This window comes from Rhodococcus huquni (assembly GCF_055231055.1).
Genome location: NZ_JBUYWE010000003.1, coordinates 515,596 through 566,663, shown reverse-complemented (window position 1 = coordinate 566,663; position 51,068 = coordinate 515,596). Strand labels below are relative to the sequence as shown.

50 protein-coding genes (1 of these 50 running past the window's edge) are annotated in these 51,068 nt (G+C 65.5%); 24 read left to right on the top strand and 26 right to left on the bottom strand.

The annotated features are described in order from the left end of the window. Positions 1 to 163: 163 nt before the first annotated feature. Complete coding sequence (locus ACZI8R_RS09220; RefSeq protein ID WP_463379266.1) at positions 164 to 550, bottom strand: hypothetical protein; 387 nt, start codon at positions 548 to 550, stop codon at positions 164 to 166. Between the two features lie 260 nt (positions 551 to 810). On the opposite strand from ACZI8R_RS09220, the gene ACZI8R_RS09215 reads away from it, so the two are divergent. Then, positions 811 to 2,379, top strand: a complete 1,569-nt coding sequence (locus ACZI8R_RS09215; protein WP_463379265.1) for an AMP-binding protein — start codon at positions 811 to 813, stop codon at positions 2,377 to 2,379. Positions 2,380 to 2,388: 9 nt separating this feature from the next. Next, positions 2,389 to 3,639, top strand: coding sequence for an alpha/beta hydrolase fold domain-containing protein (locus ACZI8R_RS09210; RefSeq protein WP_463379264.1), 1,251 nt, complete (start codon positions 2,389 to 2,391; stop codon positions 3,637 to 3,639). Positions 3,640 to 3,644: 5 nt separating this feature from the next. Here the strand turns inward: ACZI8R_RS09210 and ACZI8R_RS09205 are convergent, their stop codons facing one another. From ACZI8R_RS09205 to ACZI8R_RS09185, 5 genes are all read right to left on the bottom strand, one after another. Further along, positions 3,645 to 4,868 carry a globin domain-containing protein gene (locus ACZI8R_RS09205; protein ID WP_463379263.1) on the bottom strand — a complete coding sequence of 408 codons (1,224 nt, stop codon included), beginning with the start codon at positions 4,866 to 4,868 and terminating at the stop codon, positions 3,645 to 3,647. A 28-nt stretch (positions 4,869 to 4,896) separates the two neighbouring features. Further along, positions 4,897 to 5,616 (bottom strand): DivIVA domain-containing protein, encoded by a 720-nt coding sequence (locus tag ACZI8R_RS09200; RefSeq protein ID WP_463379262.1) that lies wholly within the window; start codon positions 5,614 to 5,616, stop codon positions 4,897 to 4,899. Further along, positions 5,607 to 6,770, bottom strand: a complete 1,164-nt coding sequence (locus ACZI8R_RS09195) for a globin domain-containing protein (RefSeq protein ID WP_463379261.1) — start codon at positions 6,768 to 6,770, stop codon at positions 5,607 to 5,609. The genes ACZI8R_RS09200 and ACZI8R_RS09195 overlap by 10 nt, the downstream gene beginning before the upstream one ends. Positions 6,771 to 6,943: 173 nt before the next feature. Further along, a complete protein-coding gene (locus tag ACZI8R_RS09190; RefSeq protein ID WP_463379260.1) occupies positions 6,944 to 7,687 on the bottom strand; it encodes an FAD-binding oxidoreductase in 744 nt (247 codons plus the stop codon). Positions 7,688 to 7,725: 38 nt separating this feature from the next. Beyond that, positions 7,726 to 8,919: a globin domain-containing protein gene (locus ACZI8R_RS09185; RefSeq protein ID WP_463379259.1), complete on the bottom strand. Its 1,194-nt coding sequence runs from the start codon at positions 8,917 to 8,919 to the stop codon at positions 7,726 to 7,728. A gap of 297 nt (positions 8,920 to 9,216) precedes the next feature. On the opposite strand from ACZI8R_RS09185, the gene ACZI8R_RS09180 reads away from it, so the two are divergent. The 3 genes from ACZI8R_RS09180 to ACZI8R_RS09170 all read left to right on the top strand — a co-directional run bounded on the left by ACZI8R_RS09180 (position 9,217) and on the right by ACZI8R_RS09170 (position 14,029). Continuing rightward, entirely contained in the window at positions 9,217 to 10,305 is a 1,089-nt protein-coding gene (locus ACZI8R_RS09180) for an alpha/beta hydrolase (RefSeq protein WP_463379258.1), read from the top strand. Positions 10,306 to 10,430: 125 nt separating this feature from the next. Continuing rightward, entirely contained in the window at positions 10,431 to 12,983 is a 2,553-nt protein-coding gene (clpB, locus tag ACZI8R_RS09175) for an ATP-dependent chaperone ClpB (RefSeq protein ID WP_463379257.1), read from the top strand. Between the two features lie 149 nt (positions 12,984 to 13,132). Next, positions 13,133 to 14,029: a hypothetical protein gene (locus tag ACZI8R_RS09170; RefSeq protein WP_463379256.1), complete on the top strand. Its 897-nt coding sequence runs from the start codon at positions 13,133 to 13,135 to the stop codon at positions 14,027 to 14,029. A 60-nt stretch (positions 14,030 to 14,089) separates the two neighbouring features. On the opposite strand, the gene ACZI8R_RS09165 is transcribed toward ACZI8R_RS09170, so the two are convergent. The 3 genes from ACZI8R_RS09165 to ACZI8R_RS09155 are packed head-to-tail and all read right to left on the bottom strand — an operon-like array spanning position 14,090 to position 15,746. Beyond that, on the bottom strand, positions 14,090 to 14,656 hold the full coding sequence (locus ACZI8R_RS09165; protein ID WP_463379255.1) for a hypothetical protein: 567 nt from the start codon (positions 14,654 to 14,656) through the stop codon (positions 14,090 to 14,092). Continuing rightward, positions 14,656 to 15,150 carry a nitroreductase family deazaflavin-dependent oxidoreductase gene (locus tag ACZI8R_RS09160; protein ID WP_463379254.1) on the bottom strand — a complete coding sequence of 165 codons (495 nt, stop codon included), beginning with the start codon at positions 15,148 to 15,150 and terminating at the stop codon, positions 14,656 to 14,658. Before ACZI8R_RS09160 ends, ACZI8R_RS09165 begins: the two co-directional genes overlap by 1 nt. After that, a complete protein-coding gene (locus tag ACZI8R_RS09155) occupies positions 15,147 to 15,746 on the bottom strand; it encodes a TetR/AcrR family transcriptional regulator (protein ID WP_463379253.1) in 600 nt (199 codons plus the stop codon). Before ACZI8R_RS09155 ends, ACZI8R_RS09160 begins: the two co-directional genes overlap by 4 nt. Positions 15,747 to 15,856: 110 nt before the next feature. Here ACZI8R_RS09155 and ACZI8R_RS09150 point away from each other — a divergent pair, with 110 nt between their 5' ends. From ACZI8R_RS09150 to pyrE, 3 genes are read left to right on the top strand one after another with little or no spacing between them, the layout of a single operon-like run. Next, positions 15,857 to 16,618 (top strand): type III secretion system chaperone family protein, encoded by a 762-nt coding sequence (locus ACZI8R_RS09150; RefSeq protein WP_463379302.1) that lies wholly within the window; start codon positions 15,857 to 15,859, stop codon positions 16,616 to 16,618. A 3-nt stretch (positions 16,619 to 16,621) separates the two neighbouring features. After that, a complete protein-coding gene (locus tag ACZI8R_RS09145; RefSeq protein ID WP_463379252.1) occupies positions 16,622 to 17,410 on the top strand; it encodes an SDR family NAD(P)-dependent oxidoreductase in 789 nt (262 codons plus the stop codon). Positions 17,411 to 17,431: 21 nt separating this feature from the next. After that, complete coding sequence (gene pyrE, locus ACZI8R_RS09140) at positions 17,432 to 17,965, top strand: orotate phosphoribosyltransferase (protein ID WP_463379251.1); 534 nt, start codon at positions 17,432 to 17,434, stop codon at positions 17,963 to 17,965. Positions 17,966 to 17,969: 4 nt separating this feature from the next. Here pyrE and ACZI8R_RS09135 read toward each other — a convergent pair whose 3' ends face one another. Next, positions 17,970 to 19,412, bottom strand: a complete 1,443-nt coding sequence (locus ACZI8R_RS09135) for an FUSC family protein (RefSeq protein ID WP_463379250.1) — start codon at positions 19,410 to 19,412, stop codon at positions 17,970 to 17,972. Between the two features lie 72 nt (positions 19,413 to 19,484). On the opposite strand from ACZI8R_RS09135, the gene ACZI8R_RS09130 reads away from it, so the two are divergent. After that, positions 19,485 to 20,000: a MarR family winged helix-turn-helix transcriptional regulator gene (locus ACZI8R_RS09130; protein ID WP_463379249.1), complete on the top strand. Its 516-nt coding sequence runs from the start codon at positions 19,485 to 19,487 to the stop codon at positions 19,998 to 20,000. Between the two features lie 13 nt (positions 20,001 to 20,013). On the opposite strand, the gene ACZI8R_RS09125 is transcribed toward ACZI8R_RS09130, so the two are convergent. The 4 genes from ACZI8R_RS09125 to ACZI8R_RS09110 all read right to left on the bottom strand — a co-directional run bounded on the left by ACZI8R_RS09125 (position 20,014) and on the right by ACZI8R_RS09110 (position 25,830). Further along, positions 20,014 to 23,298 carry an arabinosyltransferase domain-containing protein gene (locus tag ACZI8R_RS09125; protein ID WP_463379248.1) on the bottom strand — a complete coding sequence of 1,095 codons (3,285 nt, stop codon included), beginning with the start codon at positions 23,296 to 23,298 and terminating at the stop codon, positions 20,014 to 20,016. Positions 23,299 to 23,373: 75 nt separating this feature from the next. Then, positions 23,374 to 24,630, bottom strand: a complete 1,257-nt coding sequence (locus ACZI8R_RS09120; protein WP_463379247.1) for an MFS transporter — start codon at positions 24,628 to 24,630, stop codon at positions 23,374 to 23,376. A gap of 43 nt (positions 24,631 to 24,673) precedes the next feature. Further along, on the bottom strand, positions 24,674 to 25,123 hold the full coding sequence (locus tag ACZI8R_RS09115) for a MarR family winged helix-turn-helix transcriptional regulator (RefSeq protein WP_463379246.1): 450 nt from the start codon (positions 25,121 to 25,123) through the stop codon (positions 24,674 to 24,676). A 68-nt stretch (positions 25,124 to 25,191) separates the two neighbouring features. Further along, positions 25,192 to 25,830, bottom strand: coding sequence for a ScbR family autoregulator-binding transcription factor (locus ACZI8R_RS09110; protein WP_463379245.1), 639 nt, complete (start codon positions 25,828 to 25,830; stop codon positions 25,192 to 25,194). Between the two features lie 104 nt (positions 25,831 to 25,934). On the opposite strand from ACZI8R_RS09110, the gene ACZI8R_RS09105 reads away from it, so the two are divergent. Beyond that, positions 25,935 to 26,663 carry a lysoplasmalogenase family protein gene (locus ACZI8R_RS09105; RefSeq protein WP_463379244.1) on the top strand — a complete coding sequence of 243 codons (729 nt, stop codon included), beginning with the start codon at positions 25,935 to 25,937 and terminating at the stop codon, positions 26,661 to 26,663. Here the strand turns inward: ACZI8R_RS09105 and ACZI8R_RS09100 are convergent. Then, positions 26,647 to 27,093 carry a hypothetical protein gene (locus tag ACZI8R_RS09100; protein WP_463379243.1) on the bottom strand — a complete coding sequence of 149 codons (447 nt, stop codon included), beginning with the start codon at positions 27,091 to 27,093 and terminating at the stop codon, positions 26,647 to 26,649. The genes ACZI8R_RS09105 and ACZI8R_RS09100 overlap by 17 nt on opposite strands. 110 nt (positions 27,094 to 27,203) lie before the next feature. On the opposite strand from ACZI8R_RS09100, the gene ACZI8R_RS09095 reads away from it, so the two are divergent. The 5 genes from ACZI8R_RS09095 (at position 27,204) to ACZI8R_RS09075 (ending at position 32,437) form a co-directional block, all read left to right on the top strand. Continuing rightward, a complete protein-coding gene (locus ACZI8R_RS09095) occupies positions 27,204 to 27,836 on the top strand; it encodes a hypothetical protein (protein ID WP_463379242.1) in 633 nt (210 codons plus the stop codon). A 4-nt stretch (positions 27,837 to 27,840) separates the two neighbouring features. After that, the gene (locus ACZI8R_RS09090; RefSeq protein ID WP_463379241.1) at positions 27,841 to 28,506 is read left to right on the top strand and encodes a TrmH family RNA methyltransferase; all 666 of its coding nucleotides are present in this window, start codon (positions 27,841 to 27,843) and stop codon (positions 28,504 to 28,506) included. 34 nt (positions 28,507 to 28,540) lie between these two features. Next, on the top strand, positions 28,541 to 29,689 hold the full coding sequence (locus ACZI8R_RS09085) for a glycoside hydrolase family 76 protein (protein WP_463379240.1): 1,149 nt from the start codon (positions 28,541 to 28,543) through the stop codon (positions 29,687 to 29,689). A gap of 132 nt (positions 29,690 to 29,821) precedes the next feature. Next, on the top strand, positions 29,822 to 31,189 hold the full coding sequence (locus ACZI8R_RS09080; RefSeq protein WP_463379239.1) for an LLM class flavin-dependent oxidoreductase: 1,368 nt from the start codon (positions 29,822 to 29,824) through the stop codon (positions 31,187 to 31,189). Positions 31,190 to 31,300: 111 nt separating this feature from the next. Then, positions 31,301 to 32,437, top strand: coding sequence for a GTP-binding protein (locus tag ACZI8R_RS09075; protein WP_463379238.1), 1,137 nt, complete (start codon positions 31,301 to 31,303; stop codon positions 32,435 to 32,437). An 8-nt stretch (positions 32,438 to 32,445) separates the two neighbouring features. On the opposite strand, the gene ACZI8R_RS09070 is transcribed toward ACZI8R_RS09075, so the two are convergent. From ACZI8R_RS09070 to ACZI8R_RS09050, 5 genes are all read right to left on the bottom strand, one after another. Beyond that, a complete protein-coding gene (locus ACZI8R_RS09070) occupies positions 32,446 to 32,877 on the bottom strand; it encodes a DUF7144 family membrane protein (RefSeq protein WP_463379237.1) in 432 nt (143 codons plus the stop codon). Then, positions 32,861 to 34,798: an alkyl/aryl-sulfatase gene (locus ACZI8R_RS09065; protein ID WP_463379236.1), complete on the bottom strand. Its 1,938-nt coding sequence runs from the start codon at positions 34,796 to 34,798 to the stop codon at positions 32,861 to 32,863. Before ACZI8R_RS09065 ends, ACZI8R_RS09070 begins: the two co-directional genes overlap by 17 nt. Positions 34,799 to 34,848: 50 nt before the next feature. Then, a complete protein-coding gene (locus ACZI8R_RS09060; protein ID WP_463379235.1) occupies positions 34,849 to 35,253 on the bottom strand; it encodes a DUF6069 family protein in 405 nt (134 codons plus the stop codon). A gap of 117 nt (positions 35,254 to 35,370) precedes the next feature. Next, positions 35,371 to 36,042 carry a DedA family protein gene (locus tag ACZI8R_RS09055; RefSeq protein WP_463379234.1) on the bottom strand — a complete coding sequence of 224 codons (672 nt, stop codon included), beginning with the start codon at positions 36,040 to 36,042 and terminating at the stop codon, positions 35,371 to 35,373. Between the two features lie 25 nt (positions 36,043 to 36,067). Next, positions 36,068 to 36,835, bottom strand: a complete 768-nt coding sequence (locus ACZI8R_RS09050) for a VTT domain-containing protein (RefSeq protein WP_463379233.1) — start codon at positions 36,833 to 36,835, stop codon at positions 36,068 to 36,070. Positions 36,836 to 37,085: 250 nt separating this feature from the next. Between ACZI8R_RS09050 and fbaA the strand changes: the two genes are divergently transcribed. After that, the gene (gene fbaA / locus ACZI8R_RS09045) at positions 37,086 to 38,120 is read left to right on the top strand and encodes a class II fructose-bisphosphate aldolase (RefSeq protein WP_463379232.1); all 1,035 of its coding nucleotides are present in this window, start codon (positions 37,086 to 37,088) and stop codon (positions 38,118 to 38,120) included. 67 nt (positions 38,121 to 38,187) lie between these two features. On the opposite strand, the gene ACZI8R_RS09040 is transcribed toward fbaA, so the two are convergent. Continuing rightward, positions 38,188 to 39,462, bottom strand: coding sequence for an Rv0361 family membrane protein (locus ACZI8R_RS09040; protein WP_463379231.1), 1,275 nt, complete (start codon positions 39,460 to 39,462; stop codon positions 38,188 to 38,190). 103 nt (positions 39,463 to 39,565) lie between these two features. Here ACZI8R_RS09040 and ACZI8R_RS09035 point away from each other — a divergent pair, with 103 nt between their 5' ends. The 3 genes from ACZI8R_RS09035 to ACZI8R_RS09025 all read left to right on the top strand — a co-directional run bounded on the left by ACZI8R_RS09035 (position 39,566) and on the right by ACZI8R_RS09025 (position 42,148). Continuing rightward, the gene (locus ACZI8R_RS09035) at positions 39,566 to 39,982 is read left to right on the top strand and encodes a DUF3151 domain-containing protein (protein ID WP_463379230.1); all 417 of its coding nucleotides are present in this window, start codon (positions 39,566 to 39,568) and stop codon (positions 39,980 to 39,982) included. Positions 39,983 to 40,055: 73 nt separating this feature from the next. After that, the gene (locus ACZI8R_RS09030; protein WP_463379229.1) at positions 40,056 to 41,123 is read left to right on the top strand and encodes an FUSC family protein; all 1,068 of its coding nucleotides are present in this window, start codon (positions 40,056 to 40,058) and stop codon (positions 41,121 to 41,123) included. A 95-nt stretch (positions 41,124 to 41,218) separates the two neighbouring features. Further along, complete coding sequence (locus ACZI8R_RS09025) at positions 41,219 to 42,148, top strand: cation diffusion facilitator family transporter (RefSeq protein ID WP_463379228.1); 930 nt, start codon at positions 41,219 to 41,221, stop codon at positions 42,146 to 42,148. On the opposite strand, the gene ACZI8R_RS09020 is transcribed toward ACZI8R_RS09025, so the two are convergent. Continuing rightward, positions 42,138 to 42,599 (bottom strand): pyridoxamine 5'-phosphate oxidase family protein, encoded by a 462-nt coding sequence (locus tag ACZI8R_RS09020; RefSeq protein WP_463379227.1) that lies wholly within the window; start codon positions 42,597 to 42,599, stop codon positions 42,138 to 42,140. The genes ACZI8R_RS09025 and ACZI8R_RS09020 overlap by 11 nt on opposite strands. A gap of 64 nt (positions 42,600 to 42,663) precedes the next feature. On the opposite strand from ACZI8R_RS09020, the gene ACZI8R_RS09015 reads away from it, so the two are divergent. Together ACZI8R_RS09015 and ACZI8R_RS09010 are read left to right on the top strand one after the other, a co-directional pair. Next, positions 42,664 to 43,611: a helix-turn-helix transcriptional regulator gene (locus tag ACZI8R_RS09015; RefSeq protein WP_463379226.1), complete on the top strand. Its 948-nt coding sequence runs from the start codon at positions 42,664 to 42,666 to the stop codon at positions 43,609 to 43,611. Between the two features lie 46 nt (positions 43,612 to 43,657). Then, positions 43,658 to 44,572: an aminotransferase class IV gene (locus ACZI8R_RS09010; RefSeq protein ID WP_463379225.1), complete on the top strand. Its 915-nt coding sequence runs from the start codon at positions 43,658 to 43,660 to the stop codon at positions 44,570 to 44,572. 13 nt (positions 44,573 to 44,585) lie between these two features. Here ACZI8R_RS09010 and ACZI8R_RS09005 read toward each other — a convergent pair whose 3' ends face one another. Then, positions 44,586 to 45,752, bottom strand: coding sequence for a thiolase family protein (locus tag ACZI8R_RS09005; protein ID WP_463379224.1), 1,167 nt, complete (start codon positions 45,750 to 45,752; stop codon positions 44,586 to 44,588). Between the two features lie 104 nt (positions 45,753 to 45,856). Between ACZI8R_RS09005 and ACZI8R_RS09000 the strand changes: the two genes are divergently transcribed. Beyond that, on the top strand, positions 45,857 to 46,366 hold the full coding sequence (locus ACZI8R_RS09000) for a winged helix-turn-helix transcriptional regulator (RefSeq protein ID WP_463379223.1): 510 nt from the start codon (positions 45,857 to 45,859) through the stop codon (positions 46,364 to 46,366). Between the two features lies 1 nt (position 46,367). Here ACZI8R_RS09000 and ACZI8R_RS08995 read toward each other — a convergent pair whose 3' ends face one another. Further along, positions 46,368 to 47,165, bottom strand: a complete 798-nt coding sequence (locus tag ACZI8R_RS08995; RefSeq protein WP_463379222.1) for a site-2 protease family protein — start codon at positions 47,163 to 47,165, stop codon at positions 46,368 to 46,370. Further along, the gene (locus ACZI8R_RS08990) at positions 47,147 to 47,800 is read right to left on the bottom strand and encodes a hypothetical protein (protein ID WP_463379301.1); all 654 of its coding nucleotides are present in this window, start codon (positions 47,798 to 47,800) and stop codon (positions 47,147 to 47,149) included. The genes ACZI8R_RS08995 and ACZI8R_RS08990 overlap by 19 nt, the downstream gene beginning before the upstream one ends. Positions 47,801 to 48,043: 243 nt before the next feature. Between ACZI8R_RS08990 and ACZI8R_RS08985 the strand changes: the two genes are divergently transcribed. Beyond that, positions 48,044 to 49,333, top strand: a complete 1,290-nt coding sequence (locus ACZI8R_RS08985; RefSeq protein ID WP_463379221.1) for an adenylosuccinate synthase — start codon at positions 48,044 to 48,046, stop codon at positions 49,331 to 49,333. 80 nt (positions 49,334 to 49,413) lie between these two features. Here the strand turns inward: ACZI8R_RS08985 and ACZI8R_RS08980 are convergent, their stop codons facing one another. Then, positions 49,414 to 49,950: a methylated-DNA--[protein]-cysteine S-methyltransferase gene (locus ACZI8R_RS08980; RefSeq protein WP_463379220.1), complete on the bottom strand. Its 537-nt coding sequence runs from the start codon at positions 49,948 to 49,950 to the stop codon at positions 49,414 to 49,416. Between the two features lie 137 nt (positions 49,951 to 50,087). Here ACZI8R_RS08980 and ACZI8R_RS08975 point away from each other — a divergent pair, with 137 nt between their 5' ends. Further along, on the top strand, positions 50,088 to 51,068 hold the 5' portion of the coding sequence (locus ACZI8R_RS08975) for an alkaline phosphatase D family protein (protein WP_463379219.1). 507 nt of this gene lie beyond the right edge of the window; the window shows 981 of its 1,488 coding nt (coding positions 1-981); the start codon lies at positions 50,088 to 50,090; its stop codon lies beyond the right edge, outside the window.

The following is a 51,068-nucleotide window of genomic DNA, read 5'->3' as shown; positions in this document are numbered from 1 at the left end:
CACACCGGAATCGACCATGGCGAAGAAACTATCGCGCGCCTCGTCCAGCTTCGACGCACATCCCGTCATCGCACATCACCCACACCTGATCAGGAGCCGTGGTGCATCGACCGGTTGACCCCGCCTCAGCTGAACCGGTGTGACATTGGTCAGGGGTAGTGGGTCAGGAAAAAGTGCTGGCGAAATTGTCGAGGGGGTTCGAATCCAGCGGGGTCACTGTTGCGAACGACACGAATCCGCACTCGCTGTAGTACGACTCGGACGCTCCGGCGTCGATCTTCGCGAACGACTGCTGAGCGGCCGGGCCCAGACTGCGGACGGTGACCTCGACGTTCTCGGCGGCCTCCTCCCCGTTGTTCGTGACCGTGACCTGACACTTGCCCATTTGCGGGCCACCGCTGTCGGGTCCGTTGATCTGGATTGCCAGATCAGCGCCGCCTCCACCGCCGAGGGACGAGTTTCCGTCAGGCTCGGCTGATGCCGCGCCGGCGCCGGCGAGGACGAATGCTCCTGTCCCGATGATGACCGCTGCGTTTCGGATGATGCGCACTGCTTCTCCTTCTCGTTGTGGTCGTTCTCCGGATCCTGCAACAGGTAGATCGCGGCCCCGCAGGAAACCGTTAACTTTCCGCACGAACAGAGGACCCCCGGCTGACCGATGTCACACCGGTTCGCGTCAGCTGAACCGGTGTGACATCGGTCAGGGGGTGCGAGGGAATTCGGAAGGTGTAACAGGTTCCAGTTTTGCTCTCGACGGTCTATCGTGGCGGTGACTCAGAACACAGCCCGTGCGCGCAGTGAGGACACCGAATGACCGACGAGTACGCAGACCTCCACCGTCCCGCTTACCCAGCGGACCTTCTCGTCGCGGCTCTCGAACGGAATCTGGACAAGCCGGCGCTGTATCTCGGTGACGTGGTGCTGACCGGGGCGCAGATGCGCGACCAGATCAGTGGATTTGCGCAGGCCCTGGCATCTCTCGGGGTGGGGGTTGGCTCGAGCACCGCGATGCTGTCGAAGAATCGACCCGAGGTGCTGATCAGCATGGGGGCGACCATGATCTCCGGTTGCAGAGCGAGCGCACTCAATCCGATGGGTTCTCTCGACGATCACCAGTACATCGTCGGAGATGCCGAGATCGAGACTCTGATCTTCGATCCGCGGTTTTTCGAAGAACGCGCAGCCGCCCTCTCGGCCGCGTCGCCGTCCTTGAAGAACGTGTTGTCGTTGGGGCCCTCTGAAGTGGGTACCGACATCCTCGCTCTGGCGGCGACGTTCGAACCGGGACCGCTGCGCACCGCCGACGTCGGTCCCGAGGACGCGAGCAGCATGGTCTACACCGGCGGGACCACCGGCAAGCCCAAGGGAGTGATGGGTTCGTACCGCTCGGGTGCGGCACTCAACCAGATCCAGATGGCGGAATGGCAGTGGCCGGATCAGCCACGCTTCCTCGTCTGTACGCCGCTCTCCCACGCGGGTGCCGCCTTCTTCGTCCCCACGCTGCTGCGCGGCGGCGCACTCGTCGTGCTTCCGGCATTCGAGCCGGGCGCAGTGCTCGAGGCGATCGAGAAGTACAAGATTTCGGCGACCATGCTGGTGCCCACCATGATCTACATGCTGCTCGACCATCCGGACCTGGCGACGCGTGACGTCTCGAGTCTCGACACCCTCTTCTACGGTGCGTCCGCGATGTCGCCGGCGCGGTTGAAGGAAGGGATCGAGAAGCTCGGCCAGGTCTTCTTCCAGTTCTACGGGCAGACCGAATGCGGGATGACCATCTCGGTTCTCCGCAAGGAAGAGCACCTCGCCGACGATCCGGAACGCCTCGCCACCTGCGGTCGGCCGGTGCCGTGGCTCGACGTGAAACTCCTCGACGACGACCTCCACGAAGTACCTCAGGGCGAGCTCGGCGAGATCTGTGTGCGTGGACCTCTGATCATGAAGGGGTACTGGAACAAGCCGGAAGAGACCGCCGAGGCATTTCGCGGCGGCTGGCTGCACACGGGCGACGTCGCACGCCGCGACCGCGACGGCTTCATGACCATCGTGGACCGCAAGAAGGACATGATCGTCACCGGCGGCTTCAACGTGTTCCCTCGGGAGATCGAGGACGCGATCTCCTCCCATCCGGCGGTCGGCTCGGTCGCCGTGGTCGGTGTACCGGACGAAAAGTGGGGCGAAGCGGTGAAGGCTTGCGTCGTGTTGCGCTCCGGCCAGACCGTGGATGCGGAAGAACTCGTCGAGCGGGTACGGGTGGCGAAGGGTTCCGTGCACGCACCCAAGTCGGTGGACTTCGTCGAAGAACTGCCCTTGACACCGCTGGGAAAGCTGGACAAGAAGACGCTGCGCGCCCGCTATCGGGAGGGCGCGACCGCGTAGGGTCCACCCATGACTGCCGGTAGCGACGCGGCCCCGGATCGAGAAGACGCGCCTTCGAGAGGGCGCCGGCTCGGACGGGCCGCTGCGCTCTCCGTCGCCGCAGTTCTCGCCCTCTACACCCTCGCGGCGCAGTTGCTCGCGATCGTTCCGAGCGAATGGGTCGGGTGGGCGCTGCGAGTTCTGCCGGTGCAGATGGGCATCGTCATGATCGGCACCGTGCGCGACGTGCTCGGTGTGTACAACGTGTTGATCGCACTCGTCGGTCTTGCCCTTGCCGTGGTGGCCCTTCGTGCTTCGCCGCGGAAGCGAGGGTCGGCGACCGCAGTTGCCGGAGCGAGTGCGGTGGGACTTGTGTGCACAGCGGTGACGACCACGGTGCTCGCCACCGCCGTGAACGGGTACGGAGTGTCGCCCCTTCTACCCGCGATTCCGCTCGCTGGGGAACGTGGGGCGCCGGACGACACGGTGACGTTCGGCAGTGCGGACGGCGTCGATCTCGGCGCAGACCTCTACTTTCCTGCCGACGACGTGCCAGGCCCGCACCCGGTGGTGGTTGCGATCCACGGAGGAGGATTCTCGGCGGGCAGCAAAGGCCCGAACGCCTACAACCGGTTCCTCGCGGACAACGGATACGCGGTGGTGGACATCGACTACCGACTCGCTACCTCGGACTTCCACAACTGGGACACCCAGGTCGGGGACGTCGGCTGCGCACTCACGTGGCTCACGGCGAACGCCGACGAGTACGGGTTCGACGTCGACAGAGTGGCGACGTTCGGTGCGTCGTCGGGCGGCAATCTTGCTGTCAATGCCGCATACATGGCCGCCGAAGGAACTTTGAAACCGACGTGCGGCGACGCTCGCGACCTGCCTACGGTTCGCGCTGTCGCAGCGGCGTACCCGGCGGTGGATCTCGCCGCGCTGCAGGAGGACTCCAAGTACGGCGAGCAGATCGGGGATCTCTATATCGGCGGTCCGCCCCAGGAATTTCCCGAACGCTATCGCGCATCCGGTTCGATGGAACACATCAGCGAGCAGTCGCCGCCCACCCTGATCTGGCAGGGTAGTCGTGACCACATCGTCTTTCCGGGACCCGTCCGGGAGTTCACCGACGAACTGACCAGGCGTGGGGTCCCCAACGAATTCGTCGAGCTACCCGGAATGGAGCACGGCGCCGGGGACTCGTCGGCCGCGGTGACGTACGGGACGGCCACCGCTCGCGCCCAGATGCTCGCCTGGTTCGACGAGCATCTGGGCTGAAGAAGCTACTTGGTGGCGCCGGCCCAGGTGTCCGGACCGAACACCTCGTAGTGGATGTTCTCGGCCGGCACGTTGCGTTCGATCAGCGACTGCTTGAGCGACAACATGAATGGCAGCGGCCCGCACAGGTAGGCGCGCGTATTCGGATCGAGAGCGATCTCCGAGAGATCCGCATGACCCTCGCGTGCCGACCCCAGGTGGTCACGCGTCCCGAGATCCTCGTACCACTGGTGAACCTCGGCGGAGGGGATGCGATCGACCAGCTGCTTCAGCTCGATGCGGTGCGCGTGATGCGCAGCCGATCGGTCTGCGTGGAGCACGGCAACCTTGCGTGCATCGTTGGTCTCGGCGAGGTGGTCGAGAATGCCGATCATCGGGGTGCACCCGATACCGGCGGACGCGAGCAGGACCGGGCTACCGTCGTCGATGAGCACCAAATCACCGAAAGGCAAGCTCACGGTGAGTTCGTCACCCTCGAAAATGTTCTCGTACAGGTGGTTCGACACCTCGCCGGCGGGCTCGCGCACGCCGAGGGCGTCGGACTTCTCGGCGATCCGCTTGATCGTCACACGCCAGTCGCCACGAGAAGGGGCGGACGAGAGGCTGTACTGGCGGATCTGACGGGCACCGTCGGGGAGCGTGACGGCCACGGATACGTACTGGCCCGGCGAGAACGACGGCAGCGGCTGTCCGTCCGGGGACGTGAGAACGAAAGACACCGAGTCGGCGGACTGGTAGATCCGCTGGCCCACGTTCACCGTCCGCCACACGTCGCCGGCCTTGACGCCCGCCTGCTCGTACAGGCCCGCCTCCATGGAGATGAGCGTGTTGGCCATCAGCCAGTACACCTCGTCCCAGGCTGCTGCGACGTCGGCCGTCACTGCCTCGCCGAGCACCTCGACGATGGCTTCGAACAGGTACTTGTGCACGATCCAGTACGCGTCGGGTTCCACACCCAGGGAGGCGTGCTTGTTCGCGATGCGGGACAGGATCGCGTCGACCTTCGCCTGGTCGGGCTCGAGTTGCAGAGTGGCGAAAGCGGCGATGGAACCGGCGAGCGCCTTCTGCTGCTCGCCCTGCTTCTGGTTTCCGCGGTTGAACAGGTCGCGCTCGAGCTCGGGATGAGCGGCGAACAGCTTGCTGTAGAAGAGCGGCGTGATGTCGCCGATCGCACCTCCGACCGCGGGGAGCGTCGCCTCGATCACTTCTCTGGACTTGTCCGACAGCACAGTGGTTCTCCGTTCGTTCGCAGAATGGTCAGAGTCGCTGAGCGTCGGACTCTCGGGCTGTGAGAGATGCTTCCGGCGTCAGCTTGGAGATGAGAGTTTCGAGTTGAGCGTGGGCAAGCTCGGCGTAGTTGCGCATCTCGTCGATGTCGGGCCCGGGTGGGGCGGTCCGCTCGTCGGCGGCCGGGGTGGTCGGCTTCTCGGTGGCCGCACTGTTGCCGTTGTTGCGGCTCTCTTCTGCGCGAGCTCCGAGTTCTCGTGCGTTGAACAGGATCTCCTGGAACTGTCGGCGAGCGCTCGTGACGAGTTCCTGCGCGTAGCGGTCGGCTTCCGCGATCGTCTGATCGGCGGACGCCTGCGCCTGGCTCAGCAGATTCACCGCGCGCGGGTCGACACCACCACCGCCGTTACCCTGTGCGGCCTCGCGAAGGTGCTGTACCTGACGGCGAGCATCGTCGCGCTCACGCCGCACCGCGACGAGCTCTGCGGATGCGCCCGGGCCGGGGCCCTGCGCGGCACCTTGCGCATTTCGAGCGAGCCGACCCTCGAGGTCCCGGACCCGTTGCCGCAGTTCAGCAACCACTCGGCTATCGGCGTCCGTCGGCCGGTCGCGGGCCGACGCCTGCGCTCCGTCGAGGGTGAGTGCGACCTCGTCCAGGAAGTCGTCGACCTCGGCCATGTCGTAGCCCTGCTTGAGCCTCGATGCGTGCGAGAACACGGCATTGCGAACGTTTTCGGCACTTAACGCCACGTGAGTACCTCGGTTGGTTGGGGTGCGCTGGCGGAGTTCGGCGAAAAGTCCTCGTGACGGATCGCCTCGGGATCGAGACCCGTTCGAACGAGCTCGTCGACAGTGTGACGAACCATTCCTTCGGAGCCGCACACCAGGGCGGTATAGCCCTCCCACCAGTACATCTCGGCGGCAACGGTCCCGACGAGTCCGCGGTGTCCGGTGTAGGTCGGGTCGTCGGACACCACCGGAATGTAGGTGAACCACGGGCGACTGTTCATGTGGGTCAGGTAGGCGTGGTCGTACAGATTCGGCCGGTAACGGACCCCGTGGAACAGCAGGACGTTGGGGGCGCCGCCGGACGTTCCCCAACGGTTGTCGAGTTCCTCGACGACGGCACGGAGTGGTGCGAGCCCGGTACCACCCGCGACCATCAGCAGATTCCCGCTGTGGTCGGGGTCGAGAGTGAGCCGCTTTCCTATCGGCGCTCCGAGTCGGATCCGGTCGCCTGGGCGCATGTTTCGTGCCAGCTCCGGGCTGACCTGGCCACCGGGAACGATCTCCACGTGGAACTCGATGGTGCGATCGTCACGTGGTGCGTTCGCAGGACTGAAGTACCGCCACGTACGCGGCCGCTGGGGGACTTCCAGAGCCATCGACTGGCCGGCCTCGAACGGGAGCGGATGGTCGGTGCGCACTTCGAGGAGTGTGATGTCGAGACTGTGCCGTTTCACGGCGGTGACCTCGGCGTCCCACCAGGGCGGCGAGGTCGGTTCGGATGCCCTCGCCGCGGCGAGCATTATCTCGGCGACAGCGGCGTACGCGGCGTTCCACTCCGCGGCGAGGGTCGGAGTCCACGCGGGGCCGAGAAAGTGGGCGAGAGTGGCGAGGAGCGATGCGCCTGCGGCCGGGTAATGCGTTGCGATGACCCCGAACCTGCGGTGTTCGCGACCCAGCTGTTCGAGATAGGAAGAATCGGTCGGCAAATTGTCCACGTCGGCGATGATTCGTCCCAGCGCACTGAAGAACCGATCGCGCTGCGTAGCCATCGAGAGCGGAAACATATCCCGCACCTCGGGGTGAGAAATGAACAGGTGCGAGTAGAAGTATTGACTGGCCGAGTCGCCCACCTTGACGACCTCGGCCCAACTTTCCTGCAGCGCTGCGCTGTTCATGTGGCGCCTAGGGGCATTGCTCGTGCCTTTCACTCTCGCGGCACTGTCGGCGCCGCCCCGAGAGTTAATCGGTAACGCTGTCCGTTCGCAAGTTGTGTAATTTCCGGACACTCACCATTTGCTTTGAGCCACAACACAGCAACAATCTCGCAGTCGGATTCCGGGGACGTCCCTCAGTACGGATCGGACAGGATGTTCTCCGGCGGGGTGCCCGTTGCGTGCAGACGGTCGAGAGTCGCGCGGACCATGGCCGCGGAACCGCACACGAGCACCTGGTGGTCGGTGAAGGCACCGTACGACGTCACCACGTCGGGCAGAGTTCCCTCGATCAGATCGTCGACTCCGAAGCCGATGTCGGAGCGGACGTGCTCGTACCACCTGTCCTCCCACTCCGGGTCGTACACCGACTCGACCACCGGGACGACCGTGAGCCAGGGAAGATCCTGGAGCAGTAGATACAGCATGTCCGAGGCATACAGATCGCGTGGCGTGCGGTCGCCGACGAAGAGGAACACCTTCGGTGGGTACTCTCGCTGCGCCAGATCCAGCAGGATCGACCGGAAGGGTGCCAATCCGGTTCCGCCGGCGATCATGACGACATCGCGATCACTGTCGTCCACGGACATGGCGCCGCGGGGATCCATGATCTGCCAGGTGTCGCCGGGTGCAGTGTCGTTGACGATCGCGCCGCTGACCCAGCCGCCGGGGACCGACCGAACGTGAAACTCGAGCTTGCCGTCCAGCGAAGGTGGCAGGGCAGGCGACAACCTGCGGAGCAAGCGGGGATTCTGCGGAACACTCACGTCCACGTACTGACCGGGCCGGAACGGGATGGTGTCACCGACGAGGCGCACCACCGCAAGATCGTGACGCAGGCGGTGATGCTCGACCACCGTGGCCGTCCAGGTGGACTCCATTGCTGTTTACTCCCGACTGTCGAACTGGGCGAGGGCGGTCACACGAGTGGATCGTGACTGATCAGGTCGACCGGGGTGCCGCCGCCCTGCAGCGCGTACACGGTGGTCTTGATCATCGCCGGAGACCCGGAAATCTGAATCTGACGATCGGCCCACGAGCCGAACTGCGCGACGACTCTGCCCAACTGGCCGCTCAGTCGCTGGTGCAGGCCGGACGGGGCGTGTTGTTCTCGGGCGACGTGCCACCACGGGTTCTCGTCCTCTTCGGAGACGGGGACCACGGTCAGCCAGGGATTGCTGAGCGAGAGTTGCCACAGTGTCTCGAGGTCGTACAGATCGCACGGGAACCTGCCGCCGACGAAGAAGTGGACGCGCGGATTCTGCGAGCGCATCGCCATCTCCATGACCTGCGCGCGCAGGGGCGCGATACCCGTCCCCGAGCCGATCATCAGGACGTCGCGGTCGGAGGTGCGATCCACTTCCAGGCCGCCGAGTGGCGAGCTGAGCAGCCAGCGATCACCCACCTGCGTTTCGGACACGATGCCAGGACTGACCCAGCCGCCCGACACCCGGCGAACGTGAAACTCGAGCTGCCCGTGCGGATTGGACGGGATGGCCGGAGACAGGTACCGCCACAGGCGTGGACGCTGGGGAACCTGAACGCTGAGGTACTGGCCGGCGCCGTAGGGAATCGGTGTGTCGCACTCGAGGCGCACCACCGCCAGATCGTCGAGCTTGCGTTCGTGGCTGACGACGGTGGCGCCCCACACCGCGGGAACGTCGTCGTTGTCCGCGGCCTCTGCCATGGTCTCGGCCATCAGCCCTGCGAGTTCTTGCCACGCGAAAGTGAGGGAGGGCGTCCAGATCGCCTCGGTGAAGGCCCGCTGGACGGCGACCACGAGGGGATTCGCGATGGCGCGATAGTGATGACCCTCGACGCCGAATTTGCGGTGGTCGCGGCCCAGTTGAGCGAGGAAGGATTCCATCCGCTCCGCATCGTCGAGGTTCGTGACGACGAATTCGATTGCCCTGAAGAACCGGTCGCCCTGCCCGTCCATCGAGGCCGGGAAAAGCGATCGGTAGTGCGGATTCTCGGCGAAGAGGGTCCCGTAGAAGTTCGTGGACAGCAGTCCGGGTCCGTGTGGAGTGGACCGAATCGAGGTGAAACTGGCACGCAGCCGCGAGATGGTCGCCTCGTCCAATACCCGGGTCAATCCGTGCCCCCCTGTCATCGATCGTCCCTGTTCCTCGTCGTGGTCGTCCGGCAACTTCGTCGAACTCTCAGCATTCTATCCCGCATCGCCGGGAGGCTCGGCTCGTCGAATGCGTCGAATGTGTAGGGATCGCGGCTGCGGTCGGCGTCGACACTGGGAATTGCCACGACATCGGCCCCAGCTGTGGTGCCTGACGGAGTTTCCATGCAGTATGGACGCGCGCACATGCCAAGATGTGCGGGCAGTGATGCCCCGCGGGGAGGCGTCGGCATTGATCGGCTCGGGGTCGAGCCGACGGAATCTTCAGGGGGCTTCATGGTTTTCGGTGTGCGAGGTGGCGCGGCCAGGAGTAGGGCGAGGTCCGCCGCATGTGTGGCAGTGGTCGCGATCGCCGGTACGGCGTTCTGCGGGCCGGTGGCGAACGCGGATCCCAAGCCGGGGCTGGTTCCGGCGGCAGAGGTGAAGGACGCCGCCGAAAAGGCACCCAACGGGTCGACGTTGCGTGAGGTCGAGGAGCACTCCGACCGCCAGCTGAACCTGACGGTCCACTCCGCATCGATGGACAAGGACATCAAGGTGCGGGTCGTGCGCCCCGAGCCGGGGACCGCGAAGAAGGGCCCGCAGTCCACCGTCTACATGCTCGGCGGTGTCGAGGGAAATTCGGACAAGTACGGCTGGGAACAGATGACCGACGTGGAGGGTTTCTTCGCGGACAAGAACGTCAACCTGGTCATCCCGTTCGGTGGGGAGTCGAGCTACTACACCGACTGGCAGCGCGACGATCCGGAGCTCGGCCGAAACAAGTGGGAGACCTTCCTGACGAAGGAACTCCCACCGATCGTCGATTCCGCGTTCGAGACGACCGGCAAGAACGCCCTCATCGGCCTGTCGATGTCGACCACTTCGGTCCTCAATCTCGCAACTGCTGCACCCGACCTGTACGAGGGCGTCGGTGCCTACAGCGGGTGCGCGATGACGAGCGATCCGATCGCCCGACGCTTCGTCGAGATCACCGTCTCGGATTTCGGTGGCAATCCGGTGAACATGTGGGGTGGTCCGAACGACCCCATGTGGGTCCGGAACGATCCGTACGTGAACGCCGAGAAGCTGCGCGGTACGGCCTTGTACATCTCGTCGGGAACCGGCCTGCCCGGAGAATTCGACCGGATCGACGCCCCGAAGGTGGACGGGAATCAGAAGACCCTGGCAACCCGCGTGGTGGTGGGCGGCATGATCGAGGCCGTGACCAACGAGTGCACCACTCGGATGGCCGACAAGTTGAGCGACCTGGATATCCCCGCGACCGTGAATCTGCGTCCGAACGGCACCCACGTGTGGGAATACTGGCAACAGGACCTGCACGATTCGTGGCCGATGCTCGCGAGGTCGATCGAGCTCGGGTAGCGACCGAAAGTTTTCAAAGTTGAGCGGAACAGACTCAACCTTTCGGACGTTGAACGGATGTAAGGATCGTTCGGGTACATCGGTGCACGAACGAGGAGACGTTCGACAGCCAGGAGAGGTGACCAGTGGATTCGTTCAACCCGACCACCAAGACTCAGGCCGCGATGACCGCTGCGCTTCAATCGGCGTCGTCGTCCGGCAACCCCGACATCAGGCCCGCACATCTGCTCGCGGCCCTGCTCGACCAGACCGACGGCATTGCAGCGCCCCTGCTCAAAGCCGTCGGTGTCGATCCCACGACCGTCCACCGAGAAGCACAGACGCTCGTGGACAAGCTCCCCAAGACCAGTGGCGCCACCACCACGCCACAACTCGGTAGAGAGGCGCTCGCGGCACTGACTGCCGCCCAGCACCTCGCCACCGAACTCGACGACGAATACGTCTCGACCGAGCACCTCATGGTCGGTCTGTCCTCGGGAGAGTCGGACGTGTCCACTCTCCTCGCTCGCCACGGCGCGACACCGGACGCGCTGCGTGATGCATTCACCACCGTCCGAGGTAGCGCACGGGTCACGAGCCCTGATCCGGAAGGCACCTATCAGGCTCTCGAGAAGTACTCCACCGATCTCACTGCGGCGGCCAGGGGCGGCAAGCTCGATCCGGTGATCGGACGTGACAACGAAATCCGGCGGGTCGTGCAGGTGCTGAGCCGGCGGACCAAGAACAACCCCGTTCTGATCGGTGAACCGGGTGTCGGCAAGACGGCCATCGTGGAGGGCCTCGCGCAGCGCATCATCGCGGGCGACGTTCCCGAGTCGTTGCGCGGCAAGTCCGTGGTCTCACTCGACCTGGGTTCGATGGTTGCGGGTGCCAAGTATCGCGGCGAGTTCGAGGAACGGCTCAAGGCCGTCCTCGACGACATCAAGAACTCGGCCGGACAGGTCATCACGTTCATCGACGAGCTGCACACCATCGTGGGTGCCGGTGCGACCGGTGAATCGGCGATGGATGCCGGCAACATGATCAAGCCGATGCTCGCGCGTGGCGAACTTCGGCTGGTCGGCGCCACCACGCTCGAGGAGTACCGCAAGTACATCGAGAAGGATGCTGCGCTCGAACGCCGGTTCCAGCAGGTGCTCGTGGGCGAACCCACGGTGGAGGACACCGTCGGAATCCTGCGCGGACTCAAGGAGCGGTACGAGGTGCACCACGGTGTGCGCATCACCGACTCGGCGCTCGTGTCTGCGGCCACCCTCAGCGACCGCTACATCACCTCGCGGTTCCTTCCGGACAAGGCCATCGACCTCGTCGACGAGGCGGCCTCCCGGCTGCGAATGGAGATTGACTCGAGGCCGGAGGAAATCGACTCCGTGGAGCGGATCGTTCGCCGCCTCGAAATCGAGGAGATGGCGCTGCAGAAGGAGCAGGACGCCGCATCTCAGGACCGACTCGAGAAGCTGCGCCAGGAACTGGCCGACGAACGCGAGAAGCTGAGTCAGCTCACCACCAGGTGGCAGAACGAGAAGCAGGCGATCGACTCGGTCCGCGGGATCAAGGAACAGCTCGAGAACCTGCGCGGCGAATCCGATCGCGCCGAACGCGACGGTGACCTGGGCAAGGCCGCCGAACTGCGCTACGGCCGAATCCCGCAGCTGGAGAAGGAACTCGAACAGGCCGCAGAAGAATCGGGTGCGGCCTCCGACGGTGACGTGATGCTCAAGGAAGAGGTCGGACCGGACGATGTCGCCGATGTCGTCGCGGCCTGGACCGGTATCCCGGCCGGTCGAATGATGGAGGGCGAGACCGCCAAGCTGCTGCGCATGGAAGACGAACTCGGGCACCGAGTCGTCGGCCAGTTCGAGGCCGTGCAGGCGGTGTCGGACGCGGTGCGCCGGGCGCGTGCCGGTGTCGCCGACCCCAACCGGCCGACCGGATCCTTCCTGTTCCTCGGGCCGACCGGTGTCGGTAAGACGGAGCTCGCGAAGTCGCTCGCCGATTTCATGTTCGACGACGAGCGCGCCATGGTGCGCATCGACATGTCCGAGTACAGCGAGAAGCATTCGGTGGCGCGGCTCGTCGGTGCACCTCCCGGCTACGTCGGTTACGAGGCCGGCGGTCAGCTCACCGAAGCAGTACGTCGTCGTCCGTACACGGTGGTGCTGTTCGACGAGGTCGAGAAGGCGCACCCGGACGTGTTCGACATCCTGCTCGCCGTCCTCGACGAGGGGCGTTTGACGGACGGGCAAGGCCGCACGGTCGACTTCCGCAACACCGTCCTCATCCTGACCTCGAACCTCGGGGCCGGTGGCAGTCGCGAGCAGGTGATGGACGCGGTGCGGCACGCCTTCAAGCCGGAGTTCATCAACCGACTCGACGACGTGGTCGTGTTCGAGCCGTTGTCCGAGAAGCAGCTCGAGTCGATCGTCGACATCCAGCTCGGCCAACTCTCGAAGCGTTTGGCCGCGCGGCGCCTGACGCTCGACGTGTCGGAACCGGCGCGGGCATGGCTCGCGGCCCGCGGCTACGACCCGCTGTACGGCGCCCGTCCACTGCGCAGGCTCGTTCAGCAGGCCATCGGTGACCAACTGGCGAAGCTCCTGCTGGCCGGTGCGGTGAAGGACGGCGACACCGTGACGGTCGGGGTCGCCGAGGACGGTGAAGGTCTGGTGCTCGCCTAGTGCCGACGAGCATCCGGCGCCGACACATGATCGTCGGCGCCGGATACTCGCATTCGACCCAGGCCCTCGTTCACAGGGATGTCTTAACTATCGTCTCTACGCTGACAGCGGTGATCGTGCGTACCTACAGCCAGTAAGGGAGGGGAACCATGCCGAACCCCGACGATCCGCGCACTCCTCAGGAGCGTGCCTACGACCCCCGCGAGACGGGTGACGGTCGTACCGAGCAGTTCGAGCAGCCGACCGAACGTGTCGAGCAGCCGACGCAGAATCTCGGGCAGCCCACCCAGCAGTTCTCGACGTCGGATCCCACGCAGGCGTACGGACAGGCCTACAGCCAGGCGTATCCGACCCAGCAGTACCCGGACGGGCAGCAGTACAGCAACCAGACGCAGGCGTTCCCTGCCTACGATCCGCGCTTCGACCCGCAGTCCGCACCGCCCAACGCCACCCAGGCGTATCCGCCCTACGGCGGGCCCCCGCCGGGTGAGCCCCCGTACGGAGCGCACCAGCAGTCGCCTGACGAGGTCCCGCCGCCGGAGGACGAGAAGAAGGGCGGAATCGGCAAGTGGGTCATCCTCGCGGCTGCCGCGCTGTTCCTGATCGCCGTGGTGCTCTTCGGGATCTCGCTGACGAATTCGGGTGGCGACAATTCGTCCACCGCTGCGGCGCCGCCCACCACCTCGGAGCGGCAGGCTCCCACCACGACGCCGTCACCGTCCGAGAGCGAGGAGTCGACGGCTCCCGAAAGTTCTCCGTTGGAGGGAGTGCCGGGCGGTATCGGTGAGGCCCTCGGCGGCATGGGCACCACCTTGGGCACGGTCAGTGCCAACGAAGGCGGGACCCTCACGCTCGACGGAATCGGTGGGTCGACGGTCACTGTCAACACCACCCCCGACACGCGAGTGATCGGTCTGTCCGGTGGCACCGTCGCCGATGTGAAGCCGGGCGACCGGGTGATCGTGCAGGGCACCGAAGTCGAGAACGGCGCGACGACGGCGAACACGATTATCAACAGTGCTATCCCCGGAGCCGGCGGAAACTAGCCCCCCTACTCCTGACCAATGTCACACCGGTTCGCCTCAGGTGAACCGGTGTGACATTGGTCAGGGTTGCAGTGCGCCTGCGGCGGCGTGGCCCAGCAGCAGCTTGACGTAGTAGACCGGCGCGAACCACGGTGCCACCCGCGACGGCCCCATCAGGGCGTCGAGGGCGACACCACCACCGGTCAGTGCCGTCCCGAGCAGACGGCGACGCTGCGGGTACCGCCTGACCAGCACTGTCGAGACCATCAGGTATCCGTAGTGGAGGCCGGCCCAGATTGCGGGAGAAACGCGGCGCGGGCGATCGCGGTCCATCCATGCGATGGCCGCCGGATGGACGTGCATGGCGGCGAACACGAGGTGATCCGCCTCGGACTGTCCAGGGCGCTCGTACCAACGTGTGCAGGCCGAGGTGTTGTTCACCCAGGCGCCGCCCCACAGGTCGACGGCGAGCAGCCGGAGGACCAGACGTGGTCCAGGGGGTAGAGGGCGGTCGCTACACGCCGGCGCGGCCACGCCGCCGAGAACCGCCAGGCCGAGGGTGACAGTGTTGTCGAACGTGGTCGCCTCGGGGCCGACGAAATCCTGCCATGCCGCCCGAACGCGTGAGCGCAGCGGGATGGCACTCATCACGCGGTCCCGTTCCGGGCGGTCAGTCGTAGTTCCATCATCGGCAGCGCGGTGTGGCTCTCCGATATCGCGGCGCCCAGTGTGTCCTCGAGTGCCGGCTTCATCTTCTTCCACGCCCGCGGATGCTTTGCCGCGTACGCCGTGATGGCAGCGTCGGCCTCCTCCTGATCGAGTTGGCGAGCCGTGCCGGCCGCAGATCGGCGGAACGCAACCGACACCCGTATTCGAGGGTCGGCCCGAAGGTTGCGGAACCACTGGGCCTCGCGGCCGAAACCCGACACCACGATGTACGTGTCCGGCGTGGGGTGTCCCACGACCTCGAGCACCACCTGCCGTAGCGCGCCCGATTTTCGTCCGATGTGTTCGAGCATCAAGAGGCGGGAACCGAGAAGGAAACCCAGTCCGGCACGGTAGATCCAGATGGGTGCCCGCATCGCTCGGCGCGATCGGAGAAGGCGGGCAGCCCCGCGAGCGAGAGCATTGGATTCGGTCATGATCGGCCTCCCAAGCCGTGTCGGTGAATCTTCAGGACCTCGTTGCCCCAGCGCTCCATTCCGCTCGCCGACAACGGGTCGACCCCGATGACTTCCTGCAACCGCGTCCGAAGGAGAAGGACGGCGAGATCCGTGACGAGTAGGTATGCGGCGCGGATCTGTGGGTCTTCGCCGATCTCGGCGGTGCCGGCGTCTGCCATTCGGTCGAGTGCGCTGCGGCTGAGCTCGAACAGCCGACCGAACAGCGGTGAGCCCACCGGGCCGCCGGTGACGAGCATGCGTCCGAGGTATGCGGGTATCGGAGATTCGGGTGGCAGGTATCGGATCACCGCTTCTGCGAGCGACGCCGACGCGGAGTCGGCCGAAACGACCTGGTCGAGAATTCCCTCGAACGCGTTGGCCACGTGTTCGTCGACGGCGGTGCGTAAACCGTCCTTGGACTGGTAGTGGCGCACGACCAGTGCGGGCGACACACCTGCGGCCGCCGCGACGTCTCGGACGGTGACCGCATCGGGGCCACGGTCGCCGAACAGGGTCAGTGCGGCATCTCGGATCCGTGCCCGCGATGTTCGGTCGTCCGGTTGCTGTGAACGCATGTTTACTATAGTAAACGTTTGTTTAGCATCCGGCAATCTTCTCTACCGATCCAGCGGCGTCGGGTACGCCCGAGTGAGGCGAACCGCTAGGCTGAACATCGATGACGGGAATGTGGTTTCTACTCGCGCTGATTGCACTCGTCGGCGCATGTGCGCTGCTCTATTTCGATAGGTCGCGGCGAGATCAAACAGGTCGCGTTCGTCAGATCTGGGCCAGGGCGCAGGGCTACAAGTACACCGAGACCGAGCCGCAGCTCCCAGGGCAGTACCACCGCGCCGTGCTGGCCAAACAGGAATACCTCGATGCCGTGGACGTGGTGCGGGGGGAGCGTCGCGGCGAATCGTTCGTTCTGTTCGACCTCGAAGAAACCGCCACCATCGTCGCCGTGCGACGAGACGTGGGTTCCGATGTCGACATCGACCTGCGCCTCAAGTCCACACCGCCGCCGAAGGACTCCGATCTGGAGTTGCTCGGCGCGATGGGCCCTCGGGTGGTCTTCGCGACGGATCTCGAGATTGCTCGCCGGGTATGCGATCAGCGCATGGTCGCGTTCACCGAGTCCGTTCCTCCGCACGTCAACATGCTGTGGAGCGAGGGGCCGTGGACCTTGGGTTCACTGCCCATCGGCAGTTCCGGTCGCGAATGGGATTCGGCGATCGAGACGGTGGCCCGGCTCTCCGGCATCCTGCACGTTCTGCCGCCCACCATCGGTCGTGGCAATGTCGATCGTGACCATCACGATCCAGGCCGTCCGCACCCACACGACGACCGCCCCGCTCGCGGTCGTCCGGTCGTCGCTCAGGCAGTCGGGGGACGCAAGCCCACCGGTCGTCCGCCGCTGCCCGGTCGCCCCGGCGAAGGTCGCAGGTAGAGGGTGACGGGAATCGACAGTCGGCCGGTCGCGCTCGTCACCGGGCCCACGTCCGGACTCGGTGCGGGGTTCGCCCGCAAATTCGCCTCGCTGGGCTACGACCTCGTGCTCGTGGCCCGCGACGAAGCTCGGATGCATGAGCTCGCCCTGGATCTGAAGTCCACATTCGGAACCGATTCGCAGGTGCTTGCGGCCGATCTGGCCACCGAAGACGGTCGCCAGGCAGTGTCCGAGCGGCTGAGCAACGGTGTGGACGTTCTCGTCAACAACGCCGGATTCGGTACGTCGGGAGAGTTCTGGACCGCGGACCCGAAACTGCTGCAATCGCAACTCGACGTCAACGTCACCGCGGTCATGCAACTCACCCGCGCCGCACTTCCCTCGATGGTGGCGGCCGCGAACGGCACGGTCATCAACGTGGCGAGCGTCGCCGGCATCCTGCCCGGTCGCGGTTCCACATACTCGGCGAGCAAGGCCTACGTCATCTCCTTCACTCAGGGACTCTCCGGCGGCCTGGCGGGCACCGGGGTGCGAGTGCAGGCGCTCTGTCCGGGATTCGTCCGCACCGAATTCCACGAGCGCGCGGGCATCGAGATGAGCTCCATGCCCGACCTCATGTGGCTCGACGTGGAGCAGGTGGTGTCCGCGTCGTTGTCGGATCTGCGGTCCGGCACGGTGGTGAGCATTCCCGGTCTCCAATACAAGGTGCTGACGACGGTCGGCCGACTGGTTCCGCAGGGCCTCGTGAGGCGCCTGACCAACGTGGTCGGCCGGGGGCGTGGCAGAACCTGACAGTCGGTAGGCTGGGCGCTCATGAGCGATCGCGAGAAACTGGCGGAACTGGTACGCGAACTGGCCGTGGTGCACGGCCGAGTGACGCTGTCGTCGGGTAAAGAAGCCGACTACTACGTCGATCTGCGGCGTGCCACCCTGCACAACGAGGCCGGGCCGCTCATCGGCACACTGATCCGTGAGCTGGTGTCGGACTGGGATTTCGACGCGGTCGGCGGCCTCACGATGGGCGCCGATCCGGTTGCCCTCGCGGTGATGCACGCGCCCGGACGCCCGATCGACTCCTTCGTCGTTCGCAAGGAAGCGAAGGCCCACGGGATGCAACGGCAGATCGAAGGCCCGGATGTCACCGGCAAGCGGGTTCTGGTGGTCGAAGACACCACCACCACCGGCAATTCACCACTCACGGCAGTGAAGGCGCTTCGCGATGCCGGTGCGACCGTGGTGGGTGTCGCCACCGTCGTGGATCGGGCGACCGGTGCAGACGCAGTGATCGCAGCCGAGGGCGTCGAGTACCGGTCGTTGCTGGGATTGTCGGACCTCGGTCTCGACTGAAGCGTCAGGCTGCTTCTGCCCGCATCGGGTCGGCGTGGCTCAGTGTGAGCGCCGCGACGACGATGCCGACAACGACACCGATGATCGTGTCCGCCACGCGGTCGAATGCGACATCGGGTGAGATGTCGGCGCCGATGGCCACGATGAGTACGGTCCCCGCTCCCAGCACCATGGACGTCACGGCGTACTGCCGGGGTGCCCATAGCTCGGCGAGAGTCTGAAGGACGGCGATCCCGATCACCAGGTGCCAGTAGTGCGGTCCTGCCGCCAGGATGGCGATGGCCAACAGCGCGCCCGCAAGATTGCCGATCACGCGCTGGATGCCCCGCTCCACCGTGTGCGAGAAGCTCAGGCCCTGTAGCGCGGCCACTGCGCCGAACATCGCCCACATCGGATGCTCGAGGTTCAGTCCGACCGCCGCGAAACTCGCGATGGCGGCGGCCACGCCCGTGCGGACTGCCGACGCGATCATGGCGGGCGACGTCCACCGTTCACGCGCGGTGCGCCACAGCGGGCGCGGCGCCTCCACATGCGGACGGCGGGTCTCGGCGAGTTCGTAGGCAGGGATGTCGCAGTTGCGGCGGACCTTGCGGAGTTCCCGCTCGTGACGGGTGACGGAAGCGATCCGGCTACTTGCCCCTGCGTCGATCCATTCGTCGACTGCCGCGTCCGCTTCGACGAGGACAGCCGTGAGCGCTTTCCCGTGCTGGGACGTCGGGTTGCTGAGCTCGATCGTCGAGTGTGCGTGGGCGAGTGCGCCGCGAGCAGTGACGACTGCGTCTCGGCGCGCGGCGGCATCACCGGGTTCGTCGAGCTTCTCGATTCGTGCGACGGCCGCGAGGGCTCGTGCGACGGCGAGGCGGGCCGCCCCCATCGGATGCAGGATGCGCGGGGCGAGGGCAGCGACCAGGCCGAGGGCCGCGCCGGCAGCGGCGGCAGCGGTAACGACCGGAACGTCTGCGAGTGTGTTGCTCGGCCCGGCCGCGGCACTCGCGCCGAGCAGGATCACCACCGGGCCGGGCCCGGTGATTTCGAAGGCCGCGAACACATGTATCGCGAGGCCGGCGCACACGGAGAAGATCAGAAGTTGCGTCGTGGTCGGAACATTCGTCGCACTCATCAACGATCCGAGAAACACGAAGGTCACCGACGTGACGCCGTAGATCATCAGACGCGGGGCGATCAGTGGCATCGGCTGGTGGCGGCAGAATGCTGCGGTGATCGCGCCGAGACCCGCGACCGCGCCGAGCATGGGGTGGCCGAGCAGTCCACCCACGATCAGTGCGAGGGCCACTCCGAGTCCGACCCGCAGGGCGGGACCGACCGTGGCGTCGGCGGACCGAATGTGCATGGCCTCGCGCCAGGCGCGCCGGGAAACCGAGTGTGACAATGCCCCGCGTGTATGCCGGAAATGGTCCGTTGCGGCGTTCAGCGTGGTCGAGGGCATTCCCATAGTTTACAGGTAGTTCACCAGTAAAGTAATACGAGAGGCTGTGAGATCAGTCGCTAGGGTGAGTGCATGAGTTCGCTGCCCGGCCCCGACGAGGACCACGTCGATCGGATGCGTCGTGAATGGGCGAGTGCGCGCCCTGATCTCGACACCGAGCCGATCGAGGTGATGGCGCGCATAACCCGCATCGCGACGAGGGCGCTACATCAGCTCGACCGGGCGCTCGAGCCCCGAGGGGTATCGCGCGCAGAATTCGATCTGCTGTGTGTCCTGGCCCGCAACGATCGTCCACTGCGCACCAGCGAGGTCACCGCGGTCACGATGCTGAGCGGCGCGTCCACGACAAAACAGGTCGACCGGCTGGTTCGGGCCGGCCTCGTCCAGCGCCGGGCGTTCGAGCGTGACGGGCGAGTCGTACTCCTGGACCTCACCGAGGCCGGCCGCGAGTTGGTGGACGAGGAACTTCCGGATCGCATCGGTCGAGACGCCCGGTTCCTGGACGGCCTCGACGACGACGAACGCAAGACGCTCGCCGCCCTGCTTCGACGCATCTCGGTGAACGTCGAAGCAGGGGAGCGGCACTAGCCGAGCGGTTCGATCAGAACCCGGTTGCGATCTGGCCCGGGTTCCACATGCCGGACCGCACCGCGGAACCGGTCGTGGGATCTGCAGGAACCGCGCTCGGATCCTTCGGGGAGTACTGCTCGATCTCACCCCAGTCGCGGTCCCAGTCGTTTTCGAGGTACGACGGGATGGTCCTAGCGTTCAGGAGCATCTCGATCCAGCCGAGCGGCCCGCCGCCCGAGTGGTCTTCCCAGAGATTGGTCGACACGGCGCCGCCGCGGTCCGGGAGGATGCGGTACTCGGGGATCTCGGCGATTCCGTTGCGGTGGTTGAACGGACGCTGGCACGGGAACTGCAGACCCACTGCCCAGTCGAGAAGGACGGGGCTGTCCGGACCGACGACATCGTTGAGTCGCTCGGTGACCGGAACTCGTGGCGGCGTGAAGGCGAGCCACTGCTCGGGGCTGCGGTCGGTGTCCGACGCGACGAGGCGGACCACATCCGCCTCCGCCGGCAACTGGTCGAGCGGAACACGCACGTTCCGCCACGACGGCGCGGGCCCGATGTCCATCGGGATCGCCGAGCCCAACGACGTCACGGCGGAGTCCGGCTGCCGGACGCCGTATTCGACCTCGAGGGGCAGACCCGGCGTGATGACGCCCTGGCTGTCGATCGACTGGATTCGGCCGGCGGCCGCGATCGAGATGAGAGCGCCGCGTTGGCCGTCGGGGCCGGCCTCGGGCAGCTGGTACCAGCCGGAGGTGAGCTCCGCCGACGTCTGCTCGACCGGGGCGAAGCTGCCCATCACCGGAGTCGTCGCCGGGTTCAGGCCGAACGGGAGTGCGACGGAACTGCCGTTGATGCCGATGTTTCCGGCGCCGCCACCCGTGCCGGCCGGCGTGTTGTGGGACGTGCCGGCGTTCTCCTCGTTCTTCACCGAGTTCGCGGTGCCGGACGTGGTCTCCTCCTTGTCCGCCTTCAGGTCGCCGGCGACACCGTTGGGGCCGAAGCCGGTGCTGTCGGCGCCACCGAGGGCGGTTGCCGGGTCACCGGAAACGGGAGCCAGGATCGACGCATTGGCGTCCTTCTCGAGGAGAACGTCGTTGGCGAGGCCGCAGGGCTGACCGGTGACGGCATCGATGTTGGACCGGGCGATCGAGAACGCCGGGTACTGCGCCACAGCACCCTTCGCCATGGACAGCACCTCGAACACCACCATGATTCCGGCCGCGATGGTGAGCGGCGGAATCGCCCAGAATCGGGCGGAACGCTTGGATTCCACGACGCCGAGCGGTTCTCGGACGTGGTACCAGATCGCGGCGATCAGCAGTAGCACTGTCAGGCCCAGCAGTGCGGAGCCGGCACTGATTCCTGCCACCTCGACCGTCTTGTCGAACCAGGGGACGCCGTAGCTCGACACGTACCACCAGCCGTTGACGCTGGTGAAGCACAGGGCGAGCACGAACGTCACGGCCGCGGCGAACAGTGCACGATTGCGGTGTGAGCGCAGGCTGTGCACGCCGACCGCGACCGTGGCGAGCACCGCAAGCGACCCGGCGAGACCGGCGAACACACCGAAGTGGTGGGTCCACTTGGTGGGCGTGAACATCATCAGCACCATCGCGCCGAGCGTGATGCCGACGATGCGGCGCGACGGCCCCAGCGAGGTGCCGGGGATCCGGCCACCCTTGCGCATCATCGCCAAGACGCACACCGCCAGGCACAACACCATGGCCAACACACCGAATCGGCGCGACAGTGAACCGTCGACGCTGGCGTTGAACAGCCACTGGTAGCGCAGGTACTCCTCGTACCAGTGCTGATTCGGCCCGGCCACTTCGTGGGCGTGCTGCATCTGGAAGACGGTCGCGAGGCCCTGGTCGGCGAACACGGCGACCAGCACGAGCGTTCCCGACGCGATGAGCGGCAGCAGCAGCGGCCAGTAGCCGACGGTGCGTGCTCGTTCCACCACGACCTTCGTCAGCGGCCGCAGGCCGGCGATGAGTGCCGCGAAACAGATGAGCCCGGACGGGCCTGCGGTGAGCGTGGCCGCACCCACCAGAATTGCGATCGCGGCCGGAAGCAGACGGCGGGTGGCGATGGCGCGCTCGACGGAGCACCACGTCAGGAGCACACCGACGGCAACGGCCGGTTCCGGTCGTAGTCCGTTGTTGTAGGGCAGCCAGAACGCGAGGAACACGAGCCCGCCGGTCCACAGTGCGATCTTGCTGGATCTCGCCGCGGCGCCCAGTCGGGGCAGCACCTCACGGCTGATCACCAGCCACGCGACGATGCCGCACACCAGTGCCGGTAGGCGCACCCACGGGCTTGCCGTGGTCACGTGCGCGAGGAGGGCGAAGAAGTCGTAGTACGGGCTACCGAACGGGGCTTCCGGGACACCGAAGTAGCGGAAGTAGTTCGCCATGTACCCGGCCTCTTCGGAGGCTCGGGCCATCGTGAACTGATAGCCGTCGTCGGAGGTGGTGGCGCCGATGAAGTGCCACACCACGAGCGTGCCGAGCACCACGACGTCGGCACCGGTGAACGACCACCACCTGGTCGGCAGGAATCGGCGCGATCGGCGTCCGTCCGAATTGTCGAGGCGATGCAGGCCGTACAGAGCGACCAGCGTGGCGAGCACGCCGGCGACCATGGCCAGGATCTTCCACACGGTGGGAGAGGAGGTGAACCTCGTGTCGATCTCTGCGTTCACCTCGAGGCCGTCGGTCTGTTGATCCAGGTCGCTGAAGATGCCGACCATCTGCGGACGTAGATCGCCGTCGTACCGGCCGACGGGCCGGTCGCTGCCGGTCACCTCGGCGGTGGTCGACGTGCCGTCCGAATTGATGGCGATCGAGCATCCTGCCGGGAGCTGATCGAGAGGTACCGAGAGGAGCGCCCGGTTACGGAAGACGACCTCGGCGGTGCCGGGAGAGTCGCCCGATCCAGCCATCACCTTGGCGACGAACCCGTACCGCTCGGCGTCTGGTGTGCCCGCGGGGGAGGTGGAGGCGAGCAGACCACCGGTGTCTGCGAGCGATTCCACCGACTCGCAGGGAATCGTGGCGTCGAAAGTGAGTGGTGCGTACCCGACGAGCGGGGCTTCGACGCTCGGTCCGCCGGTCCAGCTGACCGTGGCGGTGTCCTGCTTCACTGGGAGGAAGGGCACCGACAGCGTCAGCAGAATGCCCAGTACTCCGGCGACGATCGCGACGATCCGCATGGATCGAAGCGATCGGCCCCCACCGGGGTTGCCCCCGGGCTTGTGATTCGGACGGTTTTCGGGAGGTGTAGCCGCTCCCACAACGCTGTCGTTCACGACCACGCATGCTAGCCGACCGGCGAGTAGCTACCGGATTCGCGCTGGTAGCGCGGTCTTGGTCTTGGGTGACGGTCAGTCGTTACCGGCGGTCACCGCTGTCGCCTCGTCGGCGCTGTGCGCCTCCGGATCGTGGTCGTCGACGTGGGCGAGGACCTTGCGGCCGGTCGACAGCACGAGCACGGCGGCGAGGGTGCACACCGCGCCGACCCAGAACGGCACGTGAACGTTCGACTCGCCGAGCTTGCCTGCGACCCACGGTGCGGCGGCGCCGCCGACGAAGCGAACGAAGCTGTACGCCGCCGAGGCCGTCGAACGCTCGACGGGGGCCGAGATCATGACGGTCTCCGTGATGAGGGTGTTGTTGACACCCAGGAACAGGCCGGCCAGTACGACGCAGACGATGAGGACCGGCTTGGAGTCCGTGAATACTGCCATCGCAGCGAGGTCGACGGCGAAGAGCGCCAGTGCGGCCATCATCGTGCGGAGCGTGCCGAAACGACGCTGCAGTCGCGGTGCGAGGAACACCGACGAAACCGCGAGGGCGAGTCCCCAGCCGAAGAAGGTGAACCCGATCGGGTAGGCGCCCATGTCCAACGGAAACGGCGTGTACGCGAGGAGAGTGAAGAAGCCGTAGTTGTAGAGCAGTGCGGTGACGGCGACGGTCAGCAGACCGCGGTGGCGCAATGCCTTGAACGGTGCGGTGATCGACGTTCTGTGCTCGGGTGGCGGGGCAGAAGGCAACAACGTGACGATGAGGATGAACGCGACGGCCATCAGGGCTGCGACCCCGAAGAAGGGTGCTCGCCAGCTGATGTCGCCGAGAACGCCGCCCGCGAGCGGTCCGATGGCGATGCCGATGCCGAGGGCCGCCTCGTACAGGATGATGGCGCGAGCGACTCCGCCGCTGGCCGCGCCGACGATCGCGGCCAGTGCCGTGGCGATGAAGAGGGCGTTGCCCAGTCCCCAGCCGGCGCGGAACCCGACGATCTCGTTGATGGTTCCCGAGCTTCCGGCCAACGCGGAGAACACGATGATGATGCCCAGTCCGAGAAGCAGCGTTTTCTTCGCGCCGATCCGGCTGGACACGACACCGGTGATCAGCATGGCGACGCCGGTGACGAGCATGTAGCTCGTGAACAGGAGTGAGACCTGGGACGGGGTGGCGTCGAGTTGTTCGCCGATCGGTTTCAGGATGGGGTCGACGAGGCCGATTCCCATGAAGGCGATGACGCTGGCGAATGCCACCGCCCACACCGCTTTGGGTTGGTGCAGGAGGCTGGGCGGAGCCTCGCTCTGATGTTCTGTGACGGTCGTGGTGCTCACGGCCACCTCCTTCGAGCTTGTCGTCGGTGGATCTGGGGGTTGGGGGTCTTCAGGGGTTGTGGGGGTCCTGCGCCTGCAGAATCATCCGAAGTTCGTCGAGTCCTTCGGTGAGTCGCCCGATCTGCGCTTCGTCGAGGTGCGCGAAGTGGGGAGCGAGCCGGTTTGCGATCTCGGCCCTGCCGGATTCGAGATAGTCGCGTCCGGTATCGGTGATGGCGACGCGGACCGCTCGTGCGTCGTCGGGATCGGCGGTGCGCGCGACGAGCCCGGCTTCGGCGAGCTTGCCCAGGAGTGAGGTGGCCGTGGGTTGGGAGCAACGGTCGATCCGGGCGAATTCGCTGATGCGTAGTTCCTCGTGCTCGCTCAGGAGCGAGAGCGCGCGGAGCCAGGGGCGCGGGTGGGCCTCGGTTCCGAACGAGGCGACAAGGCGATTGAACCGATGCGAGCTGGACACGAGCTCGATCAGGAGATTGCGGAGGTGAAGATCGGCGTTCTGCACGAGAACTAATATTACATAGGCTAACTATGCAAGTAAAGGGTTTCGTTGCTTGCCCTGGGCGTCGGCCTTCAGAGGTGAGCCGGCTCGGAAGTGGCGATTTCGAGGAGCCGGGGAAGTGACTCGTCGGTGGCGATTCCCGGAAGAATCAACTGCCACAGTTCAGCCAGACGTTCGAACAGGTCGGCTCGACCACACATGGCCTGCGACACCAGTTGCAGGCCGGTGAACGAACTGGACAGAAGTCGGCCCAATCCGGCGGGATCGACTGACGGTCGCAGTTCGCCGTCCTGCACGCCTCGCTCTGCCAACTGTGCGATCGCGTCCGCCCAGTCGATGAACGGCTTCTTGTCCGGATGCTCGGTCACGCCGATCTCGAGCGACAGCCGGATTCCGGCTCGGGCGATGGGCTCCTCGACCAACTGTCGCGCCATCTCCTGTCCGGAGCGGATGATCGCTTCGGTTGCGGTGTCGGAGGCGGCGACCGCACGCATCGAGCCTTCCATCGCCATCACGTGTTGTTCTTCGATGACGGCCTGGGCCAGGGCTTCCTTGGAATCGAAATGGAAGTACAACGCACCTTTGGTCACGTTCGCGTACGCGAGGATGCCGCTGAGGCTGGCTCCGCCGAACCCGAGTTTGTCGAAGCTTCGAGCGGCGCCTTCCATCACCTGCTTTCGGGTGATCTCTGCGCGTGCCTGTAGCGGCATGGGCAAGCCTCGCAATCGTGAGTCCGCGTCCTTGACGTCGGATGCAAGTCAACCAGAATTCGCGCGGGTACGTTCAACCCACACCGGGAGGTCAGGAGAAACGTATGAGCAAGTCGAGTCGAAGTGTCGATCGGGCAGTGTTCCTCGGAGCGTCGGCAGCCACGGTGGCCGGAGCGGTCCTCGGGATCGAGAAGCTCCAGAAGATCGCAAAACCGCTGATCGCACCCGCCCTCGCCGCCCAGGTACTGCGGCGTCGAGACGAACTCGAACCTCTCGATGCAGCCCTGCTGATCGGTGCGTTGTCCGCGGCGACCGTCGGGGACGTGTTCATGATCGACCCGGACGACGACCGGCGTCTGGTCCGCGGGGCCACGTCGTTCGCGGTGATGCAGGCCGGCTATTCCACGGTGCTGGCCAGGCACGGTGCCCGTCCGACGGCTGCCGCGGCGATCCCGCGCTTCCTGAGCTGGGCGGGCGCGGCCGGGCTGCTCGGCAACCGCGCCCCCGAGGTGGCACCACAGCTCGGCGCCTACGGTCTCGTGCTCGGCACCACCTCGACCCTCTCGGCCGACCCGCGACTCGCCCCCGGGGCCGACGTCCGTGTCGGCATGGTGGTTCCGTCGGGTGATCCGCGCAGTCGGATCGGGCTCGGTGGGCTGCTGTTCACGTCCTCGGACGGACTGATCGTGGCGCGCAAACTCTTCTTCCGCGGCAAGGCAGCGCGGGCGTTGTCCGAAGGCGTCGTGCTCGGTACCTATGCAGCGGCCCAGCTCTTCCTCGTCGAGGGGATGCTGGCACTGGGACGCCGCAGGCCCGTCACGGGCACAGCATGATCCGATCCCGATTCCGAGGGTCGACTCGAACTCCCACCGTCTCGCCGACGACGAACTTGGGGGCGTCCTCGCGCCGCACCTCGTAGATCACGCGCCCCGCGTAGCTCTCCGACCCGGGAACCGTCAGAACAAGGTCGAGTTGGGTGAGTTCGCCGTTGTCGACAGTGGGTTGGAGTGGGGTCGCCTCCTCGATGCGAGCCCACCCCTCGAGGCCGTGTCGTTCGAGTCTGCGATCGGCTCGGGGCGGTCGATCGGCGAGCATCATGCCCACACCCAGCGCAACTCCGAAGGCGGCCAGCAGCCCCATCACCTGATAGGGGACTGTTCCGGCAGGCGTGTGGCCGACGAGCCAGCCGAGCCAGATCGCGAGGACGACGACGTATCCGACCGTGATGAAACAGACGGTCCGGACGATTCGCGGATGGTTCATCGTGCTCCCTCCATGTCCAGGCTACTGCGCAGGAGCACGGCCGTTAGAGTGCAGTGTCGGCGGTTCGAGTGCAGCGCCGACAGGGCCGAAAACGTGTGGAGGTAAGTCGGGTGGCGTGGCGTCGAAATTCCGTGTTTTCCACCGCGCTGATGTGCGCGGGCGTGGGTGCAGCCTTGGTGCTGACCGGCTGCGGAGGATCTTCGGACGCGTCGTCTCAGGCGAGCGCGACGTCGACGAGTAGCGTTTCGGCGACGACCGAGGCCACGACCCCGCCGCCGATCACGACCACCGAGGCCCTTCCACCGCCACCACCTCCGCCGCCCGCGCCGACCACCACAGAGGCGCCCACCACCACGCTCACCGACGTCGAGTTCGAGCGAAACGAGTCGTACTACTTCACGTCGCCGAGCGGCGGTTTCCAGTGCGGAATCATCAAGCTGCCGAACCGTACCGAGGCAGGTTGCCAGGGCGTCACCGCACCGATACCGCCGAAGCCGGAGTCGTGCATGGTCAGCTGGGGCAACGGCATCAGGGTCGAGAACGAGGGGGAAGGCGCATTCATGTGTTCCGGCGGGCTCGTCTACACCTCGGGCGACGAAGGCGGCGACCCCGTCCTGTCTCCCGGGTCGGAACTGAGCAAGCTCGGCTACACCTGCAGCACCACTGCCAAGGACGTCACCTGCACCAACGACGAGACCACGCACGGATTCACCGTCGCATCCGACTCGAACGAGACGTTCTGACGCCGTGACGGACGCGGAGGAGTCAGGACCCACCGAATGGGGCGAGCACCCCAACGGAGTCGGCCCGTGGGAGAGCGAACACGGCACACCGGTCCCGACGGACTCCCGATACGACCCCGAACTTCTCGCCGACGGCGACCGCCGCAACGTCGTCGACACCTATCGGTACTGGAAGCGTGAGGCGATAGTCGAGGACATCGACACCCGTCGCCATCCGCTGCACGTCGCGATCGAGAACTTCGGGCACGACTCCAACATCGGCACCGTGGTGCGCACCGCCAACGCGTTCGCCGCGGCCGCCGTGCACATCGTGGGACGCCGACGGTGGAATCGGCGCGGCGCCATGGTCACCGACCGCTATCAGCATGTCGTGCACCACTCCGACGTCGACGAACTGATGGAGTTCGCCCGCGCCAACGGACTCACGGTCGTCGCCGTGGACAACACCCCCGGCTCGGTTCCGCTCGAGACGGCGAGCCTGCCGCGTGAGTGTCTGCTGCTGTTCGGGCAGGAGGGCCCCGGCGTCACCGATCGGGCGCGCGAGGTTTCGTCCATGACCGTGTCCATCGCGCAGTTCGGATCGACTCGCAGCATCAACGCGGGTGTGGCCGCCGGTATCGCGATGCACGCGTGGATCCGTGAGCATGCCGATCTCGGCAAGGCGTGGTAGCGAAACCGCCCACGGATAGGCAAGATCAACTCCTATGCACGAGGATTGGTCGGCGCGAGCGGATGCCGCAGAAGAAGCGGTCGTCGGACGCCATCTACGAAGGTTGTGGGCGCTCCCGGGAACAGCGCTCGGCGTGGTGGCCTGGCCGGCGGTGCGGCGCGAGCGACTCTTCTTCAGCTGGCACTACTGGTGGCAGGCACACCTGATCGACTGCGCCGTCGATGCTCTCGAGCGCGAGCCGACGTCCAAGCGCCGTCGCCGGATAGTGCGGATCGCCCGTAGCCACCGGATGCGAAACCTCACCGGCTGGACCAACAACTACTACGACGACATGGCGTGGCTGGGTATCGCGCTGGACCGCGCTCAACGTATGCACTCCATCGACAACCGGCATGCAGTACAGGCGCTGGAATCGGAGTTGTTCGATGCGTGGTCGGGCGAGCACGGCGGTATCCCGTGGTGCAAGGGCTCGGACTTCTTCAACGCTCCCGCGAACGGCCCGGCGGGAGTCATGTTGGCGCGTACGGGCAGGCTGTGGCGGGCCCAGGCGACGGCCGATTGGATCGACGCGACGCTACGTGACGAAGACACCGGCCTGATCTTCGACGGAATCCACCTGGGCGGTACGCATTCCGGAAGCGCCGATTCGGTCGACGGACTCGAACGTGTCGTCTACTCGTACTGCCAGGGTGTGACGCTGGGGCTCGAGACGGAGCTGGCCGCGCGGATCGGGGCGCCACGGCACCGTGAGCGTGTTCACCGGCTGGTCGAGGCGATCGACTATCGGCTCACCGATCGCGGCGTCATCACCGGCGGTAGCGGCGGGGACGGTGGTCTGTTCAACGGAATCCTCGCGCGCTACTTGGCGCTCACCGCCGTGACGCTGCCCTGGAGCGGGCCGGAAGACATCGAGGCTCGCGACGCGGCGGCCCGGATCGTGCTGGCCTCGGCAGAATCGGCATGGAAGAACCGGCTGGAGATCGAGGGTCTGCCACTGTTCGGACACGACTGGCGACGCAGCGCGCAACTCCCCGGTTTCGGCGCCGGAATCGCCACCTTCACCGGTGGCACGGTGCGTCCGTCGGACATCCCAGAGCGGGACCTGTCCGTGCAACTGGGCGGGTGGATGCTCATCGAAGCTGCACACCTCGTATCCGCTGCGGGCTATCCCCGCCACCCTTGACCCCCGTTCCCCGACCAATGTCACACACGTTCAGCTCACGCGAACCGGTGTGACATTGGTCGGGGGGCGGGGTTGGAATCAGCGGGTCCATTAACGGTGTCGGCGGCCTCTGCGCGCTGTTAGAAAATTGGAATGACCGATTCGTCAACGCCCAAACGCCAACTCAGCCTCAACGCCTTCGTCTACCCGGCAGGCCATCACGAGGCGGCGTGGCGCCACCCGTCGACCACGCCCGAGCGACTCTTCGACGCGGCGTACTACCAAGACATCGCGCGCACCGCCGAGGCCGCCAAGCTCGACGCGATCTTCTTCGCCGACGGGCCCGCTCTGCGTAGCGATGTGGAGCACGGCGCGGTCGGCGTGCTGGAGCCGATCACGCTGTTGACTGCAATCGCGGCCGTCACGGAGCGAATCGGTCTCATTGCGACCGCCTCGACGACGTACTACGAGCCCTACAACCTGGCAAGGCTGTTCGCATCGCTCGACCACATTTCCAAGGGCCGGGCAGGGTGGAACATCGTGACCACCGGAACCGATTTGGCGGCCGCCAATTTCGGGCTCGACAAGCACCCTGATCACGCCGATCGGTACGCCCGTGCCCGCGAGTTCGTGGACGCCACCGTCAAACTGTGGGACAGCTGGGAAGACGACGCAGTGCTCGTGGACGTGGAAGGTGGCCGCTACGCGGACAAGGACAAGATTCACGAGATCAATTTCGTAGGAAGGCATTTGAGGGTTCGAGGGCCCTTCAATGCGCCGCGCACGCCGCAGGGGCATCCGGTGCTCGTGCAGGCCGGGGCATCCAACGAGGGACGTACGTTCGCAGGGCAGTATGCGGAGGCGATCTTCACGGCGCATCAACGATTGTCGGACGCGCAGGCGTTCTACGCGGACATCAAGGATCAGGCGGTGCGGTTCGGCCGACGTCCCGAACACGTCAAGATCCTGCCGGGCATCAGCCCGTTCATCGCGGACACCGAGGCGCAGGCGCGCGAGCTGGAACTCGAGTTCAACAGTCTCACGTCGACGGATTACGGACTCGACCAACTCGAGAACATCACCGGACACGATGTGCGGCATCTCGACTTGGACGCGAAGGTTCCCGCTGGGATCTTCGGCGACGCGGGCGATGTCACCGACAACAAGAAGAGTCGAGTTCAGGTGATCGCCGGCATCGTGGAGCGTGAGCAGCCGACTCTGCGCACGCTGCTCCACCGGCTCGCGGGCGCCCGTGGGCACCGGGTGTTCGTCGGGACGCCGGTTCAGGTCGCCGACACGATCGAGGAATGGTTCACCAACGGTGCAGCAGACGGCTTCAATGTCATGCCGCCGTACTACCCGGGTGGACTCGAGGTGTTCGCGGAGAAGGTCGTGCCGATCCTGCAGGAACGCGGTCTCTTCCGGACCGAGTATTCGGGAACGACGCTGCGCGATCATTTCGGCCTGCCGCGCCCGGAAAGTCAGTACGCGAATACCGCCGACGCCGCCGCTCTCGCCTGACTCACCCCCCGGCGAATGTCACACCGGTTCGCGTGAGCTGAACGTGTGTGACATTCGTCGGGGGAGGGGGGTGGGGGAAGAGCAAGTAATGAAAACGGTTATCGTTAGCGTATGGCTGACCGCACCCCACTCCCCGTCACCGTTCTTTCCGGGTTCCTCGGAGCCGGAAAGACGACGCTCCTCAACCACATACTCGCGAATCGTGAAGGTCGCAGGGTGGCGGTGATCGTCAACGACATGAGCGAGGTCAACATCGATGCAGCTCTGATCGCGGGTCAGGGGCACTTGGACCGCACCGAGGAGAAGCTGGTCGAGCTGACCAACGGCTGCATCTGCTGCACGCTGCGTGAAGACCTGGTGGAATCCGTCGCCAGGCTCGCGGCCGAAGGAAAGTTCGACCACCTCGTCATCGAGTCGACGGGGATTTCCGAGCCCATGCCGGTCGCCGCGACCTTCGATTGGGAGTTCGAGGACGGTTTCAGCCTCGGCAGTGTCGCTGCTCTCGACACAATGGTGACGGTGGTGGATGCGTCCACGTTCCTCGGTGAACTGGCCAAGGGCGATCGGTTGGATGCGCGGGATCTCGAGGCCGGAGACGGCGACGAACGCAGCATCTCCGATCTTCTGGTGGATCAGGTGGAATTCGCGGACGTGGTTCTGATCAACAAGACCGACCTCGTGAGCGAACGGGCTGCGGGGACGGTCGAGGCCACGGTGCGCCGACTCAATCCCACAGCAGTACTTCGTCGGACCCAGAAAGGTGTTGTGCCACTGAGCCAGGTGCTCGCCACCGGGCTGTACGACCCCGAGGCGGCGGCTCAGTCACCCGGGTGGGCCGAAGAGCTCGCGGGCGGACACACTCCGGAGACCGAGGAGTACGGCATCCGCAGCGTCACTTATCGCGCGTCGCGCCCGTTCCACCCGGCCCGGCTCGAAGCCGCGTTGGAACAGCTCGCCGGAGTGCTCCGTAGCAAGGGGTTCTGTTGGGTGGCAAGTCGTCCGACGATTGCGGCGCTCTGGTCCCAGGCAGGGCCGAACCTGGTCATCGAGCCGGCACAGTTCTGGGAATCGACGGACGAGACACCAGGCCAGGAGATCGTCTTCATCGGCGTGAAACTCGACCGGGACGGCCCGAAGACGATCCTGGACCGCGCCCTGTTGACCGACGTCGAGTTGGCCGCCGGGCCACGTGCGTGGGTCGACTTCGAAGACCCACTACCTGCCTGGGAGCCCGTCCACCAGCACTGAATCGGCTTCTACGCAGCCTGCCGATCCCAGGTGGAAACTGCCCAGATCACGACCACGTCGAGGGCGATGACCAGGATTCCCCAGAGCGGGTAGTAGGGCAGCCACACGAAGTTCACGACGATCGAGATTCCCGCAAGGATGACCGCGGTGATGCGTGCCCACGTTGCACCCGTCATCAGTGCGAAGGCGGTGACGACAACGAGGACGCCGACGATCAGATGGACCCAGCCCCACGTCGTGACGTCGAACGCATAGGTGTAGTCGAGTCCGGTCACGAATATCTCGTCCGAGGCGATCGCGGCAATTCCCTGGAGGACGGAGAGGATGCCGGCGACTGCCAGCAAGATCGCCGCGACCACCGTCGTCAAGCCCGCGACTCCCTGTCTCACAGGGTGAGCACCGGACGCGAGGTCCTGGCTCCGGTCAGGTGTTGTGGTCATTGGAGTTTCCTTCCGTGGCATCCGGACGATCCGGAGTGACGATCGCGAAGTTCGGGTCCCCGCCGTCCAGGACGCCGACGAGCCGTTCGAGTACAGATGCGTCGCCCTCGACTGCGATTCCCGCCTCGGCGAGGGCGTCGGCAGAGGTAATTCCCGTTACGAGCGCAGATAAACCAGATCCGGTAGTGGTCACGGTGGCGTCCGGGGTGACCGAGCGGAGGTGCGGGCCGTGCGTGAGAACGCCGTTGGCGAGTCGGAGCCGGTGGCGATCGTCCACATCGGTGAGGACGATCTCGATGGTCAGGGTCTCGTCCCATGCCTTCGGCCCGTCCACCTGCACGGCCATGGCGTCGAAGAGCATCTCGGGTGTGAGCATGGAGACGATGTCGGGCGCCGCGGTAACGGTGGGCGTCCCGAACTGGCCGTGGCGAAGTTCCGTCGTTCCGGACAGATACCAGTTCCGCCAGGTGCCGTTCTCGGCCCCGTATCCGAGTTGTTCGTAAGTGTCCGCAAGGAGTTCTCTGGCCGCTGCATGATCCGGCTGCGCGAAGACGACGTGATTCACGACCTGCGCGACCCATCGATAGTCCCCGGTTTCGAAGGATTCGCGGGCCTTCGTGACAACTGCGTCGGCACCGCCCATGAACTCGACGTAGCGCTTCGATTGCTCGACGGGCGTGTGCTCCCACAAGCTGGCCGGATTTCCGTCGAACCAGCCGAGATAGCGCTGGTAGATCGCCTTGACGTTATGGCTCAACGAGCCGTAGTACCCCCGCGCGCTCCACGCATTCTCGAGCGCGGGTGGGAGTGTGATTCGCTCGGCGATCTCTGGGCCGGTGAGTCCTCGGTTGATCATCCGCAGGGTCTGATCGTGCACGTACGCATACAGATCCCGCTGTGTGGACAGGAATTCGACGACGCGCTCGTTCCCCCACGTGGGCCAGTGATGCGACGCGAAAGCGACCTCGACCTCGTTGCCGAACAGTGCGATTGTTTCCGACAAGTATTTCGCCCAGCCATGGGGATCGCGAACGACGGCGCCGCGCAGGGTGAGCAGGTTGTGGAACGTGTGCGTCGCGTCCTCTGCCGCACACAGTGCCTTGAAACCCGGGAAATAGATCAGCATTTCGGACGGCGCCTCGGTGTCCGGCGCCATCTGGAAGACCATACGGACGCCGTCCACCGTGGCGTCCTGTCCGGTAGTTGTGACGACGTCGGTGGGCACGATGAGAGTGACTGTCCCGGTGGAGACCGTCTGTCCCAAACCTGCGCCGACCTGTCCATCGGGGCCCCGGTCGAGCGCGGCGCCGTACATGTAGCTGGCCCGGCGTCCCATCGCTGTGCCCGCGTATACGTTCTCGGACACCGAATGTTCGAGGAAACCTTCGGGGGCGAAGATCTTCACCCGACCCGCATCGACGTCCTCCTGGGAGACGAACCCCTTGATTCCGCCGAAATGGTCGACGTGGGAATGGGTGTAGATCACCGCTTCGACGGGGCGCTCGCCGCGGTGCAGTCGGTACAAGTCGAGCGCGGCGCGACCCGTCTCCGCGCAGAGCAGGGTGTCGATGACGACCACGCCCTCGTCGCCCTCGACGAAGGTCGTGTTGGACAGATCGAGCCCCCGGACCTGGTAGATGCCCGGGACCACTTCGAACAATCCGTCGATCGCGGCGAGCCTGGACTGGCGCCACAAGCTCGGATTGACCGTGTCCGGTGCCTCGCCCTGGAGAAAGTCGTAGGTGGAGTTGTCCCACACGACGCGTCCGTTGTCGGTGGTTACCGCGCTGGGATCGGGACGGGCGATCAGGCCGCGCGTCGCGTCGGTGAAATCCTGATCGTCGTCGAAGGGGAGGGAATCGTGGATGGCCCGCTGCTGCTCGACGATCGTCGCGGACGGCGGTTTCGGATTCGTTGGCATGGTCGAACGGCTCCTGTTCGGTATGCACAGTTCGCCCGGGCGTCTCGGGACTAGGAGGAGCGCGCGGCCTTCGCTACTCCGTTGGTGAGAGAAATGATCGTCAGGCCGATGACCAGATAGAGAACGGCGCTGCCGATCTTCGACTCGGTCGTCGCGTCGAGAGCGAACGGCCACAGTGCGATGGCCGCCGTGACCAGCGTGGCAATCCAGCTGAAGAACGTCTCCGGCTGCGGGGTGGTCCACGTAAGTAGCTGGAGAAGAGTGGCGGCGATCAACGCGGCAACGGCAGCATTGACGGCAAGGGTGGCAATCTCCGTGTTCCCGACCCAGCCCCATTCCGGCGTCACGACAGGTATTTCGAGGAGGTGATCGAGCACCATGTAACCGACCACCGCCACCAACGCCGCGACCACGGCAGTGGCGAGGGTGCCGGTCAGAAACCGAACTGTATTCATCGCGCGGTCGCCCCTCTCCGGTAGATGCACCGGAACGCTCTATATCGAGCGTAGGGGGGTTGGAGGTGCCGGCGGGGCGAAATGGGACGGGATTATGTGCGGCCGAGGACTACCGAGTCATGCGCGGTCGACGACCTGGTCGACTTCGACTTCTTCCGGGGGACGCGCCATTTCTTGACGGTAGTGCCAGATGCCCAGGCCGGTGCCGATGATCAGCATCGCCACCATGCCGCCGACGACGGCGGGCATGAGCCAGGACACGCGTTGCAGGAAGCCGCCGCCGTAGAAGCCCAGCAAGAGCAGGACGGGCGCCCAGATAATGGCGCCGATGGTGCTGGCGATGGTGTATTTGGTGTGGTTCATCCGGGCGGCGCCGGCGACCATGGGGCACAGCGTACGAACCCACGGAATCCAGCGGGCGATCAGAACGGACCAGAACCCGTGCTTCTCGAGGAGCAGGTTCACCCGGTGCAAGTTTGCGTAGTTGAGATACTTGCCGCCCTTGCGGGCCAGGATCTTGTTCCCGGCGCGGTGGCCGATGACGTATCCGACCTGATTACCGCAGATGGCGGCGACCATCGCTCCGATCGACAACGACCACACGTGCGCGGAGCCGGAAGAATGACCGGCCAGCACGATCCCGGCGGTGATCAGCATGGAGTCGCCGGGCAGGAACAGGCCGAGGATGACGGCACATTCGACGAAGACGAATCCCACGACGATGATCCACACCAACGTCGGGCCGGCCGACTCCAGGGGCCCGAAAGTGCCTGACGCGAGGGTCACCATATTGCGCGCGTTACCTCGATCGAGTTCAGGAAGTCGGGTCGGTGGGGGACGCGACCGTCTCGGTCTCGGACCCTGCCGTGTTCGACGAAGCTGCGGTGTTCGAGGACGCTGCCGTGTTCGACGCCTTGCGGGCCGCGAGGAGGCGCTTTCCGACCTCGATGATGATCGGCAGGACGGACACGAACACGATCAGCAGGAAGATGATGTCGACGTTGTCGCGAATGAACTGAATCTGGCCGAGCAGGTAACCCAGCATCGTCACACCCGCACCCCACAGGATGCCGCCGACGACGTTGTACGTGAGGAACAGCGAGTACTTCATCTTCGATGCGCCTGCGACCACCGGGGCAAAGGTGCGCACGATAGGGACGAAGCGAGCCAGCACGATGGTGATGGGGCCGTGCTTCTCGAAGAAGGCGTGCGACTCGTCGATGTACTTCTTCTTGAAGAAGCGGGCGTCGTTGCTCTTGAAGAGCGCGGTTCCGCCCTTCGTGCCGATGAAGAAGCCCACCTGGTCGCCGAGGATCGCGGCGATCGGAATGAGAACCAGCAGCACCCCGATGGGGGCGAACGGCTCGATCTCGGTCGACTTCGACGCGGCGATCAATCCGGCTGTGAACAACAGCGAATCACCGGGGAGGAGCGGGAACAGCAGCCCGGACTCGATGAACACCACGAGCAGCAGTCCTACGAGAACCCAGGTGCCGAACGAATTCAGTAGGTTCACCGGGTCCAGGAATCCGGGCAACAAAGCCAAGTTGGTCACGGATTCCGACGCTGCCTGCACAATCACGGGGCCAAGCGTACCGGCGTTTTGTCAGATTGCCGGAACGAAGCAGGTCACCGCGCAGTCTGCGGCACCGAAACACCCTGCGCGGCCCCCGGATGGGGAGTCTGCGACCCGCGTCCTCCCGGTCGGGGAGTGTGCGACGCAACGGCCGCCACTTGCCATACTGCTGGGACTGCAATACTGCTAGGACCAACGGCCCGCCGTACTCCGACGGTGTGTGCCCAACCGAATTCGTCTATGGAGGACTGCCGCCGTGCCAATCGCGACTCCCGAGGTCTACGCCGAGATGCTTGGTCGGGCCAAGGAGCACTCCTTTGCCTTCCCTGCCATCAACTGCACTTCGTCCGAAACCATCAACGCAGCCATCAAGGGCTTCGCCGATGCCGGCAGTGACGGCATCATCCAGTTCTCGACGGGCGGCGCCGAGTTCGGTTCCGGCCTCGGTGTGAAGGACATGGTGACGGGTTCTGTCGCCCTCGCCGAGTTCGCACACGTCATCGCCGCCAAGTACGACGTGACGATCGCTCTGCACACCGATCACTGCCCCAAGGACAAGCTGGACGGGTTCGTGCGTCCGCTGTTGCAGATCTCGAAGGAGCGCGTCGAGGCCGGCCGCAACCCGCTGTTCCAGTCGCACATGTGGGACGGCTCGGCAGTCCCGATCGACGAGAACCTCGAGATCGCGAAGGAACTGCTCGCCCTGTCCAAGGCCGCGAACATCATTCTCGAGGTCGAGATCGGTGTCGTCGGTGGTGAAGAGGACGGCGTCGAGGCCGAGATCAACGACAAGCTCTACACCTCCAGCGAGGATTTCGAGAAGACCATCGACGCGCTCGGTGCCGGCGAGAACGGCAAGTACCTGCTCGCCGCCACCTTCGGCAACGTCCACGGCGTCTACAAGCCCGGCAACGTCAAGCTCCGCCCCGAGGTTCTCGACCAGGGACAGAAGGTCGCGGCCGCCAAGCTGGGGCTGGCCGACGGCTCGCAGCCGTTCGACTTCGTGTTCCACGGCGGATCGGGCTCGCTGAAGTCCGAGATCGAGGACTCGCTGGCATTCGGCGTAGTCAAGATGAACGTCGACACCGACACGCAGTACGCATTCACGCGTCCGGTCGCCGGCCACTTCTTCTCGAACTACGACGGTGTCCTGAAGATCGACGGCGAGGTCGGCAACAAGAAGGTCTACGACCCGCGTAGCTACCTCAAGAAGGCCGAGGCAGGCATGACCGAGCGCGTCATCGAGGCCTGCAACGACCTGAAGTCGGCGGGACGTTCCGTCTCCGCCTAGGTTCGGACAGCACTTCCAGTACGAAGAAGCCCCCTCCCATCGCCGGGAGGGGGCTTCTTCGTGTGTCCTACTGCGGCGGGTCGCAGACCTTCCAGGAGTCGTCGACCTCTTCGAGGTTGAACGTTCGCCACGACTGCTCACCGGGATTCGCCACGGTATGTGCGTTCACCTGCGCGATTGCAGTGTTGTCGGTGAACTGCACCGCATCGACCTCGCCCACCACCGGCAGGTTCTGATGCGACATCGCGACCTGATGGACGTTCGCGAACTCTTCCGGACTGATCGAGTTGTAGTACTCGGCGAGGCCGCCACAAGTAGAGCCTCGCAACGTGTCGAGATCGCCGTCGCGCAGTGCGGTGACGAAGGTGTCGATGCTGTCCTGCACCTTGGCTTCGGGGGAGTTTGCCGACACATGCTTCTGATACATCACGACGCCCGCGATCACGAGGGCAAGCAGAACCACGACGCCTGCGGCGATCGCCGAGAAGAGCCACGACCGCCCCTTCTTCTCCTTCCCGCCGGAGGACTGGCCGGTGCTGGCGGCGGCCGCGGTTGCACCCGCGGCGGGTTCGACGCGTTGCGGTGTTCGCTGCTGCTGCGGAGGCAGAACCCGCTGCGGCTGTGCCCGCTGGGCCGGTTGCTGCTGGGGAGGACGATTCTGGGGTGGACGGTTCTGGGGCGCGGGCCGCGTCGGTGGAGTCGTGTTCGCAGGGCGCGGCGCTCCTGCTGCGGGACGCGGCGCCGGCGGCTGCGGCTTCTGAGACGGAATCGCCTCGGTCTTCGCCTCCGAAGCGCCCTTCTGCTGCACAGGTGGAGTCGGCTTCGCGGCGCCGGCCGCGGGCCGCTGCGTTCGAATGGCCTCGGTCTCGGCTTCGGAGGCTTTGGGAGACTCCGTCGGCTTCGCCTTGCCAGGATCGGCCTTCGGGATCGCCTGGGTCTTGGCCTCGGATGCCGGTACTGCCACGGCGCCCGATTCCGGCGCCTTGTCGACGACGGGCTTCTTCTCGTCGTTCTTGGCCGGGGCGCTCGCGGCGCTGGTAGGCGCGACCGAGTCTTTCGGCGAGTCTTTTTGCGCAGGCGCCTTGGTGGGATCGGCCTTCGGGATCGCGGTTGTCGCTGCCTCGGAAGCCGGCGTCTTCTTGTCGACCTCGGGCTTCTTCTCGTCGTCCTTCTTCGGAGTGCTCGCATCGCCGGTGGGCGCGTCCTTGGACAGGGCGGCGTCAGGCTTCGACGTCTCGGTCACGTTCTCGGTTTTCGGAGGGGTGTCGGCCTTCCCGGTCTGGTCGGCCTTCGCCGCAGCGTCAACTTTGTCGGGTGATTCGTCGTCTTTCGGGTGCTGCACGCGATGCCCCTCGGTCTGCAGAGAAGTGGACTTCGGTGCAGCCTATCGACACGACGGCACACCGGAGCGCACGACGGGGCCGTGGCGGGGGCACAATGAACCCATGACGTCTTTCGGTGACCTTCTCGGACCGCAGCCCACTCTCCTTCCCGGAGACGAGGAGGCCGAGTCCGATCTGCTGAACAACAAGGCTCCCGCCGAGGTGGCTGCCGAGCATCCGACCGCGTCGATTGCGTGGGCCTACCTGGCAGAAGGTGCGCTCGATTCGGGCGAAACCATCGCCGCCTACGCGTACGCCCGCACCGGATATCACCGCGGTCTCGACCAGTTGCGCCGCAACGGATGGAAGGGATTCGGCCCGGTTCCGTACAGCCACGAGCCGAACCGTGGGTTCCTGCGTTGCGTAGCAGTGCTGGCGAAGGCGGCGAAGGCGATCGGCGAGGGCGACGAGTACGCCCGGTGCCTCGATCTGCTCGAGGACAGCGATCCTCGGGCCGCTGAAGCGCTTGGACTCGGCTAAGCGGTTCCCCCTCCCTCGGGTCCCGCAGGTTTCCACGAGGGCGAGGGCCGGGAAGTCGCTGCGCCGACTACGGGTGTCTGCGCTGCCGATTCTGCAGTGTGCGGCCGGAGCCGGACTGGCCTGGTGGGTGGCCACCACGATCGTCGGGCACACGGCACCCTTCTTCGCCCCGATCGCTGCGGTCGTTTCGCTCGGTTTGTCGCTGGGCGCGCGGATGCGGCGATCTGTCGAACTCGTGGCAGGTGTCGTCATCGGCGTCGGAATCGGCGACCTGTTGATCGCGGTGATCGGCCGGGGTGTCTGGCAGATTTCGCTGGTGGTGCTGCTGGCCATGTCGGCGGCGGTCCTGTTGAACAGCGGCCCGATCTTCTCGATGCAGGCGGGCAACTCGGCGGTGCTCGTCGCAACCCTGCTTCCGCCCGGCGGTCAGGGGGGACTGGACCGCATGGTGGACGCGCTCGTGGGCGGTCTCGTCGGCGTCCTCATCGTGGCGCTCATGCCGACCCATCCCATCGGGCGTGCTCGAAGATACGCGGGCCAGGTGTTGGGTACGGCGGCAGAAACATTGCAACTGGTGGCCGACGGGCTCATGGAGAACGACGAGAAGCCGATCGTCGCGGCGTTGCGGAAGGCGCGCGCCACCCAGGACGACATCGACACCATGCGTACTCACCTACTCGGCGGAAAAGAGATCATCCGGATCTCGCCGCTGTACTGGAGCACACGTCGCAGGTTGGAGCAGTTGGAGGCAACCGCCGACCCGATCGACAACGCCATGCGCAACATTCGAGTACTGGCCCGCCGTTCGCTGACCCTGGTCAGGGATGACGAGATCCTGGATCCGAGGCTGGTGGACCAGGTGGAGAAGCTTTCGCATGCAGTCGAAATACTGCGACAGATGGTGATGGCCGATCCCGGCAAGCAACCGGACCAGGCGGAGGCGGCGCGCGTGCTGCGCTCGGTGGCCTCCGGTATGAAGCCTTCGATGGTGGAAAACTCCGGACTGTCGGCGACCGTCGTGTTCGCGCAGATCAGGTCGCTCATCGTTGACCTCATGCAGGTGGCAGGGGTCAGTCGAATCTCGTCGATCGCCACGCTGCCGCCGACGGTGGAACACCCGGCGTATCCGCCCACCGCCTGAGCGCTGCCCTCGCGGCCCGTGACTGGGAGCGTGTTGAAACACATGCGCAATCATGCATATGATCGTCTTCACGTTCGGGAGGGAGTGGAGACCACATGAGTTCGGGACACGGGCATTCGCACGGCATTCCGCAGTCCGATGCGGGTGGTGTCGGGCCGTCGAAGTCGCGCATCAAGCGCATGGTGATCGCCCTCGTCATTCTCGTGATCTTCCTGATCGTCGAGGCGAGCGTCGGACTGCTCGTCAACTCGCTCGCTCTGCTTGCCGACGCCGGTCACATGCTCACCGACGTCGTCGGCATGTCGATGGGGCTCGTCGCGCTGATCCTGGCGCGGAAGGGGAGTGCCACCGCGGCCCGAACGTTCGGGTGGCATCGAGCAGAGGTCCTCACCGCGATGGCGAACGCCGTCCTCCTTCTCGCGGTGGCGGCCTGGGTGTTCTACGAAGCGATCGAGCGCATCGGTGACGCGCCGAGCATCCCGGGCTTCGCGCTCATCGTCACCGCCGGTCTCGGTCTGATCGCGAACATCGTGGTCATGGTGATGCTGAAGGCCGATTCCAAGGACAGTCTCGCGGTGCGCGGCGCCTACCTCGAGGTTCTCGCGGACGCGGTGGGCAGCGTCGGTGTCCTCATCGCCGGCGCGCTGGTCCTGGCCTTCGGATGGAGCTACGCCGACATCGTGGTCGCGGTCCTCATCTCGCTCTGGGTGATTCCCCGCGCGTTGAAGCTAGCTGCGGCGTCGCTGCGGATCCTCACCCAGGCGTCTCCCGAGGACGTCGACGTGAATGCGGTCGAGGCGGATCTCGCCGCACTGCCGGGTGTCACCGGCGTGCACGACCTGCACGTCTGGACCTTGACCACCGGGATGGACGTCGTCACCGTGCACCTGACCGCCGATGTCGACGGCGAGTCGGTGCTCCACGCTGCGCGCACGCTCCTCGAGTCGCACGGACTCTCGCACGCCACGGTCCAGATCGAGTCGAATGCGGCCGGTCGTCACTGCGAGAAGGACGTCACTTGGTGAAGCGCTCGACGCCTCGACTGGGTCGCCAATAGTCGATGTACATGTGGTCGCCGTCGTACGACGTCAAGGTGACTTCCTCGATGTCGAGTTCGAACACGTCGGCCTCGTCGATTTCGTCGGGATAGTGGTCGACGATCCGGTCCTTCTCGGCGCCGAGGATCTCGTGCGCCTTCCCGCTGATCTTCGCGTCGCCGCCCTCCATGGAGTGGTGTCCGGGATTGCTGTGGAGCGAGAAGCGCGGATCACGCCGCAGGTCCTGGACCTTGCGGGCATTCACCATCGAACCGAGGAGCAGCGCGTCCTCGTGGATTTCGACCTCTGTTCCGCTGACCCGAGGTGATCCGTCCTTGCGGAGGGTGGCGATCACGTGATGCTTGTGCGCATCCAATCGTGCCTGTACGGCACGGGCGAGGTCGGGGGCGTCGCGTTCGAACTGCGTCCAGTTGGTCATGTCGACAGTGTGCGCGCAAATCACTGACATCTACTGTCAGTGATTCTGGCTAGACTTTCGAATCGTGAGGTCGAGTCGGCTCGTGGAGATCATGCTGCGCCTGGAAGGGACGCGGGGATCGACTGCCCAGGAATTGGCAGACGCTCTCGAAGTGTCGGTGCGGACCGTGTACCGAGACGTCGCCGCGCTCTCGGCGGCCGGGGTCCCCCTGTGGACTGAGAGCGGCCCCGGCGGCGGCATCCGATTGCTCGACGGGTGGCAGTCGAAACTGAGCGGGATGACCGGCGACGAGACCTCTGCATTGATGTTGCTGGGTGTGCCGGGCATTGCAGACGACCTCGGACTCGGCGACGTCACGACGGCCGCACAGTCGAAGCTGCTCGAGGCGCTGCCGCTTCCGCTGCGCGCGGGTGCCCAAGCGTGGCGAGACCGGCTGTACGTGGACGCGCCGGGCTGGTTCGGTACGCCGAGCGACACCGGCCGACTCGAGGAGGTGGCGCGAGCTGTCCTGGAAGGGCGGCGTCTGCAGATCACCTATGGCCGGGGCGGTACCCGGACCCTCGACCCGCTGGGGCTCGTTGCCAAAGCGGGTGTCTGGTACCTGGTGGCCGGTAACCGGGATCGCATCCTGTCCTATCGAGTGTCCCGAATCGAGGCCACGACCGTGCTGGACGCCGTGGCCACTCGGCCGGACAACTTCGATCTCCCACGGTGGTGGGCAGACTCGGTTGCCGAGTTCGATCGATCCCTGCTGCGCTTTCCGTGTCGGTTGCGCGTGTCCGAGACCGGCCTTCGTAGGTTGCCCGAGGCGGTCGGAAGGGAGGCCGCTCGTGTCGAACCCGGTCGTCCCGACGACACCGGATGGTTCACCCTCGACCTCCGATTGGAAACCGAGGAGGTCGCACTGCACCAGCTGACTGCTCTCGGGGCCGACGTGGAGATCGTCGAACCGCCGTCGTTGCGAGAAGCGTTGCGCGCTGTGGGGGAGGCCGTCGCTCGGCGCAACAGGTGAGTCGAAACGGATTGCCGTGGTGAGGCGCTCTCTATAACATCACCGCATGGCAACCCCGTATCCCCGCGTGTACTTCGGTGACCGTTTCGTAGATGCCGGCGAGGCAACTCTGGGTGTCGCCACCTCGGCTCTGTTGTACGGGCTGAGCGTGTACACCGTGTTCCCGGTGCACATCGACGGCACGGGCCGCACGGCCTTCCGGCTTCGTGATCACTTCCAGCGGCTCCTCGAATCGTGCAAGATCATCGGCATCGACCAGTTCGCGCCGGAGTGGGACTACGAGAAGTTCGTGTCGGTCGCGACGCAGCTGATCGCCGAGAACGATCCGGACACCGACGTGTTCGTGCGCGCCACCGTGCATGTGGACGCGTCCATCCCGGGCACTCGGGTGCGCGGGTGCAGTGTGAAGGTCAGCATGTTCGTCTACGACGCCGTGCCGATCGTCCCGCAGGACGGCATGCGGTTGAAGACGAGTGTCTGGCGTCGTATCCCGGACAACGCGATTCCCTCGCGAGCGAAAGTGAACGGCGCGTACGTGAACTCGGTGCTCGCCAAGCAGGACGCCATCGACAGCGGCTACGACGACTGCATCTTCCTCGACGTCAACGGACACGTCTGCGAGCTGAGCGCAGCCAACATCTTCCTCGTTCGTGGCGACACTCTGATCACCCCGGACGTCTCGTTCGACATCCTCGACGGCATCAACCGCCGCACGCTGCTGACCCTCGCGGAGGAGGACGGAATACGCGTCGTAGAGCGTCCCGTCGACCTCACCGAGCTGTACATCGCCGACGAGGTGTTCGTGACCGGTACCTCTGCGGGCGTCGCTCCGGTGACCGAAGTCGACGGACGCCTCGTTGCCGGGGGTGCGCACGGCCCGATCAGTGCTGCGCTGCGCAAGCGGCACACCGCAGCACTGCGGACCGATGACGTACACGGTTGGGTCACTCAGCTCGCCTGAGACCTGCTCGGAGTCAGAGTCTTTCGAGGATCGTGGCGTTGGCGAGGCCGCCGGCTTCGCACATGGTCTGCAGTCCGAACCGTGCGCCGCGCTGCTCCATGGCGTTGACCAGGGTGGTCATCAATCGGGCTCCGCTTGCCCCGAGTGGGTGACCGATGGCGGTGGCTCCGCCGTGCACGTTGACTCGGCCCAGGTCCGCTCCGGTCTCGGCGGCCCACGCCAGCACCACCGAGGCGAATGCCTCGTTCAACTCGAAGAGGTCGATGTCCGAGAGGCCGAGTCCTGCCCGCTCGAGTACCTTTCGGGTCGCCGGGATCACGCCGGTCAGCATGTACAGCGGGTCGTCGCCGACCACCGCGAACGAGTGCAGGCGGGCAAGTGGCTTCAAGCCGAGACGTCCGGCGATCTCGCTGGTGGTGATCAGTAGCGCGGCGCTGCCGTCCGACAGCGGGCTGCTGTTGCCTGCTGTGACCGACCAGTCGATCTGCGGGAAGCGCTCCGTGTACTCGTCGTTTCGGAAGGCGGGCCGTAGGCCGGCGAGTGCCTCCGTGGTGGTTCCCGGCCGGATCGCCTCGTCCATCTCGAGCTCGGGTAGCACCGCAAGTTCCTTTGCGAAAGAACCGGATTGGTGTGCCGTCGCAGCCTTGCGGTGACTGTCGTAGGCGAACTCGTCGAGTTGGGTGCGCGAGAGACCCCACTTCGCCGCGATGAGCTCCGCGCTGATCCCCTGGGGGACGAGGCCTTCGGGGTAACGCTGTTCGAAGCGGGCCCCGAGGGTCTCCCGTCCGATGACGTTGGTAGCCATCGGTACTCGGCTCATGGACTCGACGCCGGCAGCGACCGCGATGTCGTAGGCGCCCGAGATGACACCTTGCGCGGCGAAGTGGACGGCCTGCTGGCTGCTGCCGCACTGTCGATCGACGGTGGTGGCGGGAACGGATTCGGGAAATCCCGCGGCGAGAAGCGCGGTACGAGTGATGTTCTGGGACTGATCGCCGACCTGCGTGACGGTGCCTCCGATCACGTCGTCGACAAGTGCAGGGTCGATGCCGCTGCGCTCGACGAGTGCGGAAAGCGAGTGGGCGAGCAGGTCCACGGGATGAACTTCGTGCAGCGCGCCGGACGGCTTGCCTTTTCCGACGGGGGTGCGGACTGCTTCGACGATGACTGCGTCTCTCATGACTGGATCCCTTTCTGAACCCGCGAGCTGCTGACTATGCATCTCTATAGTCAGCAACGATACGACCTGACTATGCAACTGGCAAGTCAGGTATGATCGACGGTATGGAAGCTGCACGTCTCGAGGGATTTCTCGCGGATCGCGACGCCTGGCAGGCCACGCACTGCTCGATCGCCAAAGCGATGGAGGTCGTCGGAACCAGGTCGGCGATCTTGATACTGCGCGAGGCCTTCTACGGAACGACCCGCTTCGACGACTTCGCAAAACGGGTGGGTATCACCGAGGCCGTTGCGTCGGCACGGTTGCGGGAGCTGACGGCCGAAGGGTTGTTCGAACGCTCGCCGTACCAGGAACCCGGGCAGCGGACGCGCTACGAATACATCCTGACCGAGAAGGGACGGGACCTCTTGCCCGCGGTGCTCGGCCTGATGCAGTGGGGTGACAAGCATCTGCAGGGCCGCCGGGGCGCCTGGATGTCGATGCAGGACGACGAGACGGGCGAAGCGGTGCGCGTCGAACTGCGTAGTGAGTCGGGCCGAGAGGTCCCGCTCGCCGAGCTGCGTCTGAGTCCCAACTTCTCCGAGGAAGAGGCGCGGGCCGCGAAGCGTCGCTGACTCAGAGCCAGAAACGCATCAGCTGTCCGCCGAACTGGGCGAACGCTGCGGGCACCCCGGACAGCTCGAAGAGCCAATAGATGGCGTCGAAGAACACGATGTTGATTTCGGGGACGAACAACAGCGCCACGAGAATCAGCAGCCCGTACGGCTTGAACTGTGCGATCTGCCTCTGGGTGTCGGGAGCCAGAAACGGCTCCAGCGCGCCGTAGCCGTCCAGCCCCGGTACGGGCAGCAGGTTCAGGACCGTGGCCATCACCTGCAAGAACGCCAGGAAGCTGAGGCCCGTCCAGAACGCGACGTGCTCGCTGCCGAAAGCGAACATTCGGATCACCACCAGCAATACGACCGCAGATACCGCGTTAACCGCGGGGCCGGCGAGGGAGATGCGTGCCTGGACCTTCGGGGAGAAGAGTCCGGTGCGCAGGTAGACCGCGCCGCCCGGCAATCCGATACCACCGAGCGCGATGAACAGCACCGGCAGCCCGATCGACAGCAGCGGGTGGCTGTACTTCAGCGGATTCAGTGTCAGGTAGCCGCGTATTTCGACGTCGGTGTCACCGTGCCGGTACGCCGTGTACGCGTGCGCGAACTCGTGAAGGCACAACGTCACCACCCAGCCGGCCACCACGAGAAGAATGACGCCGACGTGACCGAGCACGGATTCCGGGTCCGCCCGCCAGGCGAGGACGCCGCCGATGATTGCCGCCGCGACCACAGCGAGAAAGACTGGGCTGGGCCGAACGGACCGTCGGCCCCTGGCGCGCGAGATCGGGATCGTCACCGGACGAGTTGCCATTCCTGATCGTGGCGATAGAACGTCGAACGCTTCAGTGGTCGCGGATTACGGACGCCGTCCCGCACGAGGATTGCTCCGGGTGATCCCAACTGGACGGCGCGGCCCTCCAACCACTTGCGCGGCAGCCACCGCCACCTGGGCTCCAGGGCTGCGCGTACGCCGGGCTGCCGGTGGCTGGGCACGATCGTCACCCTGCTCGTGGTCCCCGAGAACAGCAGCGTGTCGTCGGCGTAGGCCTCGCCGACCAGCCTCTCCTCGTCGGGCCCTTCCAGGGTTGCGGCACCGACGAGCGCGATTCCGGCATCGTCACGAACGAGAGGAAATGCCCTTGCCTTGCCTTTCAATGCTGCGTTCGCCGCTTTCGCGCCCGTCGCCAACCGGTAGGCATCGGTGGCGGGGGTGCTGTTCTCGGAGACGTACGCCAACTCGATATGCAGGCGATCCGTGCGCATCAGCCTGGTGAGCGTCGCGGCGAATGCCGCATCGTCGCCCACCACGATCAAGCGCGCATCGGACACGACCTGCAGCTTCGCAAGGGCCTCGTCGAAGTCGTCTTTGTCGGGAAGTGCGGGCACGCGTGCGGCAGGGATCGAACCCAGAGGCAGTGGCAAAGGCGCGTCGCCACAGATCAGCACAATGGGGGTCAATACCACTCCTAGCCCGGTCGTCCCGCCACGATAAGTTCGCGACTTCCCTCGTCGTTCCATCCTAGTGGTCGGCGCGCAGTGGTCGCGGAGGCCGTGGGTGCCGGACGCCTCGAGCGGACTGTCGGGTTTGTTCCGCCTCGCCCTCGGCTAGACTGTTCCCCCGGCCACTGCCTAATGCGGCAGGACCACGCAGCCGGACACGGCTGTACGTCAACCGTAGGAGACAACGTCATGCCGGCAATCGTCCTGATCGGCGCCCAGTGGGGCGACGAAGGCAAGGGCAAAGCTACCGATCTACTGGGCGGACGCCTGCAGTGGGTTGTGCGCTACCAGGGCGGCAACAACGCCGGGCATACCGTGGTTCTTCCGAACGGCGACAAGTTCGCGCTCCATCTCATCCCCTCGGGAATCCTGACCCCCGGCGTCACCAACGTCATCGGCAACGGTGTCGTCGTGGATCCGGGTGTGTTGCTCGAAGAGCTGGAAGGCCTCGAGAAGCGTGACGTCGATACGAGCGGGCTTCTGCTCTCGGCCGATGCGCACCTGATCATGCCGTACCACGTGGCCATCGACAAGGTCACCGAACGCTTCCTCGGCGCCAAGAAGATCGGCACCACCGGACGCGGAATCGGCCCGTGCTACCAGGACAAGATCGCGCGCGTCGGCGTGCGGGTGGCGGACGTCCTGGACGAGAAGATCCTCACCCAGAAGGTCGAGGCGGCGCTCGAAGTCAAGAACCAGATGCTGGCCAAGATCTACAACCGGAAGGCCCTCGACCCCCAGCAGGTCGTGGACGAGGTTCTCGAGCAGGCACAGGGATTCAAGCACCGAATCTCCGACACGCGGCTGGAGCTCAACAAGGCCCTCGAGCGTGGCGAGACGGTTCTGCTCGAAGGTTCGCAGGGCACCCTGCTGGACGTCGACCACGGCACGTACCCGTACGTGACGTCGTCCAACCCGACTTCCGGTGGCGCAGCAGTGGGTTCGGGTATCGGACCCACCCGCATCACCACCGTGCTCGGAATCCTGAAGGCGTACACCACCCGCGTCGGGGCGGGCCCGTTCCCGTCCGAGCTGTTCGACGACGCCGGCGAGTATCTCGCGAAGCAGGGCGGCGAGGTCGGTGTCACCACCGGTCGTGGCCGTCGTACCGGATGGTTCGACGCCGTGATCGCCCGTTACGCAACACGTGTCAACGGAATCACCGACTACTTCCTCACCAAGCTCGACGTGCTCAGCAGCCTCGACACCATCCCGATCTGCGTCGCCTACGACGTGAACGGTGTGCGTCACGACGAAATGCCCATGTCTCAGACGGACATTCATCACGCCAAGCCCATCTACGAAGAGATGCCCGGCTGGTGGGAAGACATCTCGCACGCGCGGACTTTCGAGGAACTGCCGCAGAATGCGCAGAATTACGTCCTCCGGCTCGAAGAGCTGTCGGGTGCGTACATCTCGTGCATCGGTGTCGGCCCGGGCCGCGACGAGACGATCGTGCGCCGCGACGTCATCCGCTGACTTTCCCTGACCAATGTCACACCGGTTCAGCTCACGCGAACCGGTGTGACATTCGTCGGGGCAGATTCAGGGGTAAGGCGTCAGAACAGGACCGGGTCGTCGAAGCCCGGAGCATGTTCGAGGGCGAGTAGCTCTCGCTTGGTCACTGTTCCGCCGCCGGCCGAGAATCCGCCGATCCCGCCACCGCTCGACAGGATGCGGTGACACGGCACCACGAGGGGCAGTGGATTTCGTCCGAGCGCCTGGCCCACGGCCTGGGCAGAACCTGGTTTGCCCAACCTCGTGGCAACCTCGCCGTACTCCAGTGTCGAACCCGGGCCGACGGTGCGAGTGATCTCGTATACGGCACAGTCGAATTCGGTGAGCCCCTCGAAGTCGAGGTCTATCCATCGCAGGTCGTCGAGCGTTCCAGAGAGGTGATCACGCATGCCGTCCACCGCCGGCTGAATCGGTGCCGGGACGTCGTGTTCCACCGCGGTCGGAAAGCACGCCTCGATCCGTGCTCGCGTCGATTCCGGTGAGCCTTCGGGGAGTTGCACGCCCACGAGACCGGCCGCGCGCCACGCGACGCCACACGTCCCGAGTGGTGTGTCGAACAGTGCGAATCCGGTAGTCACCTCGTCAGTATGCGCGGCATACCTCGGGTTCACCGGGTGTTGGCTTCGATTGACGATCGTCGAGCAACCCGTCCACGAGGAGTTTCCCGACGCATCTGTCTCGCCGTGCCCTGTTGCGTTCCACCGCGCTCGGGCTCATGACCATTCCCGTCGCCACCGCATGCTCGGGCGAATCCGGCCCGGCCCTGGTGCGGGATCGGCCACGCCTCACGCACGGTGTCGCGGCCGGTGACGTCCGCGCCGACGGCGCACTGATCTGGGCGCGGTCGGACCGTCCGGCGAAACTCGTCGTCGAGACGTCTGCGACGGAGTCGTTCGCGAACACCACCCGGTTCGAAGGTGGCATCCTCACTCCGGACACCGACGGTACCGGCAAGCTTCGCCTTTCCGGTCTGCCGTCTGGCGAGCAGGTTCACTATCGGGTGACCCTCGAAGGGGACGACGGCGCTGCCTCGGACGCCGTGTCCGGAATGTTCCGGACCGCGCCGAGCGTGCCGGGGGATATTCGACTCCAATGGTCAGGGGACACCGCGGGACAGGGGTACGGAATCAACCCCGACATAGGCGGGATGACGATCTTCGGGACGATGGCCGATCGTGACCCGCATCTGTTTCTGCACTCGGGCGACGTCGTGTACGCGGACGGGCCACTCGAAGAGAGCATCACCCTTCCCGACGGTCGAGTCTGGAAGAACACGGTCTCCGACGCGAAACGTGCTGTGGCGCAGACACTCGACGAGTACCGGGGTCAGTACGCCTACAACCTGACGGACGAGAACTACCGACGGTTCAACTCGTCCGTGGCGCAGATGGTGCAGTGGGACGACCACGAGACGGTCAACAACTGGTATCCGGGTGAGATTCTGGACCTCGAGCAGTACCGAGAGAAGAACGTCGACGTGCTTGCAGCCCGCGCCTTTCAGGCGTTTCACGAGTGGCAGCCCATCGACCCCGCCGAGTCCGTCGACGGCCGCGTATATCGGAAGATCCCGTACGGTCCGCTGCTCGACGTCTTCGTGCTCGACATGCGCACCTACAAGGATGTGAACGGCGCGAATGTGGGTGCACCCGGGCAGATACTCGGTGAAGCGCAGACGAACTGGCTGATCGACGAACTG

Bases quoted from the DNA above. Each gene is read 5' to 3' on its own strand.
- ACZI8R_RS09065 (WP_463379236.1), bottom strand. From the start codon at position 34,798: ATGCCAACGAATCCGAAACCGCCGTCCGCGACGATCGTCGAGCAGCAG.
- ACZI8R_RS09005 (WP_463379224.1), bottom strand. From the start codon at position 45,752: ATGAGAGACGCAGTCATCGTCGAAGCAGTCCGCACCCCCGTCGGAAAA.
- ACZI8R_RS08985 (WP_463379221.1), top strand. From the start codon at position 48,044: ATGCCGGCAATCGTCCTGATCGGCGCCCAGTGGGGCGACGAAGGCAAG.
- ACZI8R_RS09010 (WP_463379225.1), top strand. From the start codon at position 43,658: ATGGCAACCCCGTATCCCCGCGTGTACTTCGGTGACCGTTTCGTAGAT.
- ACZI8R_RS09130 (WP_463379249.1), top strand. From the start codon at position 19,485: ATGAGTTCGCTGCCCGGCCCCGACGAGGACCACGTCGATCGGATGCGT.
- pyrE (WP_463379251.1), top strand. From the start codon at position 17,432: ATGAGCGATCGCGAGAAACTGGCGGAACTGGTACGCGAACTGGCCGTG.
- ACZI8R_RS09000 (WP_463379223.1), top strand. From the start codon at position 45,857: ATGGAAGCTGCACGTCTCGAGGGATTTCTCGCGGATCGCGACGCCTGG.
- ACZI8R_RS09195 (WP_463379261.1), bottom strand. From the start codon at position 6,770: ATGAACAGCGCAGCGCTGCAGGAAAGTTGGGCCGAGGTCGTCAAGGTG.
- ACZI8R_RS09135 (WP_463379250.1), bottom strand. From the start codon at position 19,412: ATGCCCTCGACCACGCTGAACGCCGCAACGGACCATTTCCGGCATACA.
- ACZI8R_RS09150 (WP_463379302.1), top strand. From the start codon at position 15,857: ATGTGGTTTCTACTCGCGCTGATTGCACTCGTCGGCGCATGTGCGCTG.
- ACZI8R_RS09060 (WP_463379235.1), bottom strand. From the start codon at position 35,253: ATGAATACAGTTCGGTTTCTGACCGGCACCCTCGCCACTGCCGTGGTC.
- ACZI8R_RS09055 (WP_463379234.1), bottom strand. From the start codon at position 36,042: ATGGTGACCCTCGCGTCAGGCACTTTCGGGCCCCTGGAGTCGGCCGGC.
- ACZI8R_RS09025 (WP_463379228.1), top strand. From the start codon at position 41,219: ATGAGTTCGGGACACGGGCATTCGCACGGCATTCCGCAGTCCGATGCG.
- ACZI8R_RS09080 (WP_463379239.1), top strand. From the start codon at position 29,822: ATGACCGATTCGTCAACGCCCAAACGCCAACTCAGCCTCAACGCCTTC.
- ACZI8R_RS09190 (WP_463379260.1), bottom strand. From the start codon at position 7,687: ATGGAGTCCACCTGGACGGCCACGGTGGTCGAGCATCACCGCCTGCGT.
- ACZI8R_RS09215 (WP_463379265.1), top strand. From the start codon at position 811: ATGACCGACGAGTACGCAGACCTCCACCGTCCCGCTTACCCAGCGGAC.
- ACZI8R_RS09110 (WP_463379245.1), bottom strand. From the start codon at position 25,830: ATGCCGCTACAGGCACGCGCAGAGATCACCCGAAAGCAGGTGATGGAA.
- ACZI8R_RS09170 (WP_463379256.1), top strand. From the start codon at position 13,133: ATGCCGAACCCCGACGATCCGCGCACTCCTCAGGAGCGTGCCTACGAC.
- ACZI8R_RS09160 (WP_463379254.1), bottom strand. From the start codon at position 15,150: ATGACCGAATCCAATGCTCTCGCTCGCGGGGCTGCCCGCCTTCTCCGA.
- ACZI8R_RS08995 (WP_463379222.1), bottom strand. From the start codon at position 47,165: ATGGCAACTCGTCCGGTGACGATCCCGATCTCGCGCGCCAGGGGCCGA.
- ACZI8R_RS09180 (WP_463379258.1), top strand. From the start codon at position 9,217: ATGGTTTTCGGTGTGCGAGGTGGCGCGGCCAGGAGTAGGGCGAGGTCC.
- ACZI8R_RS09105 (WP_463379244.1), top strand. From the start codon at position 25,935: ATGAGCAAGTCGAGTCGAAGTGTCGATCGGGCAGTGTTCCTCGGAGCG.
- ACZI8R_RS09100 (WP_463379243.1), bottom strand. From the start codon at position 27,093: ATGAACCATCCGCGAATCGTCCGGACCGTCTGTTTCATCACGGTCGGA.
- ACZI8R_RS09075 (WP_463379238.1), top strand. From the start codon at position 31,301: ATGGCTGACCGCACCCCACTCCCCGTCACCGTTCTTTCCGGGTTCCTC.
- ACZI8R_RS09185 (WP_463379259.1), bottom strand. From the start codon at position 8,919: ATGACAGGGGGGCACGGATTGACCCGGGTATTGGACGAGGCGACCATC.
- ACZI8R_RS09035 (WP_463379230.1), top strand. From the start codon at position 39,566: ATGACGTCTTTCGGTGACCTTCTCGGACCGCAGCCCACTCTCCTTCCC.
- ACZI8R_RS09085 (WP_463379240.1), top strand. From the start codon at position 28,541: ATGCACGAGGATTGGTCGGCGCGAGCGGATGCCGCAGAAGAAGCGGTC.
- ACZI8R_RS09020 (WP_463379227.1), bottom strand. From the start codon at position 42,599: ATGACCAACTGGACGCAGTTCGAACGCGACGCCCCCGACCTCGCCCGT.
- ACZI8R_RS09210 (WP_463379264.1), top strand. From the start codon at position 2,389: ATGACTGCCGGTAGCGACGCGGCCCCGGATCGAGAAGACGCGCCTTCG.
- ACZI8R_RS09155 (WP_463379253.1), bottom strand. From the start codon at position 15,746: ATGCGTTCACAGCAACCGGACGACCGAACATCGCGGGCACGGATCCGA.
- ACZI8R_RS09165 (WP_463379255.1), bottom strand. From the start codon at position 14,656: ATGAGTGCCATCCCGCTGCGCTCACGCGTTCGGGCGGCATGGCAGGAT.
- ACZI8R_RS09070 (WP_463379237.1), bottom strand. From the start codon at position 32,877: ATGACCACAACACCTGACCGGAGCCAGGACCTCGCGTCCGGTGCTCAC.